Here is a 55,755-nt window from a genome sequence, read left to right on the forward strand (position 1 = left end):
CCGGCTGCGCGGACTGAAGGTGGGTGAAGCCCGGCATCACCGCATCGGCATGTTCCTCGGCGCGGGTGAGCAGCATCGCCTGAAGGCCCTCCAGCCCCGCCTCCACCTCATCGATCGCGTCGCGCACCCAGAGGCGGAAATCGGTCGCCACCTGGTCGTTACGCGAGCGCGCCGTGTGCAGCCGCCCCGCCGTCGGACCGATCAGCTCGGCCAGCCGCGACTCCGTGACCATGTGGATGTCTTCCAGGTCCAGATCGACCGGCACGCCGTCGGCTTCATATTCGGCGGCGATGCGGTTCAGCCCCTCGGTGATCGCCTGCGCGTCCTCACCGTCGACGACGCCCTGTTTCGCCAGCATCGCGACATGCGCCTTCGATCCGGCGATGTCCTGTTTCCAGAGGCGCTTGTCGAACGGGATGGAGGCATTTATCTCCCGCATGACCGAAGCCGGACCTGCCGCGAAGCGTCCGCCCCACATGCTGTTGGAGCTTTTCCCCGTGCGATCATCCTTACCCTGCGTAATGACACTGCTCCTGCTGGCTGGCCTTGGCGCGTGCGATAAGCAATCGCCGCCCGCCGGGCAAGGGCCGAAAGCCACCAGCGGCGAGGCGACCGGGCCCGCGCAGAGCGGCATTCCGGGCAAGGGGGGCGAGTTCAGCTATACGCTCGACAGGTCGAAGGCCGGCACCCCTACCCCTGACTTCACCTTCCAGAACCCGGACGGCAGCGACGCGAAGCTCAGCGATTTTTCGGGCAAGCCGATGCTGGTCAACCTCTGGGCGACCTGGTGTGCGCCCTGCGTCGCGGAAATGCCCACGCTCGACGCTGTGGCCGCGGATTATGGCAAGAAGGGCCTCGCCGTCCTCACCATCTCCCAGGACAATCAGGGCGAGGCGGTGATCAAGCCCTTTTTCGAAAAGCATCCGCTGCCGCATCTCAAGGGCTGGATCGATCCGGAAAACCAGTTCGGCTTCCATTACAACACCGGCATGCTGCCTACGACGGTCATCTACGATGCGAAGGGCAAGGAAATGGTGCGGGTGGTCGGCGCGATGGACTGGAACAGCAAGGAAGGCCGCGCGCTCATCGAGGCAGCCATGGCGAGCTGAGATCATGCCGGTTTCCCACACCTGGCTGACGGAATCGCGGCATGCTCCTGCGGCGGCAGGAGCGGCACGACGATATAAACAGATGGCTTGGATTCCACTGAAACGAACTTCCTTCAGAAATACGCCATAGGCATTGCAAATGCGCCCGGATACATGCGCCCAATCCCTTGTCACGTTGCCGTGCAACATAGCATAGATTGATGATTTTCTAGGGAAACAGAGCAGAAATATTTCATATTCATTTAATTTTTGTGCAGCGCAGTAGGGGTTCCGTCCCCTTGGTTCGTTGATCCCCCTGTCATGGATAAAATGCAAACAGGGGGCATAGATGACACGATTTTCCGCTCTTCGCCTTTCACTTGTGCTGGCCTCGTCCTGGTCGGCCTGCGCGATGGCGCAGGAGGTTCCGCAAGCGCAGGCGCCGCAGGTCGATGACGGCGGCGCCATCATCGTCACCGGCACCCGCGCCGTCGGCATGCAGGCCGCGGAAAGCGCCGCGCCGATCCAGGTCTTGAGCCAGGAAGCGATCAGCCATGTCGGCCAGCCGAACCTCAACCAGGTGCTGACCCAGATCGTCCCCAGCTTCACCGCACAGACGCAGGGCACCGACCTTTCCAGCTTCTCGCTCTCCGCCCGGCTGCGCGGCCTCAGCCCCAACCACACGCTGGTGCTGGTCAACGGCAAGCGCCGCCACGGCAACGGCATCCTCCAGGTCATTTCCGGCGCGTTCCAGGGTTCGGCGGCGCCCAGCATCGACCTGATCCCGCCGGACGCCATCGCCCGCGTCGAAGTGTTCCAGGAAGGCGCAGCGGCGGTCTACGGCACGGATGCCATTGCGGGCGTCATCAACTTCATCCTCAAGGACAACAACGAAGGCGGCAGCTTCAAGGTCACCGGCGGCCAATATTATGACAGCGAGGGCGAGCTGTTCTCCGTCTCCGGCAATATGGGCTTCAAGCTGGGCGAGGACGGCTTCTTCAACCTCAGCCTCTTCCACCGCCGCCAGGATTACACCACCGTCGGCACCGGGCAGGTGCAGATCACCAAGCCGGACGGCACGCTTCAACCCAACACGCCCGCCCAATGGTCGAACCTGGCCGGCGACGCGCTGTCGGGCATCAACGGCGGCCAGCCCAAGACCTATCTGACCGAAGCCTTCTACAATATGGGCTATGATTTCGGCGGCATCGAACTCTACAGCTTCGGCGATTATGCCCGCCGCATCGGCTATGCCAAGCAGGGCTACCGCCATCCCAAGCGCATCTGCTACGAAACCGGCAATCTGGGCGGCAGCATCACACCCGCGGCCTATAATCCCAACATCTGCTATGGCGACACCGGCACCTGGGGCATGGTTCCGCTCCAGCATGTGATCGAGGACGAATATAGCTTCACCGTCGGCGCCAAGGGCGAGGTTTCGGGCTGGAACTACGACCTCAGCACCACCTATGGCCATCAGAAGGACGATATCTGGACCGAAAGCTCGGCCCATCGCGAAGTCTGGCAGGAAAGCTATGCCGCATCGTTGCAGGGCATCGGCAAACCCAACACGGTGGACAAGGCCTATGACGGCGGCTTCCGCCTGAGCCAGACCACCGTCACCGCCGACATCCGCAAGGAATTCGAGGTCGGCCTGGCCGGCCCCCTCACCTTCGCCTTCGGCGGCGAATATCGTCGCGACACCTATGAGATCGTCGCGGGCGATTATTATTCGACCTACAAGACCGGCGTTCAGTCCTTCCCCGGATACAAGGCGACCGACGCGGGCAAGTTCCGCCGCAGTTCGCGGGCGGGCTATGTCAACTTGATCGCGGAGCCGATCGAACATTGGTCCGTCGACCTTGCCGGCCGTTACGAGGATTATACCGACTTCGGTGACACGACCATCGGCAAGATCACCACGCGCTACGACTTCAGCCCTGCCTTCGCAGTCCGCGGCACGGTCAGCACCGGCTTCCGCGCGCCGACGCTGGCGGAGCAGAAATATTCGACCATCAACGTCGGCCCGACCAGCGCCATCGCCCAGCTTCCCGCCGGTACGCCTGCCGCCGCGCTGCTGGGCTTCGGCAGCCTGAAGCCAGAAAAGTCGAAGAATTTCTCGGCCGGCGTCGTGCTACGGCCAGTGCCCAAGCTGGCCATCACGGTCGACGGCTATATCATCAAGATCAAGGACCGCATCACCGGCACGGCAGCGCGCAACGCTGTCCTGAACGGCGTGCCGCAGCCGGGCGGCGCCGACATATTGAACGCGCTGAACGCCGCGGGCATCGTCCTTGACAGCGCGCTGTTCACCAACGGCACGATCGGCGTGTCGAGCTTCACCAACGGCATCGACACCCGCACCTGGGGCATCGATTTCTCGGCCGCCTATCCGGTCGCGCTCGACTTCGGCACGCTGAACCTGTCGCTGACGGCGAACTACAACAAGACGAAGATCACCAACAACAAGGTCGGCTATCCGATCTTCAACGCGGCGTCCGAAAGCAATATCGAACGGTCCAACCCGGACTATAAGATCGTCGCGGGCGCCCTGTTCAAGAGCGGGAAGTTCGCGCTCAACCTGCGCGAGACCTTCTACGGCAAGACCAGCGCTCTGGTCCGTCCGGCGTTCACGCCTTCCGGCGGCTTCATTCCCGAAGGCGGCTTCCTGATTGCGGACGGCGCTCTGGTGAACGGGGTGAACGCCAACCAGCTCTACTTCAACGGCGTGGTCAAGGCGGCGGCGCTCACCGATCTGGAGGCGAGCTACGACTTCACCGATGCCGTCACCTTCTCGGTGGGCGCGAACAACCTGTTCAACAAGCGACCGGAAGTACCCAAGATGATGCAGGGCGTGACCCCGGGCGCGGGCGTATCGCCCTATATCAACGGGGCGGGCGCCTATAACAGCTATTACGGCCACGGTCCCTACAGCACCTCGGGCGGCTATTATTACGCCCGCCTCGACTTCAAATTCTAAAAGCTCCCCAGCGTCACGAAGGAAGGGCCGGTCCGGAAAAGGGACCGGCCCTTTCCGTTTCTGGTCAATCACGGCCTTTGCCGCCCCTCCACCAAATCCTATGGTCTCCTCCCGAATCACCCAAAGCCAGGAGCCCTCCATGACCATCACCCGCCGCGTCATCGTCCATGAAGGCGCTGATGGTCCGTTCGAGAGCATGGCCGTGTTCGACGCTGCGGCCACCGCACCAAGCCCGGGCATCCTGCTTTTCCCCAATGTCCTTGGCACCAAGGAAACGGATTTCGTCTATGCCGAAAAGGTCGCGGCACTAGGCTACACCGTCCTCGTGGCGGACGTCTTCGGCCAAGGCAGGCGCACGACCCGCACGGATCCCGAAATGGGCCGGTACATGGCCGAACTGAATGCCGATCGCACCCTGCTGCGCGACCGGGTCAATGCCGCCCACGCGCTGCTGAAATCACTCGACGAAGCCGACGCGAACCGCACTGCGGCGATCGGCTTCTGCTTCGGCGGCCGATGCGTGCTCGACCTCGCCCGTTCCGGCGCCGACATTGCGGGCGGCGTCAGCTTCCACGGCGTCTATGAGGCCCCGCCCTTCCCCCATGCGGAGATCACGGCAAGATTGCTGATCTGTCACGGCTGGGACGACCCGATCGCCCCGCCCGAAGCCACCGTCGCCCTGGCGAAGGAACTGACCGAAGCCGGATGCGACTGGCAAATCCACGCCTATGGCCGCACCGGTCACGCCTTCACGGATCATGCGGTGAACATGCCGGAAAAGGGCCTCGCCTATCAGCCGGACGCCGACCGCCGCAGCTTCCGCTCCATGGTTGATTTCCTGGGCGACCTGTTCGGATAAATTGGAAACGGATGGCCATGGGCGGACGTCAACGACATCCCTCATCCCGGCAAAGGCCGGGATGACAGACTGGAGCGGTTTTCGATCTGATTGAATCAGAAAGCACCCAAAACGGCGAGCCCCCTCCTCGCGTTGCTCAGGGCGCCAGCCGTTTTACCCAGAATTGCATGCTGTGGTCGCTTTCCTCGGCATTGCCCAAATCCTTCCAGCGGAACGTGCCGACCAGCCCCTCCACCGCGGCAAAGCCGCGCGCATGCCAGAAGGGATCGAGCGGCGAATAGCCGCTCGGCCTGGCCGGATGATCGGGCGAGCGGACGACCGCGCAGAAGCTGGCCATGGCAAAACCCAGTTCCCGCGCCCTGGCCTCGCGCCGGTCGAAAAAGGCGTGGCCGATGCCACGACCGCGCCAGTCGGGCAGCAACACCGATTCGCCGAAATAATAGATGCGGCCGATATCCATGCCCTTCTCCCGGAAGGGGGCAGCGAACTCGGCGGCATGATCGGCCATCGGCGCGGCGGTGGCGGCGCCGACCAGCCGGTCGCCCGCATAGGCGCCGACGACCAGCGCGCCGGGGCTTTGCGCATAAGCGGTGAGATAGTCCCGCTCATAGGCGCGGTTGCCGTCGTACAGATAGGGGAAGGCGCCGAATACCGCGATGCGCAGGTCCGCCAAGGCATCGAGCGCGGCAACCAGTGCCGCGCCCGTCAAATCCTCGATCCGGATGGGATCGTGGACCAATATCCCTTCAGTCGGTGCTTATTTGCCCGAGGCGTTTTCGGCCGGGGCAGCCGCGTTCGCCGCATTGCCTTCCGCCGTTGCCGCATTGTCGCCACCCGCTGCCGGTGCCGCGTCGGCGGCGGGCAGGGGCAGATTCGAACCCTGGGTGTTCAGCCAGGCGATGAGGTTCGCGCGGTCGGCCGGATTGCCCAGGCCCGCGAAGGTCATCTTGGTGCCGGGGGCGAATTCGCGCGGGCTGGTCAGCCAGTGATCCAGCGCCTCGAAGGTCCAGTTGCCGCCCTTGCTCTTGAGCGCGTCGGAGAAGGCGAAGCCGCCCTTGCCCTGGCCGACGCCTTCGCCGACTGTGGCATAGAGATTGGGACCGATGCCGTTGGCGCCGCCCTGGTTGACGGTATGGCAGGCCGCGCACTTGGCGAACACCTTCTCGCCCGCAGCGACGTCCGCGCTGGCGAGCAGGGTGTTGAGGCCGGGGCCTGCGGCCGCGCCGCCCGCGCCCTCCGCCTCGACGCCTTCAATGGCGTAGCCCATCTTCTCGGGCCGTTCCTCGTGGAAGAATTTCGAGCTGACGATCGCGCCACCCAGCGCGATGATACCCGCGAACAAAGCCCAACCAGCAGCGGTATTGAAACGATCGCCCATTCGCTCGGATTCCCCTGGATCTGTCTGGGCGCTTATGGTCGCGTCCCCTCTCGGTCGGATGCCATAATGGCGCAAACGCGAACGTGCAAGCGTTGGAATGAAGGGAAATGACGGGATTTTCGTGGGCTACTTCCCCTATGGATGCTTGCGCAGGCGCGAGCGAGTGAATAAGCGCGCTTCTGATCCATGGAAAACTATCCTGCCCCCGCCCGCGTCCTGGTCGCGGAAATGGCCGCGAAGGCCGCCGCCGATCCGGCCCGCGCCGTCTCTTTCCAGGGCGCGCCGGGCGCCAATTCGCACCTTGCCGCGCTGGGTTATGCGCCCGATTGCCAGCCCTTGCCCTGCTTCGCGTTCGAGGATGCGATCGACGCGGTGCGCAACGGTGAGGCCGCGCGGGCGATCATCCCGATCGAGAACAGCCTGCACGGGCGCGTTGCGGACATGCATTTCCTGCTGCCCGAATCCGGGCTGCACATCATCGACGAATATTTCCTGCGCATCCGGCATTGCCTGATGGCGCCCGACACCGCGCCGGTGAAGAGCGCGATCAGCCATCCGCAGGCGCTGGGCCAATGTCGCCATTATCTGCGCGAACGCGGCATCCAGCCGGTCAGCTATGCCGATACGGCGGGCGCGGCGGCTCTGGTGGCCGAAACGAAGGCGGCGGGCGAGGGGGCGATCGCGCCCTATCTGGCGGCGGAGCTGTACGGCCTGCAACTGGTGGCGGAGAATATCGAGGACAGCGACGACAATATGACGCGCTTCCTGGTGCTGGCGCGCGAGCCGAAGATGCCGGTGGCGGGCGTCGGGCCGGTGATGACCACCTTCCTGTTCGAGGTGAAGAACATCCCCGCCGCGCTCTACAAGGCGATGGGCGGTTTCGCCACCAACGGCGTCAACATGACCAAGCTGGAAAGCTATCAGCGTGGCGCCAGCTTTGCCGCGACCGAATTCTACTGCGATATCGAGGGGATGCCGGGCGATCCGGCGGTCGACCGGGCGCTGGCGGAGCTGGAATTCCACACCAAATGGGTGCGGATATTGGGCAGCTACCGGCAAGCAAGGCCGCGCACGTGACGCCGGGCCCTGGGCTGCTATAGTTCGGGCCATGGCCACAGCCATCCTCCTGTCCGCCCTTGCGATGAGTGTCATTGTGGGCGTGCGCTACCTGCTGGCAAGCGGGGGCTTCGCGCTGGCGACGCGGGTGCGCAAACCGGGGTTGTATCGGGGCCTCGGCCGGCAGATCGGGCGGGAGATCGGCTGGTCGCTCGCCTCCGCGCTGATCTATGGCATTCCGGCGGGCGTCGTCGCCTGGGGATGGCAGGCGCGGGGTTGGACGCGCATCTACAGCGACATGCGCGATTTTCCGCTCTGGTACTGGCCGCTTTCGGTTCTGCTCTACCTGCTCGCCCATGACGCCTGGTTCTATTGGACGCATCGCTGGATGCACCGGCCCCGGCCGTTCCGCATCGCCCATGCCGTCCACCATGCCAGCCGACCGCCGACCGCCTGGGCGGCGATGAGCTTCCACCCCTGGGAGGCGCTGACCGGCGCGGTGGTGATCCCGGCGCTCGTGTTCCTCATCCCGGTCCATGTGGCGGCGCTGGGCATGGTGCTGACGATCATGACCGTCATGGGGGTCAGCAACCATATGGGGTGGGAGATGTTTCCACATTGGATGGTGCGGGGGCCGCTCGGCCGATGGCTGATCACCGCCAGCCATCATCAGCGCCATCATGAACATTATGCCTGCAATTACGGGCTTTATTTCCGTTTCTGGGACCGGCTGTGCGGGACCGACAGGGGACTGGGCAGTTTCAGGGAGACGGCATGAACGGCATGAAGGACAAGGCGGGATGGCTGGTCGCGGCGGCGGCGATGACGATGGGTGCGGCGGCCCCCGGAACGGCGACGGGCGATCCGGCACAACCGCTCAGCATGGATGTGCAGGGCCTGCGGTCGGGCAAGGGCAATCTGCTGATCTGCGTCACCCGCGCGGCCGCGCATTTCCCCGATTGCCGCGACGATCCCGACGGACGGCATTTCACCGTGCCCGTCACCCGCGCCGCGATCGAACTGGGGCGGATGGCGCCGGGCAATTACGCCATCGCCATCATCCATGACGAAAATGGCAATGGGAAGCTCGACACCTTTGCCGGCATCCCGCGCGAGGGGGTCGGCTTTTCGCGCAATCCGGCGATCCGCTTCGGCGCGCCGAGCTTCAAATCCGCGCAGTTCCAGATGATGAACGCAGCGGTGAAGCAGGATATAAAACTCAAATATTTCCTTTAGGAACGACTCGCCGGAACCTGCGGGGGCATCAGAACATTCTGATGTCCGACGAGTATTTCAGAACAGGGTCTTTATGCTTCATTGCCGTTATCTTGTCCCCGGGGCGATCGCCGCGGCCTTTTTCCTTGCGCACCCGGCTTTCGCGCAGGAGGAAGAGCATAGCAGCCTGACGATGGGCGTGGGCGTTGCTGCCGTCCCCAGCTACGAAGGGTCCGATGACTATCGCGTGCTGCCGGTCCCGCAATTTCGGGGCAAGATAAAGGACTTCGCCTTCTGGACGCGCGGGACGGCGCTTTATGTCGACGCCATTCCGAACGGCGATCCCCAGGGTATCGATGTCGAACTGGGGCCGGTGGTGGCGGCCCGTTTCGACCGGTCGAGCCGCAAGAATATCAAGGACGACGCCGTGCGCCTGCTCGGCAAGCGCGACATCGCGGTGGAAGTCGGCGGCTTCGTCGGCATCGGCAAGACCGGGGTGATCACCAGCGCCTATGACAATCTGTCGGCGCGCATCGCCGTGACGAAGGATGTCGCGGGCGCGCATGGCAGCTATGTCGTCACGCCGGCCATCGAATATATGACGCCCCTGTCGCGGACGGCCTTCGTCGGGCTCGGCGTCTCGGCCGATTATGTCGGCAAGAAATATGGCCGCTATTATTATGATGTGGATGCCGCCGGATCGGCGGCGTCGGGCCTGCCGGTCTATGGCCGCGCGGGCGACGGCGCGGGGTTCAAGAAGGTCAATTTCAGCCTGGCGGGCGGCAAGTCGCTGTCGGGCGACCTGCGCCACGGCTGGGCGATCTTCGCGGCGGGCAGCTATTCGCGGATTCTGGGCGATTATGCCGATTCGCCCATCGTGTCGATCGCCGGATCGAAGGACCAGTGGATCGGAGCGATCGGCGTCGGCTACACATTCTGAGAGTCTGTTTGGAAATGCGCCTATCGGCGCATAGCCGCACCGGCCCGCTTCCCCATCTGGCCACCCAACGGCAATATCATATGGGTGGCTGGGTGGGGGAGCGGGCCGGTGCGGCGTCGAAATATGCTCTTGCGCGCATTTCCAGACAGAGTCTGAAGGCCGGCCGATCTCCCGCCGGATCTCCCTTGTTCCTATGGGGTGACGACCCACATAAGGCGCTGTATGGAAGCGGTCAGCAACCGCATCGGCAGCAGGAGATTTTGACGTGGCGACCCTTGGACTGAGCGAGGCCGACAAGGCATCGGTGGAAACATTCCGCCGCGATGTGGTGGAGCCATCGCGCACCAGTCTGGTGATCGTGGATTTCTGGGCGGAATGGTGCGGCCCCTGCAAGCAGTTGGGGCCGGTGATCGAGAAGGTCTGCGCCGACTATGCGACGAAGGGCGTGAAGCTGGTCAAGATCAACGTCGATGAGGACAAGTTCATCGCCGCCCAGTTCCGGGTCCAGTCGATCCCGACGGTCTACGCCGTGTTCCAGGGCCAGCCGGTCGCAGACCTCAGCCAGGCGCGGACAGAGGGGCAATTGAAGCAATATCTCGACCAGCTTCTCTCACAGCTTCCCATCGAATCGGACGAGAAGGCGCAGTTGCAGGAAATCGCGCCCCTGATCGCCATGGGAGAGGAAGTGCTGGCGGGCGGAGAGGCGGAACGCGCCCTTTCCCTGTTCCAGCAGATTGCCGAAATGGTGCCGGACAATGCCGATGTCGCTTCGGGCCAGGCGCGGGCGCTGGTGGCGCTCGCCCGGCTGGACGAGGCGGAAGCGGTGCTGGCGGCGCTCCCCACCGACGTCGCGAAGGATCAGGCGGTGGAACGCGCCCGCGCGGCGATCGCCCTGGCGCGCGATGCGAAGCCGGTGTCGGACCTTTCGGGCGTCGAGGCGAAGGTCGCCGCCGATCCCGACGATCATGAGGCGCGCTTCGAACTGGCGGGTGGGCTGATGGCCAATGGCGACCGGGACCGGGCGGCCGAGGAACTGCTGGAACTGGTGCGGCGTGACCGGGCCTGGAAGGACGGCGCCGCGCGGGCGCAGTTGCTGAAGCTCTTCGAGGCGACGGGACTGGAAGACCCCTGGGTCGCGGCGCAGCGGCGCAAGCTGTCCCAGATCCTCTTTTCCTGACCGGCACGGGCGTCATGTCGCGTGTCTCGATCTTTCCGTTGCCCGGCGCGCTGCTGCTGCCGGGCATGGAGTTGCCGCTGCATATCTTCGAGCCGCGCTATCAGGCGATGATCCATGACGCCATGGCGCGGGATCGGCGGATCGGCATGATCCAGCCGCGCGAGGAGGGGGTGAAGCCTGCCCTGTTCGATGTCGGCTGCCTGGGGCATATCACCCATATCGAGGCGCTGGAGGGCGGGCGGTACAATATCCTGCTGAAGGGGCTGGCGCGCTTCCGGGTGGTGCGCGAACTGGACGTGCCGACCGCTTTTCGCCAGATCGAGGCGGATGTCGAGCCGATCGGGCAAGAGGATGAAATCCTCTCCGCCGTCGAGCGGGCGGCGCTGGAGCAGGAATCGCGGCGCTTCGCCGACGCGCTGGGCTATGTAGTGGACTGGACGGCGGTCTCCCGGCTGGACGACATGGCGCTGGTGAACGGCATCGCGCAGATCGTGCCCTTCGATCCTGCGGCCAAGCAGACCTTGCTGGAGGCGGACACGCTGAACGAACGGGCGGACCGGATCATCCAGCTGATGCAGATCGTCGGGCGGATCGAGCGCGACGGCGGGGCGACGATGCAATGAGCGGCGCCCCTGATCCGGCGCTGCTCGCCAAGCTGGTGTGCCCGGCGACGCGCACGCCGCTGCATTGGGATGCGGAGCGGCACGAGCTGGTGTCGCAAGCGGCGGGACTGGCTTTCCCGGTGCGGGATGGCGTGCCGGTGCTGGTAGTGCGCGAAGCGCGTCCATTGGAGGATATGTGGCAGGGGTGAACGGCTGATTTGGGTGGATTTGAGACTGTCCGGTTGCGGCGAGCGCCGCAAGAAAAGCGACGTTATGGTTCCATTTGTAACTGAACGGTTGCGCCTTCCGGCAGACCGGCAATCTGACGGTGCAGGTCGCCGGATAATCCAAAATGCTCCTTTATCGGCACCACCGCAAAGTTGCCGACCTCATATTTGCCTTCGGCAAAAACAGGGTAGATCGCGTAGGTGAAGCACTGGCCTTCGGTCGGGCATTTACCAGCATCGCGAAGGGCTGCCACCAACCCCGGCATGAACCAGTCATTTGCCTCATCGCCGCCGAGCTTATGCTGAAACTCATTTCGATCTTTAGCGACGGGAATGATCTCGCCAGTGCCTGTGTTAAGCCATTGCACCTGCCCGCCCTTTTCAATGAACGCGTCACCGAAGGCAGAAAACAAAAGTGGCGTCCAATCGGCACCAAGAAGCCAGTGCCACTTCGATCGTAATGTGTTCATTGCATCGCTATCTGGCGTCGCCGTCAGGTCTGACCACTTCACTTTGTAACTCTCCCAATTAGTTAGCGGTCTTTATTCCAGAGGGGCGCAATGTCCGCAATCAGGAAGCGGTATCCTCCTACGCAACGGCAAAAACTGGTCGTCAGCGGTCATAATCCGTACCGCCCATGCCAATCACGCGCCGCGCTTCGTCCAGCGCGATCACCAGGTCGGCCCGGCCCGGCATCTCGGCCAGAATATGCCGCGTCAGCCGCTCATAATGCTGGATGAAGCGCGTCACCTGGGCATCGGACATCACCCCGGCGCCCGCGCCCGCGTCGCGCCGCAGATCATGCTCCTGCTGCGTGCGCCAGCGCCGGACGACCTCGAACCCCGGAGCGGCCAGCAGCATCAGCCGGTCCAGCCGCGCGAACAGCGCCTGATAGTCGCCCGCCAGCGCCCGGTTCACATAAGCGCGCCAGACACCCTGCGCATCCTCTTCCCGTTCCAGCGCATTGACGGGTTGCGCCAGCGCCGCTGCCGCCTGGGGCCGCGCGCCGACGCACCAGCCCTCCAGCAGCAGCAGCCGGGTGCCTGCCGCCGCCCTTTCCCATCGCGCCACGGGCTGGCGATCGTCCGCCGCCTTGTCGAAGCGGGGCAGCGGGGCCGCCTCGCCCCGTGCCAATGCGTCGATCACCCGCAGGCCCAGCGCCACATCATGCGTCCCCGGCACCCCGCGCGTGCGCAGCAGAGGATGCACGGTCCGGCCCAGTTCCTCCCGCTCCGCGCGGGTTCGATAGAGATCGTCGATGGAGAGGATCGCCGACGGAATTCCATCCCGCTCCAGCCGTTGCCGCAGCCCCGCCGCCAGCGTTGACTTGCCGCTGCCCTGCGCCCCGCACAGACCGACCACCAGCAGCCCTTCGCGCCCTTCCAGCGTCCGCCTGACCAGCCCCTCGACCGCATCCAGCGCCGCGCCGGGCACGGTTCAGCGCTCCGCGACCAGCAGCTTGTCGATCTTGCGCCCATCCATGTCGACAATCTCGAAACGCCAGCCCTGATCGTCGATATAGTCGCCGACTTCGGGCAGGCGCTTCATCAGCCACAGCGCATGACCGGCGACCGTCGCATAGTCGCGATCCTCGGGCAGGTCGATGCCGATCCGCTCGGCCAGCAGGTCGACCGGCATCTGGCCCGAAACCAGCAGGCTGCCATCCTCCCGCTCGACCAGATCGGGCTCATCCTCGCTGCCCTGGTCGGACACGAAATGCCCCGCAATGGCGGACAGCAGGTCGGCGGGCGTCGCGATCCCCTCGAAATGCCCATATTCGTCATGCACCATGACCATCGGCACCTCGGCGCGGCGCAGTACCTCCAGCGCGTCCATGGCGTCGACCTGATCGGGCACGACCTCCACCTTGCGCATCAGCGTCTCCAGGCTCAGCCCCTCGCCCCGGAACAGCGCGGTCATGATGTCGCGCGCCTGCACGACGCCGATGATGTCCTCCACCGTGCCCCGCCCCACCGGCAGGCGGGTGTGCGGCGTGTCGAGCAGCTTGGCGCGAATCGCCGCCTCATCGGCGTGGATGTCGATCCAGTCGACATCCATGCGCTGCGTCATCACCTCGCGCACCGGGCGGTCGGCCAGCCGCACCACGCCGGAGATGATGGCGCGCTCGCTTTCCTCGATCACGCCGGACTTGCTCGCCTCGGCCACGATCAGGTGCAGTTCCTCCGCCGTCACCTGATTTTCCGATTCGCGGGTCATGCGCAGCAGGCGGAAGATGAGCGCGCTCGACCCGTCGAGCACCCAGACGATGGGCGCCGTGACCTTCGCCAGCCACAGCATCGGCCCGGCGACCAGCACGGCGATCGGTTCGGGCGCGCGCAGGGCGAACTGCTTGGGCACCAGTTCGCCGACGATCAGCGAGGCATAGGTGGTAAGGCCGATCACCAGCGCGAAACCGGCATGTTCCGCGGCACTGGGCGACAGGCCCAGCATCGCCAGCCGCTCCCCCGTGGGGCCGCCCAGGCTGGCGCCTGAATAGGCGCCCGCGACGATGCCGATCAGGGTGATGCCGATCTGCACGGTGGACAGGAACTTGCCCGGATCGCTCGCCGCCGTCAGCGCGGAGCGCGCGCCGCGCCGCCCCGCTTTCTCCATCGCCTGAAGGCGCGGCCTGCGGGCGGACACGATCGCCAGTTCCGACATGGCGAACAGGCCGTTCAGCGCGACCAGCGCCAGGATGATGACGAGGTCGACCCAGGGAAAGGGCGTCGGAGCGTGCGGGGGGATATTGGCCATGGTGGTCGGGGCCACCTATAACCTCGTTTCTGTCAATTTCACAACCGTTCCATCATCCGCAGTTCAGTTCGCTTGTGGAACAAATGCCCCGTCTCGACCATTAGGGGTGCATCCGTCCCGTTCGGGTGCACGAGAAAAAGGGAATTGAAATCCATGCGGAATCTTCATCGCATCATCGGCGCGGCCGGGTTGGCCGCCATGCTGGCTACCACCGCCTGCACCACCGACCCCAACACCGGCAACCGCACCATTTCGAAGGCCGCGATCGGCGGCATCGGCGGCGCGCTGGGCGGCTATCTGCTGGGCGATCTGGTGGGCGGGCGGCATGACCGCACCGAAAAGATATTGGGCGCGGGCATCGGCGCGGTCGCGGGCGCGGGTATCGGCGCCTATATGGACGCGCAGGAAAAGAAATTGCGCGAGGAAACCGCCGGCAGCGGTGTGGACGTGATCCGAGACGGCGACAATCTGGTGCTGCGCATGCCGTCGGGCATCACCTTCGCCACCGACAGTTCGGCCGTGCAGCCGCAGTTCCAGCCGACGCTGAACGATGTGTCATCGGTGCTGGCGCAATATCCCAAGACCTATATCGACGTGTATGGCCACACCGACAGCGACGGCACGGATGCCTATAACCAGGCCCTGTCCGAACGCCGCGCGCAGGCGGTGGGGGATTATCTGACCAGCCATGGCGTGCAGTCGGCGCGCATCGCGACGCGCGGTTTCGGTGAAACGCAACCGATCGCCTCCAATGCGACGGCCGAAGGCAAGGCGTCCAACCGCCGCGTCGAAATCAAGATCGCGCCCGTCACGGAACAGGACGTGCGGAGCTGAGGCGGAAATTGGCCAAGGGCGGTCATGAGGCGCGCCGTGTTCCTGCGAAGGCAGGAACCCAGTTCCCCCCTCAGTGAATCACCGCGACAAAGGAACTGGGCTCCTGCCTTCGCAGGAGCACGGTGTATTCCAGGAAAGCGACTGTCCGCCCTCCACCCAAAGCGGCCAACCCAGCCTAAAAACTCGCCTTCAGTCCGTCGATCACGAATTGCGCGGCCAGCGCCGCCAGCAACACGCCCAGCAACCGCGTGATCACCGCCTCGATCTTGCTACCGAGCAGCGCCATGATCGGCCCCGCCGCCAGCAACGACCCCAGCATCAGCACCAGCGTCACCACCACCGCACCGATCACAACCAGCCGTTCGCTCAGGCCATCCGCTCGCGACATCAGCAGCATGACGGTGGCGATCGATCCCGGACCGGCGATCATCGGCATCGCCATGGGAAAGACCGACACATCCTCGACTTCCGGGGTTTCCGCGATCTTGTGCGCGCGGTCCTCGCGCCTTTGGGTGCGTTTTTCGAACACCATGTCCATGGCGATCATGAACAGCATGATCCCGCCCGCGATGCGGAAGCTGTCCAGTTCGATCCCCAGCACGCCCAGCAACTGCTTGCCCCAAAGGGCGAACAGCAGGAGGATTCCCGCCGCGATGCCCACGGCGCGGATCGCCATGCTGCGCCGCTGCGCCATGGTCGCCCCGGTCGTGAGGCTGGCATAGATCGGCGCACAGCCCGGCGGATCGATCACCACGAACAGGGTGACGAAGGCGGAGATGAACAGTTCCGTCATCCGCCCGCCGCCACCTTGTCGTCGATCACGGTCTCGTAATCCGTGCCGTTCCACATGCGCACGGTCACCCTGCGGCTGCCATCGGTCGCGACGTCGGCGCTCCAGGTCAGGCTTTCATCCCTGGGCATGGGCAGCGTTTCGCCCTTGCCCCGCCCGGACCCCGGTGGCGGCCCGCCCCCACCGGGCCCGCGACGCTTGCAGGTCGCGACCTTGCCGACCAGGAATTCGGGCGCATCACGGGCGAGAGCGAGCGTATCGCCATGGTCCATGATCCACTTCCATTCGCCCTTCTTGTCGCGTTGCCAGACGGTGGTGAAATAGCCGACCGATCCGTCCGGCCGTTTCCAGTTGCCGGTGCTGGCCGCCAGATTGCCGTCGCAGGACACGAAGATGGTCGAAGGCGTCCAGCGCACCGACGCGGGCGGATCGGCGCGGCCCTTGAGCCATTGCTTCGCCAGCACCCGCTGCGGCACGAACATCACGGCTTCGTCCGCCGCCGTTTCGCGGAAGGCGGTCCACTGCCCCTTCTGCTGCGCCAGCCGGTTGAAGGCGAGTTCTGCGGCGAAGACGGAACTGGGATCGGGCTGATAGCGCATCGGCGGGCGCGCACCCACCAAGGCGAGAAAAGTCAGGACGATAAACGCGGAGCGCGCCTTCACAGCCCCTCCGGTTTCGCCAGCCCGGCTCGCGCATGCGCCGCCACCAGCGTGTTGCGCAGCAGCACGGCGATGGTCATCGGTCCGACCCCGCCCGGAACCGGGGTGATGGCGCGGACATGGGCCAGCGCCTCGGCCGTGGCGACGTCGCCTACGATCCGGCTCTTGCCATCCTCCGTATCGGTGACGCGGTTGATGCCGACGTCGATCACGGTCGCGCCGGGCTTGATCCATTCGCCCTTCACCATCTCCGCCTGGCCCACCGCCGCGACCACGATGTCGGCACGATGCACGACCGAGGCCAGATCGCGGGTCCGGCTGTGCGCGATGGTGACGGTGCAATTTTCCGCCAGCAGCAATTGCGCCATCGGCTTGCCGACGATGTTGGAGCGGCCGACCACCACCGCCTCCATCCCCGACAGATCGCCCAGTTCATCCTTCAGCAGCATGAGGCAGCCCAGCGGCGTGCAGGGCACCAGCGCCTCCTGCCCGGTCGCCAGCCGGCCCGAATTGACGACATGGAAGCCGTCGACATCCTTGGCCGGATCGATCGTGCCGATCACCGAGGCTTCGTTGATATGGGCGGGCAGCGGCAACTGGACGAGGATGCCGTCCACCCGCTCGTCGGCGTTCAGTTCCTCGACCAGATCGAGCAGTTCCTCCTCACCGATCCCGGCGGGCAGCTTGAACTCCATGCTCTCCATGCCGACGGCGAGGGTCATCTTGCCCTTGTTGCGGACGTAGACGGAACTGGCCGGGTCCTCGCCCACCAGCACCACGGCCAGTCCCGGCTTGCGCCCGGCTTGCGCGGTGAAGGCGCTCACGCCGTCCGCGACCTTGCCACGGAGCGTCTCCGCGAAGGCCTTGCCGTCGATGATCTTGCCGATGGTCATGATGCTTCAACCCATTCCCCGATGATGGCGGAAAGTCTTGCGAGCGACAACCGCTCACCACCGCCTTTGATCCGCAGCCGCTTTAGCCGGTTGGTGTCGCCCGATTCCAGCGAAATCGCGCTGCGCGGCCAATCCAGCCACTTGGCCAGCAACGCGACCAGCGCCGCATTGGCCTTGCCCTTTTCCGGCACGGCGCGCACGCGGGCGCTCAGCCATTCCGCGCCCTTTTCATCCGTCCAGACGCCGCCGATCCCCTCCTTCGTCGAGCCCGGCGTCAACCGGACGGTAAGCAGCAGATCGGTGCCGTCGCGGACGAAGACCGTCACACCAGCCCGAACAGCGGCGGCAATATCGCCTGGCGGATGATGAGGATGCCCAGCAGCACGACCATCGGCGACAGGTCGAGCGCACCCAGATCGGGCAGCACCCGGCGGATCGGATTGTAGATCGGCGCCGTCATCCGATCCAGCGCGACCATCACCGTGCGCACGAAATCATTGGAAAGATTGACGACGTTGAAGGCGATCAACCAGCTCATGATGGCCTGGATGATGATGATCCACCACAGCACATCGAGCAGGATGACGATGATCTGATAGAGGGCGTAGGCCATGCGATCTCCAATTTGATTGCGATCGGCTCTAGCCGAGGGGACGTCCGCGCCACAAGCATCCAGACGGAATATTCCACCAAATGCAGGGCGCGTTCGGCCAAGGGCATCCTGCGAAGGCAGGAACATGCGGCATTTGCCGGCTTGTTTACCGGCGCACTAAAGTGCCCGCACCGCGATCGGTGAAGATTTCCAGCAGCATCGCATGCGGCACTCGCCCGTCGAGGATGACGGCGGCGTCCACCCCGCCCTCGACCGCACGGACGCAGGTTTCCAGCTTGGGGATCATCCCGCCGCTGATCGTGCCGTCCGCCTCCAGCCCCCGGATCGCTTCGGGATCGAGGTCGGTCATCAACTGTCCCTGCTTGTCCATCACGCCCGCGACGTCGGTCAGCAGGAAGAAGCGCGACGCGCCCAGTTCGGCGGCAATGGCCCCCGCCATCGTGTCGGCATTGACATTGTAGGTATGGCCGTCCGCACCGATGCCCACCGGCGCGACCACGGGAATGATGCCGTCCCGCGACAGCGTGTCGAGGATGCTGCGGTCGACCTTCACCGGATCGCCGACGAAGCCCAGGTCGACATTGCGCTCTATGCCGGAATTGGGGTCCGCCTCGCGCTTGCCCAGCACCTTTTCGCACAGGACCAGGCCGCCATCCTTGCCCGAAATGCCGACCGCCCGGCCGCCCGCGCCGGAAATCCAGCCGACGATTTCCTTGTTGATCGATCCCGCCAGCACCATTTCGGCAATCTGCGCGGTTTCCTTGTCGGTGACGCGCAGGCCGCCGACGAACTGCGATTCGACGCCCAGCTTCTTGAGCATCGCGCCGATCTGTGGCCCACCGCCATGGACGACGACGACATTGATGCCGACCGCCTTCATCAGCACCACGTCTTCGGCGAAATCGCGCGCCGCCTCGGGATCGCCCATGGCGTGGCCGCCATATTTCACGACGAAGGTCTTGCCCGCATATCGCTGCATATAGGGCAATGCTTCGACGAGGGTTTCGGCCTTGGCGAGGAGCGCCGGATCGGGGGCGTGCTTGCTGTTCATGCGCGGGCGCATAGGGCACTAAGCCCGGCTCCGCAAGTTAGCGGTCCAGCCGCCGCCCCAGCGCGACGAGCGCATAGATGACCGGTGGCACCAACAGGGCCGACAAGGTGACCTTCGCCAGCATCTGGCCCAGCAACAGTTCCCCGATCGGGAAGACGCCGTAAAAGGCGATGGAAACGAAGAGCAGCGTGTCCGCGATCTGCGACAATATGCTCGCCACCGCGGCGCGCAGCCACAGCATGCGGCCACCTTCCTGTCCCTTGAGCGCGGCGAACAACGTGACGTTCAGCGTCTGCGAAATGCCATAGGCGACGATCCCGCCCAGCCAGATACGCGGCGTGCCGCCCATCATCAGCGCGAAGGCATCGCGCCGGGCCGGGTCCATATCATTCGCGGCGGGCACGGACAGCACGACGATCGAGAGCAGGATGGAGGCGATCAGCGGCAGGAAACCCACCTGCACCAGCCGGTTGGCAACGGTCCGGCCATGCAGTTCGGCAACGGCGCTGGAGATCGTCACCAGCAGCAGGAAGGCGAAGATCCCGGCCTCCACCGCCAGCGGGCCAAGGCCGAACCAAGGGCCGATGGCGGAGAGCGGCCCCAGCGTGACCTGCTTGTTGCCCAGCACGCCCGCAATGCAGACCATGCCGCCATAGAAGATTGAGAAGACGAAAAGCGAACGCGCGATCGGCGCGGGATGGGAAGCCATGGCCGGGACTTAAAGGGATTTCATCGGGGTGGGAAGAGCGGAAGGCAAGCGGGATGGGCCAGAGGCGGACATTCCCGACCCTATCGGACCGCCGGCTCCAGCAGCCGGATCGTTCCGATATCCGCATCGATCTCCGCCCGGCAACCGACAGGCAGGCTGAACTGGCTGGCGACATGCCCGAACAGCGCACCCTGGAAGGCCGGGACCCCCAACGCGCCCAGATGCTGCTGCAACACCTCCGACAGCGTGAAGCCGCCATAGGACGCACCGCTCGGCCCGCAATCGGTGCACTGGCCGAACACCACGCCCGCGACCCTGCCCAGCACCCCGGACAGCGCCAACTGGGTCAGCATCCGGTCGATGCGGTAGGGTTGCTCGCTGACATCCTCGACGAACAGGATCGCCCCGTCGAAATCCGGCACCCAGGGCGTCCCCATCAGCGTTGACAGCACGGTCAGGTTGCCGCCCAGCAGCCGCCCGCTCGCCTTCCCGCCGCGAAAGGTCCGGATGCGCCCGCTGCGCTGCACCAGCCGGTCCTCATGCCCCTCCGGATTGGCCAGCGTCGGCGTCGCCCCGTCAAAGGCCACCGCGCGGAAGGCGTCCCAGGAAAAGCGCGGCCAACTGCTCGCCGCATTGGGTCCATGGATGGTGACGAACCCCGCGCGCGCGGCAAAGGCCAGGTGCAGCGCGGTGATGTCGGAAAAGCCGATCAGCAGCTTGGGATTGGCCCGGATCGTCCTGAAGTCCAGATAAGGCAGCACGCGCGCGCAACCCCAACCGCCCCGTGTCGCGAACACCGCCCGCACCTGCGGATCGGCAAACATCGCATTGATGTCCGCCGCCCGGTCCGCGTCCTTGCCGGCCAGATAGCCGTAGCGCTCGACCAGATGCTTCGCCGGTTTGGGGACCAGCCCCATGGCGAGGATCGTGTCCTTCACCAGATCGAGGTCGAAGGCGTCGTCGGTGAAGCCCGCCGGTTCGACCAGTCCCACCATGTCGCCGGGACGCAGCCGGGGCGGCTTCACCACCCCGATCGGAGCCGCCGCGAGCCCCTTCGGCGCCACCATCGCCGCGCCCAGCACGGCCATCAACGCACGACGATCGAGACTCAAAATCGGCTCCCATCCTTGCGATGATAGGCTTCGCCCGACCATATCAGGTCTATGTCGGGATAATGCGCCCTGCCCTGCGGAACGCGGCCCACCGCCAGGAACACGCAATCCTCGCCGCTCTCATTGACCAGATGATGGCCATTGCCATCGCCCCTGGGAAAGGAGGCCATGTCGCCCGCCCGCATCGGCGTCCGGCCGCTGTCATCGACCAGCACCGCTTCCCCGCTCAGCATGACGACGAACTCGTCCTCCTCCTCATGCCAGTGCCGCTGCGAGGACGCCGCGCCGGGATTCAGCACGACATGGCTGACCCCGAATTCGGAAAGCCCCGTCGCGGGCCCCAGCTTGCGCACCCATCGCCCCGCCACCGCTTCGGCAAATTCGGCGGGATAGCCGGTCCTGTTGGTCTGTTCGATGGCTGCCAGATCGATCTTGGGCATGATCTTTCCATTTGCTTTGTTTACCGCCGCATTTTGCGGGCCGTCGGCGGTTCCAGCCGACTTCAAAATGCTCTAACGCAAGCCGATGACCATCACCAGCACCGATGCCGACCCGATCGGCCTGACCGAAAGACTGATCGCCTGCCCCTCCATCACGCCCGCCACGGGGGAGGTCTTCGCGGTGCTGGAGGCGATGCTGAAACCGCTGGGTTTCACGGTCGACCGGTTCATCACCGGCGAGGCGCCGGACGGCCCGGTGGAAAATCTCCTCGCCTGGCGGACGACCGGCCCCGGCCCGCATTTCGCCTTTGCCGGCCATCTGGACGTGGTGCCGCCGGGCAATGGCTGGACCAGCGATCCGTTCACGCCGCAAAAGCGCGGCGAACTGCTCTATGGCCGCGGCGCCGTCGACATGAAGGGCGCCATCGCCGCCTATGTCGCCGCGCTGCACCGCCTGCCCGCCGACCTGCCCGGCACGATCAGCCTGATCATCACCGGCGATGAGGAAGGCCCGGCCGTCCATGGCACGCTGGCCCTCATGGACCGCATGGCCGCCCACGGCCTGCGCCCCGACTTCTGCCTGGTGGGCGAGCCGACCTCCTCGCAGCGGCTGGGCGACGTCATCAAGATCGGCCGGCGCGGCTCGGTGAACATGTGGATCAACGTCGAGGGCATGCAGGGCCACGTCGCCTATCCGCATCTGGCCGACAATCCGATCCCCCGCCTCGTCCGCATCCTGTCCGCCATCGACGCCATCGTGCTGGACCAGGGCAATGACTGGTTCCAGGCCAGCAATATCGAAATCACCAATCTGGACGTCGGCAACCCCACCACCAACGTCATCCCCGCCACCGCGCAGGCGCGCATCTCGATCCGCTTCAACAACGAACATGGCGGCGCGGAACTGGTGGAACGCATCACCGCCATCGCGGCGGCCGAAGGCGGCACGGTGGAAGCCAGGATCAGCGGCGAACCTTTCCTGACCGAACCCGGCATGCTGTCCGATCTGGTTTCCGGCGCCATCCGTGAAGTGACCGGGGTGGAGGCGGAATTGTCGACCACTGGCGGCACATCGGACGCGCGGTTCCTATCGCGCCTCTGTCCGGTGGTGGAATTCGGTCTCAACAATGCGACCATGCACAAGCTGGACGAGGCAGTCGCCCTGACCGACCTTGGCGATCTCACCGAAATCTACCGGCTGGTGACGGTGCGCGCCCTCAAGGGCTAGAGCGCGCTGCGCTCCGGGAGAGCCGTGGGCGCGGCGAAGCGAGCGAGATAATCCGCCTCACCCATCGGCCGCGCCAGATGATAGCCCTGGAACAGCGTGCAGCCGATGACGCGCAGCATCTCCATCTGCGCCTGCGTCTCCACGCCTTCGACCACGACCTCCATGCCAAGGCCCTGGATCAGCCCGACGACCGCGCTGCAAATCGTCCGCGCCTCCGCGGAAATCGCGATGTCGCGCACCAGGCTGCGATCGATCTTCACGCGGTCCACCGGCAGGTCGCGCAGGCGGGAAAGATTGGAATAGCCGGTCCCGAAATCGTCGATGGCGATACGCACCCCGTCGCGGCGAAGGGCGCGAAGCTGGTCGCGGGTATCCGCCTTCATCTCCATCGCCAGCGATTCCGTGATCTCCAGTTCCAGCGTGGCCGGCGGCGTCCGGTGCGCGTCGAGAGCGTGGCGCAGGCGCATGAAGAAATCGGCCTGCGCCAGTTCGCGCGCGGAAATATTGATCGCGATACGCTGCGACATGCCCGCCTGCGCCCAGCGTGCCGCCGTTTCGCACACCCGGCTCATCACCCAGTCGCCCAGCGCCACGATCGCGCCGCTTTCCTCGGCGACGGGAACGAAGGAGCTTGGCATGACCAGATCCCGCTCCGGATGCACCCAGCGCACCAGCGCCTCCGCCGTGACCGCCCGCCCCGTGCCGATCTCGATCTGCGGCTGGAATTCCAGCAGGAATTCGTCGCGCTGAAGCCCCAGCAGCAGATCGCGTTCCAGTTCGGCGCGGTCGGCGGCTTCCAGCGCCAGTTCGGGCGTGAACATCTCGGCCCGGTTCCGGCCCTGATGCTTGGCGTGATACATGGCGATGTCGGCCGAACGCAGCAGCGCGGGCAGCGTGTCGCCATGGTCGGGATAGCAGGCAATGCCGATCGAAGCGCCCAGATCGATATGCTGGCTGCCGAGATCGAAGCGCTCGCCCAGCGCGAACTTGATGGCGCGGGCGATCCTATGGGCGGTTTCCCGGTCGGCCATGCTGGGCACGAACAAGGTGAACTCGTCCCCCGCGAGGCGACCGATCAGGGCGTCGCCGACGCCCGCGCTGGCCTGCGCCATGGCGACTTCGCGCAGCCGCCCGGCGACGCGGGCGAGCAATTGATCGCCCGCCGCATGACCCAGCGTGTCGTTGACCGCCTTGAACCCGTCCAGATCGATGAAGAACAGCGCAGCGAGCCCCTCCTCGCTGCGTTCCGCCAGCATCCGTTCGACCTGGCGGCAGAAGCTGGTGCGGTTGGCAAGGCCCGTCACCTGATCGAACAGCGCCAGCGCCTGCACATGGTCGAGATTGGTGCGCACCTGGCTGAACAGGCTTTCCATCGCCACCGACAGGTCTGGCAGTTCCTGACCGATTTCCCGGGCCACGGCCGATTGCAGGTCGCCATGGGCGGCGTCCAGCAACCGTTCGGTCGCCCGGTCGATCGCGCTGGCGGTGGTCGCCACGGTCTGACGCGCGGAGCCCCAGCTCAGCGTGCCGCACAGGATCGCGATGATGAGGGACCGGCCGATGCCTTCCATGTCCGTCGCCTGCCCCTGGCCCAGGACCAGCGACAGGATGAACACCAACGCCCCCGCGGCGCAGGCGAAGGCAGTGGCGCGGCTCGTCAATGTCACGCCCTGCATGAGTCTCCCTGCCCTGCGCAGCCCGGCGTTGGGCTGGATCAGCCGGATATGAAGGACAGTGGTTAAGAAAAGGTCAGTGCCTCACCCCAAAAAGGCTTATTTCTTGCGCCGCAAAATGACGTAGAGCGCGCCCTCTCCGCCATGGCGCTGATGCGCGATCCGCACGCTGGCGATACGGTCGGCATAGCTGCTGGTTTCCAGCCAATGGCCGATCTCGCCGCGAATGGCACCACGCCGCGCTCCCCCACCGGCAGAGCCGGTCTTGGGCGGCTTTCCCGTCACCACCAGCAGCACGCGGGCATCGCGTGCCCATGCCGCCGCCAGCGCCTGGTTAAGCCGGGCATGGGCCGCAGCCAGGCTGTGCCCATGCAGGTCAATCGCCATGTCGGGTGCCATGTTTCCGCTACGGATTCTGCGTTCCCAACCCGAATCCAATATGGTGGACGGGGTACGCGCCGGCGGGGTCAGGGCGGGCTGGGCCGGGGCAGTTGTTAACCCTGTTTCCATCCTGGGCTTGACCGGCACGGCGGGCAGGGCGGATGCCCGCGCGCCGGGACGCAGCGGCCTTACCGATCGGGTCAGCGCCGTCCAGAGCGCCTGTTCATCAGAGGAGAGGTGTCGCCGGACCATGGCCGCATGGCATCAATTCTGGCCGAGCCGCGCCGCCGATCCGACCGGCAGCAGGATCAACGCGCTGCCCCGCGCCGACATGCCGCCCGCTATGCCGCGCGCGTTGCTGCCCGCGCCCCAGAAGCTGTCGAAACGATTGGCGCCCTTGATCGCCCCGCCCGTATCCTGCGCGATCCAGATGCCATTGGGTTCGGCCCGGTCGAGCGAGAGCAGCACGGGCGCGCCCAGGGGCACATATCTGGGGTCGGCGGCTACCGTCGCTTCGGGCGTCACCGCCACGCCCATCGCCCCCAGCGGGCCGGCCCCGGTCAGTTCGCGGAAGAAGACGCAGCTCTTATTCTCGTTCATGATCGCCGCGCCCTCTTCCGGGTGGGCGCGCAGATATTGCATGATATCCTGCATCGAACCGGCCTGGATAAGGCCCCGATCCTTCATCAGCTTGCCGATGCCGGTATAGTCGCGGCCATTCTGCCCGTCATAGCCGATGCGCATCACGCCGCCATCGGGCAGCAGCAACCGGCCGCTGCCCTGCACCTGAAGGAAGAAGAATTCGACCGGGTCGGCCGCCCAGGCCAGTTCCAGCCCCCTGCCCGCCAGCGATCCCGCCACGATCTGTGATCGATCATCGAAGGGGACGAAATTGCTGCCCTCCACCTTGCCGCGAATGGTCTTGCCCTTCAGGCTGTCGCTGAACAGGCCGAGATTGACGTCGATCAGATGGGACGGGCGGCGGTAGATCGGCACCTGATAGCCGGGCTGACGGCTGCGCGCGCCGGCGATTTCCGGTTCATAATAGCCGGTGACGAAGGCCGTGCCCGGCCCGACCTGGACCGCTTCGAAATAACGGGAGAAAAATTCGTTGGCGGAACTTTCCGGCCAACTCGACGCTGCGGCGCAGGCATTGTTCCAGTCGGAACCGCTTGTCAGTCCGCTCTGGTCGGTCCGGCGCATCAGCGAGGGGCAGGACAGGCGGAACGCCTGCAATGCCTTGCGCGATCGTTCGCCAGGCGGGATCAGGCTGGCAATGTCCGGACCTCGCGCGATGCCCGCACTGACGGCGTTCGCGCTATCGGCGGGCGGGGTGGCGGTCGGCGGCGTGACGGGCAAGGTCGGCCGGGGCGTCGCGGGAACGGGGCTGATCACCGTCTCTCCGCCACCGCGCGGCGGGCGGACGGGAGCCGGACCGCCCGCGCCCGGCGGAATCACGCCGCCCGCACAAGCCGACAGCAGCAGCGCCGCGGCCAACGCGCCGCCCGACCGGCGCAAGCTCATGCGGCCTCGTCGGTCTCGCTGAGCTTCCAGTTGGGGTCGGTGCTGCGCAGGTCGCGCGTGAAGGTCCAGATGTCGTTGGTGCCGATCGCATCCGTCAGCGACCCGGCGACGACATGGCCGTCCTTGTCCCGCGTGACTGCCGCGATATCCGCTTCGAAGCGCAACGAGACCTCGGCCAGGCGACCCGTGACGCTGGCATCGATGATCTGCGCCTTTTCAATGCGGACCAGACGGTTGTCCAGCACATGGCCTTCCGCCTCGCGAGCCGCGATCGCCTCCTCGAAGGAGGCGAGAACATCGGCGTCGCAGAGCCATTCCAATTCCTGCCGGTCGCCGCGCCAGAAGGCTTCGAGCACCATTTTATAGGCGGCCTTGGCCCCGTCCACGAATTGCGGCACGTCAAAGCCGCGGTCCGCCGCGATCAACGCGCGAACGCCCGCCTCGCCGCCGGGTGCGATGAGGCCATCGGCCAGACGCACCGAATCGCCCGCCATTTCGGGCACGGGCCGGGGTTGCACGATCGTCACCTTGGCGCGTTCCTCGGCCGGGCGAAGCGCCGGCTCCTGCTCATGCCCCGTGCGCTTGCCCAGCACGGAATAGAGCCGCAGCGCCAGAAAACCGGCAATCATGGCGAGGATGACAATTACGTACACGGCAGTCAGGCACCTTTGGTCTGAATCTGGAAAAAACGAACGCAGTCAACATAGGCATGTTTCCCCGCATATTCAAATGGCGGCTTTGCGCGAGGTGCATTGCCCTGCCCATCCGCCCCTGCTAAGCGCGCGGGTCGAACATCATGCGGGCATTCCGCCTGCCAGCCAAACCATAAACCCAGGGAAATCAGATGGCCGAGGAAGCCGATACCATCCAGAGCAGCATCACCGGCAACGGCGCCGACACCGGCCCGCAGATCGCGCTGATCAGCCAATATGTGAAGGACCTGTCGTTCGAGAACCCGAACGCGCCCGCCGTCTATCAGTGGCAGGACCAGCCGCAGATCGACGTGCAGTTCAACATCGGCGCCGACAAGGTGGGCGAGGAAGTGGTCGAGGTCTCGCTGAAGATCGAGGTCAAGGCGACCGCGCCGCAGGGCACCGCCTTTGCCGTCGAACTGGTCTATGCGGCGATCTTCGGCATGCGCAACGTGCCTGAGGACCAGATGCAGCCCTTCATGCTGGCCGAAGCGCCGCGCCTGCTGTTCCCCTTCGCCCGCCGCGTGCTGGCCGACGCGATCCGCGACGGCGGCTTCCCGCCGCTGCTGCTCGATCCGATCGATTTCGGCGGCCTCTATGTCCAGCAGGCCGAAGCCATGGCGCAGACCGCAGGCGAACCGGCCGGTCACGCCTGAACCGATCGGGGACCATAGAATCCTATGAAACTGGTGCGGGCGCTTGGCTCGGTCGGCGGGCTGACGCTCGCCAGCCGGGTGCTTGCGCTGGTCCGGGATTCGCTGGCGGCGCGCTATGTCGGCGCGGGTTTCGCGTCTGACGCCTTCAACGGCGTCGCCTTCCGCCTGCCCAACATGTTCCGCGCCCTCTTTGCCGAGGGCGCCTTTTCCGCCGCCTTCATCCCCATGTTCAACCGCAAGGCGGCGGGACCGGGCGGGATCGCGGAAGGCTATCATTTCGCGGAGCGGGCGCTCGCCGTGCTGCTGCCGGTGCTGCTGGTCTTCACCGCCCTGCTGATCGCGGCGGCGTGGCCCATCACCTGGGCACTCTCCGGCGGGTTTTCGCGCCAGCATCCCAGCCCTGAGCAGTTCGCCTTCGCGGTCATGCTCTCGCGCATCACCCTGCCCTATCTGGCGTTGATCAGCCTCGCCTCGCTGCTGGGCGGGATATTGAACTCGCTCGACAGATTCTGGGTGAACGCGGCCGCGCCGATCCTGCTCAATGTCGCCATGATCGCAGGGCTTTGGCTGTTCCATGGCGCCGACGAATATGAAACCGCGCGGGTGCAGGCGATCTCCGTCACCGTGGGCGGGGCACTGCAACTGCTCTGGCTGATCTGGGCCTGCCGCCGGGCCGGCGTCTCGATGAAGCTCAAGCGGCCGCGCTTCGACGCCGATGTGAAGGAACTTCTCCGCCTGATCGTGCCGGCAGCGGCAGGTGCGGGCGCGTCGCAGATCAACCTGCTGATCTCCACCGCCCTGTCCGGCTGGCTGCTGGCTTCGGGATCGATCACCTATATCTATTATGCCGACCGGCTGAACCAGTTGCCGCTGGGACTGATAGGCATTGGCCTCGGCACCATCCTGCTGCCCACCATCTCGCGCCTGCTGTCGACCGGTCAGGAACAAGTGGCAATGGACACGCAGAACAGGGGCATCGAACTGGCACTGTTCCTGACCCTCCCCGCGACCGTGGCCTTCATCACCGTGGCGGAACCGATCGTGCGCGGCCTGTTCCAATATGGCCGCTTCACGGCGGAGGATGCGCAGCGCTGCGGCTGGGCCCTGTCGGCCTTTTCCATCGGCCTGCCCTCCTATGTCCTCGTAAAGGTGCTGACGCCGGGCTATTATGCCCGCGGCGATACCAGGACGCCGGTGCGCTATGCGATGCTGTCGATCGTCATCAACATCATCGGCAATTTCCTGCTGATCCCGCTGCTCGGCCGCGCAGGCATGGGCCATGTCGGGCCGCCGCTGGCGACGGCCTTATCCTCCACCGTCAATGTTGCGATGCTGTATTCGACGCTGGTGAAGCGCGGGCATTTCGCTGCCGATGGGCAGTTGCGGCGTCGCCTGCCCAGGCTTGCGATCGCGGCGGTCGCGATGGGCGGCGCGCTCTACGCGGGCGAAGGGCTGCTCGATCCCTGGCTCAGCGGTGTGATGGTCCAGCGCTATGTGGCGCTGGCCGTGCTTGTCGGAGCGGGAATCGCGCTGTACGGGGTGGCCTGTTTCGTCACGGGCGCCTATCGGCTGTCCGACCTCAAGGCGTTGATGCGCCGCAAAAGTGCAACCAAGACAGAGAACGGATAGAAGAATGCGCGTCCTTTCCGGCATCCAGCCGACCGGCAATCTGCACCTGGGCAATTATCTGGGCGCGATCCGCAACTGGGTGCGGATGCAGGATGAGATGGACAGTGAGAGCCAGTGCTTCTTCTTCCTGGCCGACATGCACTCGATCACCGTGCATGAGGGGCGCGAGCAGCGCATCCGCAACGTGCGCGACATGGCCGCCGCGCTCGTCGCTTCCGGGATCGACCCGGATCGCTCGGTTCTCTTCAACCAGGCGCGGGTGCCCGCCCATGCGGAACTCTGCTGGCTGCTGAACGGCACGGCGCGGATCGGCTGGCTCAACCGCATGACCCAGTTCAAGGACAAGGTGGGCAAGGACCGTGAGGGCGCCTCGATCGGTCTCTTCGTCTATCCGGTGCTCCAGGCCGCCGACATCCTCGTCTACAACGCCACCCACGTCCCGGTGGGGGAGGACCAGAAGCAGCATCTGGAACTGGCGCGCGACATCGCCGCCAAGTTCAACACCGATTTCGGCGTGGAATTGTTCACCCTGCCCGATCCGATCATTCCCAAGGAATCCGCGCGTATCATGTCGTTGCGCGACGGCACCGCGAAAATGTCGAAGTCCGACCCCAGCGACATGAGCCGCATCAACCTGACCGACGATGACGATGCGATCATGCAGAAGGTGAAGAAAGCCAAGACCGATCCCGAACCGCTGCCCGAAACTGCGCAAGGGCTGGCCGGGCGGCCGGAAGCGAACAATCTGGTCGGCATCTATGCGACGCTGTCGGGCAGGACCGCCGACGCCGTCTGCGCCGATTTCGCGGGCAAGGGCTTTGGCGCGTTCAAGCCCGCGCTGGGCGAGCTTCTGGTCGAAACGCTCCGTCCGATCCGGTCGCGGTTCATGGAATTGCGTACCGATGACGCGGCGCTGGACGCGATCCTCGAAAAGGGCGCGGCCAAGGCGGCGGCCGCCGCAGACCCCACGTTGCGCGCTGCCTATGACGCGATGGGACTGATGCGGTAATGCCACAGGGGCTGCGAAAGCGCCCCTCCTTCCCGTTCGCCTTCCCCTCCGTGACGGAATAATCATGCCCGCGCCGTCGTAGGGATGGCAGGACATGGTTTGCGCCCGTTCGCCCGTTTCGCGCGTTCAAACGATGTTCAGTTGCGTTTTGCCATGGCAGGGCGCAAGATGTTTGGCAGGCGTAGTGCCTGATACAGGACGCAGAAAAAATGATCCGTTTCAACAAGATCGGTCTGATGGCGGCCCCCGCTCTGGCGCTGGTGGCACTGTCGGGCTGCGCTACTTCCTTCAAAGCGGATGTCGCCCGCTTTCAGCAGCTTCCCGCGCCCGCCGGGCAGAGCTTCGCCGTCGTTGCGGACGATCCGCGCCTTGCCGGCGGCCTTGAATTTTCGCACTATGCCGATCTTGTCAGCCAGCGCCTGACCCAGACCGGCTATATCGCCGCCGGCGATCCGGCGCGCGCCGACCTGATCGTCCGCGTGGCCTATGGCGTCGACAATGGCCGCGAAAAGGTACGCTCGACCGGCATCGGCACACCCGATCCCTTCTTCTACGGCGGCTGGGGCTGGCGCGGACGCTGGGGCCGCCCCTGGGGCTATGGCTTCTATGACCCGTGGCTGTTCGGTCCCGGCGGCTATAACGACATCAGCAGCTACACGGTCTATACCAGCGATCTCAGCATGAAGATCGATCGCGCTGCCGACAATCGCCGCCTGTTCGAAGGCAAGGCGCAGGCGCAATCGCTGTCGAATAAGCTGACCTATCTGGTGCCCAATCTGATCGACGCGATGTTCACCGGCTTTCCCGGCCAGAATGGGGAGAATGTGAAGATCACGCTGCCCCCCGAAAAAAAGGGTTGAGGCCATCATTCAAAGGGTGGCTCCCAGCCATGCCCTGTAGCCCGGCGGTCGATGATCGCCGGGCTTTTTGCTGGATCGAAGGGAAGAGGGAAGAACGGGAATCATTTGGGCACCCCGTTCATCGCATGCGCAACACCGAGGGGTAGTTGGCCTTTCAGGGAAGGCGCCGCGCCGTCACAATCTTCACGGGCCGCTCCAGCATCTGCCCCTTCATCACGCCTTCGCCGGCGGTGGGCGATTTGGGCGCAGCAACAATCGCCTTCACCACATCCAGCCCCTCGACCACATGGGCGAAGACGGCGAAGCCTTGATTGTCGCCGCTGGCCTCCGGATGCGCGTCCATGCCCGGCATCTTGCCGAGCACGATGAAGAAATCGCCTGTCGCGCTGCCCGGCGCATAACGGGCCATGGAGAGCGCGCCATCATCATGGGTGAGGCCGGTCTCCGTCGTCGGCTCATGCTTGATCGGCGGCAGGACCCGTTTGGGATCGTTCTGCGCACCGCCCTGCACGAACCCATAGTCCGCCGTGCCGACACCGCGATAGAAGAGCGTGCCGTCCAACCGTTTCTGATCGACATAGCGCAGGAAATTGGCGGCCGTGACGGGCGCCTTGGCGACATGCACGGCCACGACGATTGGCCCGGCCTCCGTATCGAGAGCCACCCGGACATCTGCCGGCGGCGTTGCAGGCAACTGCGCGATCGCGGGCGCAAGACCCACGAACGCGACGAGAAAAAGGACAAGCTTCCCGATCATGGCGCGAAGCCTAGTCCAAAGCCGCTTCCCTGTCAGCCTTCCAGCAGGCGCTGAAGCGCGCGGATATCGGCATCGATGTCCGGATTGCTCTGCCGCAGCCCTTCGATGGTGCGGACCGCATGGATCACCGTGCTGTGATCGCGCCCGCCGAAGATGCGGCCGATTTCGGGCAGGGACCGCGGCGTCATCTTCTTGGCGAGATACATGGCCACCTGGCGCGGGCGCGCCACGGCGCGGGCACGGCGCTTGGACCGCATTTCGGCCGCATCGATCTTGTAGTGCGCGGCGCAGACCTTCTGGATCTCGTCCACCGTGATCCGGCGGGCATTGGCCCGCACGGCGTCCGCCAGCATCGTCTGGGCAAATTCCAGATCGATCGAGCGGCCGGTAAGCTGGCCATAAGCGATCAGCTTGTTGAAGGCGCCTTCCAGTTCGCGGACGTTCGAACGGATCGAACGGGCCAGGAAATCCACCACCGCGTCGGGCACCGGCGGATCGCCGGCGATGGCGCGCTTGGCCTCCAATATGGCGAGGCGCAGATCGAGACCGGCCGGGCGGATATCCGCGACCAACCCACCCGCCAGGCGCGAAAGGATGCGCGCGTCGATGGCGTCCAGCATCTGCGGAGCGCGGTCGGCGGTCACGACGATGCGCGCGCCGGCATCGATCAGATCGTTGATGGTGTGCAGAAATTCCTCCTGCGTCGACCCCTTGCCGGCAATGAACTGGATATCGTCGATCAGCAGCAACCGCGCGGCGCGCAACCGCGCCTTGAACATCATGGTTTCGTTCGCGCGCATCGCGTTCACGAATTCCATCATGAAACGCTCGGCCGACATGTAGAGGACCGGCGCCAAAGGCGAATGCACGGAAAAGGCCTGGGCAATGGCGTGCAGCAGGTGCGTCTTGCCCTGCCCCGTGCCGCCATGGATGAAGAGCGGACTGAAGCGCGGCGAGGCCTCGCCAGCCATCGCCTGGGCCGCCGAAAAGGCGAGATGATTGGTTTCGCCCGTCACGAACTCGTCGAAGCTGTGGCGCGGCTGGAAATTGGAGCTGGGCTGCGGCGCGGCGATCGTCTCTTCCACGTCGGCAGCGGGCGCCGCCGACATTTCCAGGACGCGGGGGCCGACGGCATTGGGTGCCCGTCGAAGCCGCACCTCACGCACCCCCGCACCGGCGCAGCGCCACGCCATGCGCAGCCGGTCCCCGAACTGCCCCGATACGAAATTGGCCGTGAAGTCGGATGCGAACAGCAGATCGAGGGTCTGTGATTCGGGGCAATAGTCGCCCAGCTGCGTGGCCTTCAGCCACTGATCGAACATGCGCGCGCCGATGTCCCGGCGCAAACCGGCGCGAATGGTCGCCCAGGCCGTCTCCAGGCGCGCATTCTGCTGCGTGTCGAGACCGCTGAAACTTCCAATCACTGCCGTAATATCCTTCATAAACAGTCGACCCCCATCAACTGCGCCCCCGATAGGCAGGGAGCGAATTTCAAAGACGCAGAACAGCATTCGGAAAAGCCCCTGGGCCTTCCAAGCTTCATGCATCAACTAACCTTATGATGACCGCCGGAAATTCGATTCGAATAGCGGTCAGAAACTGAAAATAGACAGGCCTGCTTCGCCGGATCAAGGGCATGGCCGGTCAAAAATGTGAAATAAAGCCGTTGACTCGACAAATCGGCGGAAAACGAAGCTTTGAAAAAATATCGTTATTTTTCAGATATTTGATTGGGCACATTTCCGGGAAAATTCCTCGAATCGGGCGAGAATCGCCGGGAATCCTCAGGTCGTCGAAAATGACTGTTCGGTGAATGAAACATGAAAAGCCCGCCCCGCGAAGGCGGGGCGGGCATATTCGAGCTGACGACGATAGTGGCTAGAGCTTAGCCGAGCGCGGCAACGCGCTTCGTCAAGCGGCCGAATTTGCGGGCCGCCGTGTTCTTGTGCAGCACGCCGCGGGCGACGCCGCGCGCGAGTTCCGGCTGCACCGCCTGAAGCGCCGTGGTCGCAACGGCCTTGTCGCCAGCGGCGAGAGCGGTTTCGACCTTCTTCACCAGGGTACGGATCCGGCTGATGCGGGCGCCGTTGATCTCGGCACGGCGGGCGTTGCGACGGATGCGCTTCTTGGCTTGCGGCGTATTGGCCATTTACTGTCCTCGGTTCTCGTCAAATCTCGTGAAAAGGGCCCGTCGGAATCGCCAACCGGCCCTCGTGAAGGAGCGCCCCTTACCGGGGAACGCCCATGCCGTCAACAAAAGCTGGGCATCAACCGCCGACCGGCCTGCTATTTCTGGCATTTCGGGCAGAAAAAGGTCGATCTGCCGCTGTCCACGCGGCGGCGGATCGGCGTGCCGCAATGGCATGGCTCCCCCTCCCGCCCATAGACTCGCCATTGCTTGGAGAAATAGCCGAGCTCGCCATCGGGGCGGGCATAGTCGCGCAGCGTGGACCCCCCGGCGGCGATCGCAGCGGTCAGTACCTCGCGAATCGCCTCCACCAGAAGGACGAGCCGGGGACGGCTGATCCGGCCCGCCTCCCGGGTGGGGGCAATGCCCGCCATGTTGAGCGCTTCGCAGACATAGATATTGCCAAGGCCCGCGACGATGCGCTGGTCGAGCAGCGCGGCCTTGATCGATGTCGCCTTGCCCTTGAGCGCGGCGGCCAGGCTGGCCGCGGTGAAGTCCGGGCCGAGGGGTTCAGGACCCATGCGGGTGAAGGGGTTGTGGCTTTCCCACGCCTCGCTGCGCACGAGGTCCAGCGAACCGAAGCGGCGGGGATCGTTCAACGACAGAAGCCGCCCCGCGCCGGTCTCGATCAGCAGATGGTCGTGCGCGCCGATTTCCGCCGGATCGATTCGCCAGCGGCCCGACATGCCCAGATGAAAGATCAGCGTGTCGCCCCGGTCGGTGTCGATCAGCCCATATTTGGCACGACGGGACAGGGCGGTGACGGTCGCGCCGGTCAGCCGCTGGCGCAGGTCGACGGGGATCGGGAAGCGCAGGTCGGCCCGGCGCGGCTCGACGCGGGTGAGGACGGCGCCCTCCAGGACCGAACGGAGGCCAGCGACGGTGGTTTCGACTTCGGGAAGTTCGGGCATCGGTTCCAGGCGAGTTACAGGTGGCGGTTTCGAGTGACGGTGGCGGCACGACGGAAGGGTGGATGCGCAAGGGTTCGGGCACACCTTCCCCTATCGTGGTTTAGCGGCTCTGGGGCTGTGCAGGACAGGGGAATTTTTCAAGGGGCGTGGGTGACGATCCTCCCGGCGCCGGCCTGGGACATTTTAGCTGATCTGGGGTGTTTCCTCCGCGCCCGAAAATGCTCTAGGAGGCTCGGCCATGAGTGAAACCGCTTCCTTTGGCTATCGCGATGTCGAAGCCGCCGAAAAGCAGGGGATGGTCCGCGCCGTCTTCTCCAACGTCGCGTCCAAATATGACCTGATGAACGACGCCATGTCGGCGGGCGCGCACCGGCTGTGGAAGGACCAGTTCGTGGGTCGCGTGAAGCCGCGCCGGGACGAACGGATTCTCGACATGGCGGGCGGCACCGGGGATGTCGCCTTTCGCCTGGCCAGGCATGGCGCGCATGTCACCGTGTCCGACATCAATCCCGAAATGCTGGCCGTCGGCGTCGAGCGGGCCAAGAAGAAGGGCCTGGAAGGGCTGATCTGGTCGGAGCAGAATGCGGAGGAGCTGAGCTTCGGCGAACGGGATTTCGACGCCTATACGATCGCCTTCGGCATCCGCAACGTCACCCATATCGACAAGGCATTGCGCGAGGCCCATCGGGTGCTGAAGTTCGGCGGGCGTTTCTTCTGCCTCGAATTTTCGACCACGACCTGGCCGGGATTTTCGGATGTCTATGACGTCTATTCGCATCGGCTGGTGCCCAAGCTGGGCAAGCGGCTGGCCGATGACGAGGACAGCTATCGTTACCTGATCGAATCGATCCGCCGCTTTCCGCCCATGCCGGAGTTCGAGCGGATGATCCGCGAGGCGGGATTCGTCCAGACCAAGGTGGAACCGATCCTGGGCGGACTGGTCGCGATCCACAGCGGCTGGAAGATCTGACGCCTCGTGCCTTCCCACATCACGCATATCTGGCGGCTGCTGAAATGGGGCCGCACCCTGGCGCGTCATGGCGCGTTGCGCGGGATCGAGCGCGATCCGTTCACGCCCGCGCCGGTGCGGCGGCTGGTGCGGGTGGCCCGCTTCGGTGCGCGTGTCCCCGGGCAGCCGCGCTATGCCGATGCCTTCCAGGCCATCGGTCCGGCCGCGATCAAGCTGGGGCAGACGCTGGCGACGCGGCCCGACCTGGTGGGGGACGAGGCCGCCAACGATCTGCTGCGCTTGCAGGACGCGCTGCCGCCGGTGCCCTTCGCCACCATCAGGGCGCAGATCGAGCAGAGTTTCGGCCGGCCGCTGGAGGCGCTCTACAGCCGCTTCGACGAGGAGCCGGTGGGCGCGGCCTCGATCGCGCAGGTGCATCGGGCGGTCACGACCGAGGGGCGCGACGTGGCGGTGAAGGTGATCCGCCCCGGCGTCACCGACCAGTTCAACCGCGATATCCAGACCTACGAATGGGCGGCCGCCCATGTCGAGATGCTGGGCGGCGAAGTCGCGCGGCTGCGGCCCCGCCTCGTCATCGCGAACATGAAGCGTTGGACGGCGCGCGAACTCGACTTGCGGCGCGAGGCGGCCTCGGCCTCCGAACTGAGCGAAGCGATGGAGGCGATGCCGGGCTATCGCGTGCCCGCCATCGACTGGGACCGCACCAGCGGCAAGGTCATGACGATGGAATGGATCGACGGAGTGAAAATCTCCGATCGGGACGCGCTGATCGCCGCCGGCCATGACGTGCAGGAGATTGCGGCGCGGTTGGTGAACGCTTTCCTGCGGCAGGCGATCGCCGAGGGTTTCTTCCATGCCGACATGCATCAGGGCAATCTGTTCGTCACCGCCAATGGCGATATCGTCGCCATCGATTTCGGCATCATGGGGCGGATCGACCGGCGCGCGCGGATGTGGCTGGCGGAGATTCTCTACGGTCTCATCACCGGCAACTACAAGCGCGTGGCGGAGATTCACTTCGAGGCGCAATATGTGCCGGGCCATCATAATGTCGAGGAGTTCGCGACGGCGCTGAGGGCCGTGGGCGAACCGATGCGGGGCAAGCCGGTGCGCGAGCTGTCGGTCGGCGGGATGCTGGACGGGCTGTTCGCGATCACCCGCGATTTCGACATGCAGACCCAGCCGCATCTGCTGCTGCTGCAAAAGACCATGGTGATGGTGGAGGGCGTGGCGACCTCGCTCGACCCCGACATCAACCTGTGGGAGACGAGCGGGCCTTATGTGAAGGAATGGCTGAGATCCGAATTGGGGCCGGAGGCGAAGGCGGCCGATGCCCTGATCGAGAATTGGCGCATCTTGCAGCGCCTGCCGGGTCTGGTGAAGCGGATCGAGGAAGCCTTCCCGGAAAAGGGCGGCGCGCCGCCGCCGCCGCCTTTGGCTGAGGTGCGGCTGATCCGCGTCGGGGCCGGATGGCGCTATGTGGTGGTGGCATTGCTGGCCGGGGTCGTGGGCGCGGGCGCCATGGCAGCGGCGATGACCTTCTTATAAGATCTCCACGATTTGCCGGGTCGGTCCGGCCCCCTTCATGAACGGAAATCAGAATGAAGACCAAGCACAGCCTGGAAGCCAGTGACGTCAAGGCCATTTTGGCCGCAGCGGAGGCGGAAGCCCGCGCCAATGGCTGGGCGGTGACGATCGCGGTCGTCGATGACGGCGCGCATCTGCTGGGTCTGCTGCGGCTCGACGGCGCGTCGGCCAGTACGGCCCAGATGGCGCCGGCCAAGGCGACGACATCCGTGCTGGGACGCCGGGAATCGAAAGTCTATGAGGATCTGATCCTGGGCGGCCGCATCACCATGCTCTCCGCGCCGGGAATGCAGGCCATGCTGGAAGGCGGCGTGCCGATCATCGTGGACGGCGATATTGTCGGCGCCGTCGGCGTGTCGGGGGTGAAGTCGGATCAGGACGCCCAGATCGCGCGCGCGGGTATCGCGGCTATCCTGTAAGGGCTGGCCTGTAAGAGCTGGCCTGTAACGGCTGGACAAGGGCCCCCCGCTTGACCAAATGATGGGCCTGTCATGACCAAGCGCATCCTTCTCATCATTTCGGGCGGCATCGCCGCTTACAAGTCGCTGGAGCTGGTGCGGCTGCTGCGCAAGCGGGGCCTGGCCGTGCGGGCCGTGCTGACGGAGAGCGCCGCGCAGTTCGTGACGCCGCTCTCGCTGGGCGTGCTGACCGAGGACCATGTCTTTGGGCAGTTGTTCGACCTCAAGGAAGAGCGCGAGATCGGGCATATCCAGCTTAGCCGCCAGGCCGATCTGGTGGTGGTGGCGCCTGCGACGGCCAATATCCTGGCCAAGATGGCGGGTGGCATTGCCGATGATCTGGCGACCACCCTGCTGCTGGCGACCGACAAGCCGGTGCTGGCCGTGCCCGCGATGAATGTGCGGATGTGGCATCATGCCGCGACCCGGCGGAATATCGCGCAGCTCAAGGCCGATGGCGTGCATGTCATGGAGCCGGACAGCGGCGAAATGGCGTGCGGCGAGTTCGGCAAGGGCCGTCTGCCCGAGCCGGAAGCGATTGCGGCGGAGGTGGCGCGGTTGCTGGCGCTGCCGCTGGCCGCCGATCCGCTGGCGGGGCAGCCCGATTTCGAGACGGCGGATGCGCCCTTGGCCGGGCGGCATGTGCTGGTGACGGCCGGGCCGACGCATGAGCCGATCGATCCGGTACGCTATATCGCCAACCGTTCCTCGGGGAAGCAGGGCTTTGCCATTGCCGCAGCAGCAGCGCGGGCTGGGGCGCGGGTGACGTTGGTGGCGGGGCCGGTGCATCTGCCGACGCCTGCCGGGGTGGACCGGGTCGATGTCGAGACGGCGCGGGAGATGCTGGGGGCCGTGGAGGCTGCGCTCCCCGCCGATGCCGCGATCATGGTGGCGGCGGTGGCGGACTGGCGTACCGCGGATGCGGCGGATCAGAAGCTCAAGAAAGATGGGTCGGGCAAGCCCGCGCCTTTGGCTCTGGTCGAGAATCCGGACATTCTTGCCACGCTGGGGCGGCATGCAAAGCGCCCTGCCCTGCTGGTGGGCTTTGCCGCCGAAACGCAGAAGATCGCCGAACATGCGCAGGCCAAGCTGGCGCGCAAGGGGGCCGACTGGATCGTCGCCAATGACGTGTCGGGCCCACCCGGCTCAAGCGTGATGGGCGGCGATCGCAACAGCGTGCACATCATTTCCAAGAATGGCGTCGACAGTTGGGAGAATCTGCCCAAGGACGCCGTCGCCACTCGTTTGATAGAAAAGGTCGCTCATGCCCTCTCCTCTGGTTCCGATTGAAATCCGTCTGAAGCGCCTGCCCCATGGCGAGGGGCTGCCGGTGCCCGCCTATGCGACGGCGCATGCGGCGGGGATGGATGTAGTGTCGGCGGAGGATGTCATTCTGGTGCCCGGCGGCCGGCATGCGGTGGCGACGGGCTTCGCCATGGCGATCCCGGAAGGCTATGAGGTGCAGGTGCGGCCCCGTTCAGGGCTGGCGCTCAAGCACGGGATCAGCCTGCCCAATACGCCCGGCACGATCGATGCCGATTATCGGGGCGAGTTGAAGGTCATCCTGATCAACCTCGGCGCCGAACCGTTCGTGATCGCGCGGGGCGACCGGATCGCGCAACTGGTGGCGGCGCCGGTGCAGATGGCGCGCTTTGCCGAAGTCGAGGAACTGGACGAGACGGTTCGCGGGGCCGGCGGCTTCGGGTCGACTGGGGTCAAATAGCCATGCCCCCCACCCCGATCACCGACGAGCAACTGGAACGCTATGCCCGCCATATCGTGCTGAAGGAGATCGGCGGCGCGGGGCAGGCCCGGCTGTTGTCAGCCGATGTGGCGGTGATCGGCGCCGGCGGGATCGGCAGCCCGGCGATCCTCTATCTCGCGGCGGCAGGGGTCGGCACGATCCGGGTGATCGATGACGATGCGGTCGCCCTGTCCAATCTGCAACGGCAGGTGCTGTTCGGGACCGGTGACGTCGGCGCGTCCAAGGCCGAGCGCGCCATGGCGGCGGTGGCGCGGCTCAATCCGGACGTGAAGCTGATCCCGATCAATGCGCGGATCGATGCGGACAATGCCGCGCTGATGCTACGCGAGGCCGATGTGGTGCTGGATGGCTGCGACAGTTTCGCGACACGGCTGGCGGTGGCGGATTGCACGCAGACATTGCGGATTCCCCTGGTTTCCGCGGCAGTGGGGCCATTTGAGGGGCAGCTTTCCACCTATCGCGGATGGGAGGCGGACAAGCCCTGCTATCGTTGCCTGGTCGGATCGCCGCAGGATGCCCCGGAGCGGAACTGTTCCGAAACGGGCGTGATCGGCGCGTTGACCGGGGTGATGGGCAGCCTGGCGGCGCTGGAGGTGATCCGCGCACTGGTGCCCTTTGGCGAGGACATGGCCGGGCGGTTGCTGCTGGCGGACCTCTTGTCGATGCGGTTTCGGACCGTGACGGTGCCCAAGGATCCGGCCTGCCGGACATGCGCCGCGGAATTATGCGCGCACTGAGGATCGTCCTTCTGACGGCGGATGCCGAGCGCCTGCGCGGGGCGCTGGTGATGGCGGCGGCCCAGGCGGCGCTGGGCGGCGAGGCGGCGGTTTTCCTGCAACTGGATGCCGTGGGGTTGCTGCGGGCGCCGATCGTGGCGCCGGGGGATGAGGCGCACCGGGCGGCGGGACTGCCTTGGCTGGGGGCCTTGGTGGACGAGGCTTTGGGATTGGGCGTGACCCTGCTGGCCTGTCAGAGCGGCCTGGCCCTGTGCGGGCTGTCGGTGGCGGATTTGCCCCAAGGGGTCGAGGTCTGCGGGCCGGTGGGCTTTCTTCAGCAGACGGGAGATGAAGCCCGGCTGCTTTTCGCCTAAAGCGCGCTGCGTTAAATCATACGCAAGCCGCGCGCTTTCAGCTTTTGTGGTCGCATCGCTTTAAGCGCAAAACCGGTTCCCACTTTTGCGCACGATGCTCTAGAGCGGTTTCCGATCTGATTGAATCAGATCGTCCGCTCTAAGCCTTTTATTTGGCGCGATTTCTTAACCGTCAGATGATGCCATCTGACTGGAAATCGCTCTAAAGGCCGCGCCCCCAGAATTTGGCGACGTCCGGATCGGCGGCGCAGGAGCCGCGCAGCGCCTGCCATTGCGCTTGGCTGAGCGCGGGACGATAGGGCACGCCGGGCTTGACGGCTGCGGCGAAGCGGCGACGACGATCAGCGGAGAGCGGGTGGGAGGAGAGCCAGGTCATCGCACGCGCCTCCGTACCATCATCCTTGCCGCCAAGCCGTTCAAAGAAGGCGGCGGTGGCGGCGGGGGAAACCCGCGCCTCGCCCATCCGGTCGATGGCGACGCCGTCCGCCGCGCTTTCCGCGTCGCGGCCATAGCTCATGGCCAGAACGCCGTTCAGATAGCCGCCCACATTGCCCCCTGCCCCGCCCAGCACCACGCTGAGGCCGAGCTGGCGGATCAGGCCGGTCATCGTGTCGCGGTGACGGACATGGCCCAATTCATGGCCCAGGACGCCCGCGACCTCGTCAGGCGATCCGGCTTGCTGGAGCAGTCCGTCGAACAGGATGATCCGCCCGCCCGGCAGCGTCACCGCATTCACCATGGGGATATTGGCCAGGGCGACTTGGCGCGCTTCGCGATGAGGGTCGATCTGCGCAACAAGGGCCTGCAACGCTGCGTCACCGGCGGGCGTGTGGCAGAAACGGCCACCGAAATCGCCGACCATGGCGTCGCCCATGCGGTTTTCCCAGCTTTGCGGCACAAGCGGCGCGATAACGCCGGGGGCCTCCAGCGCCCCCCAGACGATCAGCGCGGCGACCAGCGTGAACGCGCCGGCAGCCTGCCAGAAGCCGAAGCGGTCGATCCAGCGGCCATAGCGCTCCCCCCTTGGCAGATGCGCGGCGATTTGCGGAGACGCTTCGCCGGAAAAGCCCATGCGCCAGCCGGGAATGGCGCTGTGACCATAAGCCGAGCGACTGCCCTCGGTGCCGACGACGGTAAGGTCGCTCCAGTCGGTCGGCGCGCCGATCCAGCCGCTTTCCGGTTCCTCCAGCACGAAGCCCGCGCCCGCAGGGTGGAGCAGCACGCTCCGCCGGACCGCGGTGACCCCGTCATAATGCCAGAACCGGAAATCCGACATGCCGGTCAGAAGGCCCCCACGTCGAGGGCGTCGAGCAGACCTTCGCCATGGCGGCTGGTCTTCGTCTGGGACTGGGTGAGTTCGTCGGTGTAGATGGTGCCGGTCGCGCCCATATGGGTCACGAAGAATTTCCAATGGCGATATTGCAGGAAGATCGCACCGATGCCGAGCGTGCCGATCACCAGCCCGATATCGCCCAGGAACAGCAGGAACCAGTCCTTGGTGCGGGCATGGAAATGGAAATTGAGGCCGGTGAGCGACAGGCCCGCAACCGCTTCGCGGAAGAATTTGGCGTAGAAGGCGAGCGCGATCAGGCCGAGGCCCGCATAAATGCCGAGGACGAAAAGGCCCATGACCAGGACCATGGCGCCCAGCCTGCCTGCATTGCCGCCCGGTTGCAGACCGCCCATCGGCGCGGCGGCAAAGGCGAAGACGACGCCCAGCACGACCGCCGCTATGGGAAAAAGATAGAAGAGCAGAAAACGCCGGAAGGTCGGGCCGTCATTGCCCGCCGACTGGAACATGTGCGGGCCGAAGCTCATCTTGTTCCACCGCTCGTTCCAGAGCGACATCATCGACCAGGGGATCATCAGGCCCAGCACCAGGCTGCCCACGGCGGTCTTCCACAGATAGGAAAGGCCGTAGCCGAAGCCCTGGTCGTCGCTGCCGCCGCGAATGCCGTGCCACCAGGTCCGGCTGAGCCGGTAGCGCAGCGCGCGGAAGCGGGCGAGGCCGACCATGTAGAAGATGGTGACGAACGCCGCGAGGGTCAGGATGGCGGCAAGGCCGCCATGCCCCTGAAGCACCAGCGCCTGCGCACCGAATTGCAGGAAGAGGAACGGGATGCCGATCAGCACCAGCACCATCAGGAAACCCAGGAACAATTCCCGGCCCGTGCCGGTCCATTCCAGCCGGTCGTCGATGAAGCGGGTATTGGCCCAGAGATAGCGCCGCGTGCGCGTCGTCGCCCAGAAGCGATAGATGCCCAGCGTGACGATCGTCAGCAGCAGGTTGGTGAAGGCGATGGGCGCATAGTCGCGCCAGTTTCCTTCAAAAGCGAAGCCGTCGCCGCCAATGCGTTCCTGATCCATGAAAGCCCCCCTGTCGTCCCCCGGCGAGAAGACTATGCCGCAAGCGATCGGTCAAGCGGAGATTGGCGCCGCTTTGGCGGCTATCGCCCTGAAAGGACTGGCCGCGTTGCGGATCGGACCCGTGCCCCGAACTTCGCCCCTTTCAGAAGCGGGCGTAACGTTCGTTGCCGATGAAACCGAGCTTCTTCACCCCGGCGCGGCGGATGTCGGCCAGCACTTCGTCGACCGTGACATAGCGGGCGGCGGCGTCGGGCTGGAACTGGAGTTCGGGCTCGACCGGCATCCGCAGCGAGGCGGCGAGATATTGGCGGAGAGTCAGACGGTCGACCGCCGCGCCGTTCCAGTGGATGACGCCCTGCGCGTCGATACTGACCCTGTTCCTGACCGGATCGGGTTCAGGGAAGCCCGGCCGGTTGTGGGGCAGATCGATGCCGACCTGGTGTGTCTGGATCGGGATGGTGATGATGAACATGATCAGCAGCACCAGCATCACGTCGATCAGCGGGGTGGTGTTCATGTCGGACAGGGGCGCCTCCCCCCCGGTGCCGCCATGCCCGTCGCTGCGTCTTGCGAAGCTCGAAGCCATTTGCATCCCTCCCGTTGAAATAATGATATAACAACACATGCAACATGCCGCACCGGCCAGCCCATGGCAAGACCCTTCTATTGACAGGGCGGGCGGCCCATTTATGGGGAAGGCACGGCTTTTTCAGCCCAAGCAATCTGCAATCTTCACAGAAAGACCACCCGTGTCCGCCATGCTCAAGATCACCCTGCCCGATGGTTCCGTGCGTGAAGTCGCGCCCGGCACTACCCCGGCGGACATTGCGGCGGCGATCGGGCCGGGCCTGGCCAAGGCCGCCATTGCCGCGCGGGTCGATGGCGAACTGCGCGATATCATGCGGCCGCTGGAGCAGGACTCGCAACTGGCACTGGTGACGAACAAGGACGAAGCCGACGCGCTGGAGCTGGCGCGGCATGACTTCGCGCATGTGCTGGCCGAGGCTGTGCAGGCGCTGTTTCCGGGGACGCAGATCACCTTCGGGCCTTCGACCGATGACGGCTTTTATTATGACTTCGCGCCCAAGGACCGGCCCTTCACCGAGGAGGATCTCCCGCTCGTCGAGGCGAAGATGCGGGAGATCATCGCCGCCAACAAGCCGCTGCGCCGTGAGGTGTGGAAGCGCGAGGATCTGATCGCGCGCTGGCAGGCCGAGGGCGAGACGTTCAAGGCCGAATGGGCCACCGAACTGCCCGAGGGCGAGGAACTGACCGTCTATTGGTCGGGTGACGAGTGGCTCGACATGTGCCGGGGGCCGCATCTGGCCTCCACGGGCAAGCTCGATCCGGCGGCGTTCAAGCTGACCCGCGTGTCGGGCGCCTATTGGCGCGGCGACCAGAAGAATGCGATGCTCAGCCGCATCTACGGCACCGGCTGGCTCAACCGGAAGCAGCTCGACGCGCATCTGACGCGGCTGGAGGAAGCGGGCAAGCGCGACCATCGCAAGCTGGGCGCGGAGATGGACCTGTTCCACCTCCAGCAGGAGGCGCATGGATCGGTCTTCTGGCATCCCAAGGGCTATATCATCTGGCGCGCGCTGGAAGCCTATATGCGCCGCGCCATCGACGAGGCGGGCTATCGCGAGGTCAAGACGCCGCAGGTGATGGATGCCCGCCAGTGGGAGCAGTCCGGCCACTGGGGCAAATATCGCGAGAATATGTTCGTGATCCCGGATGAGGTTCCGAACGTCGAGGATGAAGGGCCGCTGGTGTCCGACAGCGCCGACTGGATGGCGCTGAAGCCCATGAACTGCCCGGCGCACGTCCTGATCTTCCGCCAGGGGATCAAGAGCTATCGCGACCTGCCGCTGCGCTTCTACGAAAATGGCTGCTGCCACCGCAACGAGCCGCACGGGGCGCTGCACGGGCTGATGCGCGTGCGCCAGTTCACCCAGGACGATGCGCATATCTTCTGCCGCGAGGACCAGATCGTCGAGGAAGTGCGGGCCTTCTGCGCATTGGCGGACCGCATCTACAAGGATTTCGGCTTCACCTATTCGATCAAGCTGGCGCTGCGTCCGGAGAAACGCTTCGGCACCGAGGAGATGTGGGACAAGGCCGAGGAAGAGCTACGCCATGCGGTCGCGGCGGCAGGACTCAACACGCCGGAATATGGCTGGGAAGAGCTGCCGGGCGAAGGCGCCTTCTATGCGCCCAAGCTGGAATGGCACCTGACCGATGCGATCGGGCGGACATGGCAGGTGGGCACGATCCAGTCGGACCGCGTGCTGCCGGAGCGACTCGACGCGTCTTACGTCGCCGAGGATGGCGAACGGCACCGGCCGGTGATGCTCCATCGCGCGATTTTCGGTAGCTATGAGCGCTTCATCGGCATCCTGATCGAGCATTATGCGGGTAAATTCCCGCTCTGGCTGGCGCCGGTGCAGGCAGTGGTGGCGACCATCGTGTCGGATGCGGACGGCTATGCGCAGGCGGTTGTCGAGAAGCTGCGCGCGGCCGGAATCCGGGCGGAAACCGACGTGCGGAACGAGAAGATCAACTACAAGGTGCGCGAGCACAGCCTGGCCAAAGTGCCCAATCTGCTGGTCGTGGGACGCCGCGAAGCCGATGAGGGCACGGTCGCGCTGCGCGAACTGGGCAAGGAAGGACAGGCCATCCTTTCGGTCGAGGATGTCATCGCCCGGCTTGCAAAGGAAGCCCTTGCACCCGATATGCACTGAGGCAGCAATGCCACATGGGGCCGGTGAATCCGCAACTGCGGGCTTGCCGCCCCTTTCGGCTTTGCGCTAAAGGGCCGCCAGATTCGGTATTTCAACTGTCGTAGGAGAAGCTGCTATACGTCCCCCAATGATGCGCCGCCCGATGGCGCCGCCGCCTAAGTCTGGTCCCCGTTATAACGAGTTCATCACCGTGCCCAAGGTGCGCGTGATCGACGACGAAGGCGAAAATCTGGGCGTGATGTATACGCAGGAGGCGATCGAGCGCGCCTATGAGATCGGGCTGGACCTGGTCGAGGTGTCGCCCACCGCCGATCCGCCGGTCTGCAAGTTCCTGGACATCGGCAAGTATAAGTACGAAGCCCAGAAAAAGGCGAATATCGCCCGCAAGACCCAGAAGACGCAGGAACTCAAAGAGATCAAGATGCGTCCCAACATCGACGATCATGACTATGATACGAAGATGAAGAAGGTCCATGATTTCATCGGTGACGGCGACAAGGTGAAGATCACCCTGCGCTTCCGTGGCCGTGAGCTGAGCCACCAGCAGCTCGGCATGCAATTGCTCCAGCGCGTGGCGGAAAATGTGGCCGAGGTCGCCAAGGTCGAGGCCTATCCGCGCATGGAAGGCCGCCAGATGCTGATGGTGCTGGCGCCGAAATAAGCGCGGCGGCTTTTCGCGATCAAGCGTGTCGGGCGGGGTCTGGATGCAGGCTCCGCCCTTTCCGTTTTGGAATTTGTCCTGTTCAAGTTGAAGCCTGTTCCTGCGCAGGAACAGGTTGCGCTTCCATCTGAACAGGGCATCCTGGGGGGCGACCGATCGCCATATCCGGCAGTCCACCGATCGCCGGGAAAACGCTGGCGTCTCCTTTCACCAGGCCAGCCGGTACTTCACCCCCATCGCCTGCGCCAATTGCCGCTGCCGCCGTTCGACCGCTTCGCCGAACAGGTCCACATCCACACCGCGCAACCGCAGTTCGAGGACGTCGCCCTCCATCTCCAGCCGCGATGCCAGCAGCGGCCCTTCGACCCCCCCGGACAACCGCTGGCCCAGCCGGATCGCCAGCCCCCAGAGCATCGCCCGCTTGAGCGCATCGGGCGAGGCAAGGCCTTCTATACCGGCGGGCGGTACCAGGCCGCCGCCGAAATTGCTGTGCAGCGCCTGCGCCAGCATCGCCCGTTCCGCCGTCGTGATGCCCACCCAATTGCTATGCAGCGCGATCTCGACGCCGCGTTCCGACCGGAAATCGGGATTGGCGCGCCAGCCCACATCGGCGAGCAGGCAGGCGGCCCGGCGAATCCGGCGCCAGGCGCTGCCATCCTCCAGGAATAGCGGCGCGATCCAGCGCTCGATCATGTCGCCATGACCGGAAAAGCGCGCCTGCGCCTCGCCCTCCGCCTCCGCCGCGACCAGCAGCGGGTCATGCGCCTGGATGTCGGGCGGCAGATCGCCGAACAACAACCCCTCGCGCAGGCCATAGGCCGACACCACCAGTTCGCTCGACCGCAACTGCCGCACGATGACGGACAGCAGCGCGGCGGCATCGGGCAGGGTCGGCACGCGCGACCCGGTGATCTGCGGAATATCCCTGAACCGCGCCTTGCCGACATGGGACACGATACGGGTAAGCTGCTCGGCCCGGCTGGCGGGCATTTCATATTGATGCACCACCGGCAGCGGGAAATGGGTGAGTTCCATGTCGAACCGCGCCAAAGCACGCCATGACCCCCCGACCATGTAGAAGGGCAGACCCGGTTCCGCCCGCCAGCCGGCCTTGTCCAGCCCCTTCTTGACCTGCCGCTCCAGCGCGCCCGGCCCCTTGGCCCGGATCTGCGGCAGGCGCAGCACGCCCAACGGCAGGGAGATCGTCTCATGCACCGCCCCGTCGCGCACACGGGCCAGTTCCAGGCTGCCGCCGCCCAGATCGCCGACGATGCCGTTCGCGCCGGGGATGCCCGACAGCACGCCATGGCCCGCCGCAATCGCCTCCTGCGCGCCGGAGAGCAGGTCGACGGTCAGCCCCATGGCCCTGGCGCGCTCGATGAACTCCGCGCCATTTTCCGCGTCCCGGACGGCGGCGGTGGCGACGCAGCGCAGCTCCTCCACCTCCATTTCGCGGCAGAGATGGGCGAAGCGCCCCACGGCGCGCAGGCCGCGATCCATGGCGTCGGGCTCGATCCGGCCGGTCCGTCCCAGCGACGCGCCCAGACCCGCCATCACTTTCTCGTTGAAGAGGATGAAGGGAATGCGACGCGGCCCGTCATAGACGACCAGGCGCACGCTGTTGGAGCCGATGTCGATGATCGCCGTCCGCGCCCGCGCATGCTCGGGCGATGTGGCCATCGTCTCGGCGATGGCCCGGACCTGGCTCAGCATGGAATTCATGTGGCTCAGGCCCGTCCGCGCAGGCGCAAGGTGGGCACCGCCTCGCTCTCCAGCGCAGCGCCACGGCCCGACAGGGAGGGATTGGTCATGAAATAGCGGTGCAGGTTGAACGGCCGGTCGGTCGCCTCGACGCGATGATATTGCCCCTCGCTGTCCAGTTCCCAGCTCTGTTCGGTGTCGATCAGATTGGCGACCATGACCTGATCCAATATCTGGTCGTGGACGGTCGGATTCTCGACCGGCGCCAGAAACTCCACGCGCCGGTCGAAGTTGCGCGGCATCCAGTCGGCCGAGCTGATATAGACCTTCGCGCCGTTATTGGGCAGCGCCTTGCCATTGCCGAACACGGTGATGCGGCTATGCTCCAGAAAACGGCCGACGACCGACTTCACCCGGATATTCTCCGACATGCCCGGCACGCCCGGCCGCAGGCAACAGATGCCGCGCACGATGAGGTCGATCTGCACCCCTGCATTGCTGGCGGCATAGAGTTTTTCCATGATCGCCGGGTCGACCAGCGAATTCATCTTCGCCCAGATGGTGCCCGGCCGCCCGGCGCGGACATGTTCGATCTCCGCGTCGATCAGCGCGCAGAGATGGTTGCGCAGGTCGCGGGGCGACATCACCAGCTTTTCCAGCCGCTGCGGCTCGACATAGCCGGTGATGTAATTGAACAGCGCCGCCGCATCGCGGCCATAGGCCGGATCGGCGGTGAAGAAGCTCAAATCGGTATAGATGCGCGCCGTCACCGGATGATAATTGCCGGTGCCGAAATGGCAGTAGGTGCGGAACGCCTCGCCCTCGCGCCGGACGACCATCGACACCTTGGCATGGGTCTTCCAGTCGATGAAGCCATAGACCACCTGCACCCCCGCGCGTTCCAGCGCGTCGGCCCACATCAGATTCTGTTCCTCATCGAAACGGGCCTTCAGCTCCACCACGGCGGTCACGGACTTGCCCGCCTCCGCCGCGTCGATCAGCGCACGGATGATCGCGGACTGCTTGCCCGCGCGGTAGAGCGTCTGCTTGATCGCCACCACATCGGGGTCGGACGCCGCCTGCTTCAGGAAGGATACCACCACGTCGAACGCTTCATAGGGGTGGTGGACGACGATGTCCTTCGCCCGGATCGCGGCAAAGCAATCCCCGCCATATTCGCGGATGCGCTCAGGAAAGCGCGGCGCATAGGGTTCGAACTTGAGGTCCGGCCGGTCCTCGTCGACCACGCCGGACAGGTCGCCTATGCCGACGAACCCCTCGACCTCGGCGATGATCGCTTCATGGCCCTGGAGCATGTCCTGCAACATCTCCTCGACCGGTTCGGGGATGCGTTCCTCTATCTCCATGCGGATCACGCGGCCGCGGCGGCGGCGCTTGATGGCGCTGCGGAAATAGCGGACCAGATCCTCCGCCTCTTCCTCGATCTCGATATCGCTGTCGCGGATGATGCGGAACACGCCGCTGTTGCGCACCCGGTATCCGGGGAAGAGATCGGCGGAAAAGCGGCGGATCACCGCTTCGAGCGCCATGTAGCGCGCCGTTTCCCCCGGCATCCGCACGAAGCGGGCGAGCGAGGACGGGATCATCACCAGTTCGCGGATCGATTCCTTGTCCGACAGGCGTTCGAGGTCGAAGACGATCGACAATCCCTGGTTGGGGATGAAGGGGAAGGGATGCGCCGGGTCGAGCGCCTGCGGCGTCAGGATCGGGAAGACCTGGCCCAGAAAATGGTCGCGCAGCCAATTCTCCTGAGCCGGATCGAGCGCGCTGGACGGCCCGATCACTTCGATCCCCACCTTCGCCAGTTCCCCGTGCAGCGCGCCCCAGACCTTCTGCTGCGCGCCCATCAACCGGGCGGTTTCGTCGGTGATCGCGGCAAGCTGCTGCGCCGGGGTCAGCCCGTCGGCGGAGCGCATGTCGACATCCTGCAACTGCTGCCCTTTGAGGCCCGCCACGCGCACGGAAAAGAATTCGTCCAGGTTGGCGCCCGAAATCGACAGGAAACGCAGCCGCTCCAGCAAGGGATGCGCCCGGTTCATCGCCTCCTCCAGCACGCGCTGGTTGAACGCCAGCCAGGACAGCTCCCGGTTGAAATAGCGGTCGCTGGGCAGGGTCAGGCTGGTGGAGGGGTCGGCTTCGGCCACGTCTCTCTCATCGGTCGGACTGAAGGGTCAGTCGGGAAGTATAGGCAAAAATCCTGCGGCGTGCAGGGCCTCTTTCGCCATAGCGACGGAAATCTTACGTCCGGATGACAGCGCCGCCTCATCCAGCAGCCGCGTGACCGCGGCGATGGCGGCGTAGCTGCGTTCGATCCGGCGCAGCAGCCAGTCGGGCAGGTCGGCGGCGTAGCTCGCCCCGGCCGAGGCCAGCGAGCGTTCGATCAGGGCATGGGCCAGCGCCTCGTCCGGCTGCTCCAGCGTGACATGCGGCACGGCGGCCAAGCGGGATCGCAGGTCGGGCAAGGCCACCTGCCATTGCTGCGGCGGCGCGTCGCCGATCATCAGCAGGGGGCGCCGGGCCGTCTGCGCCTCGTTCCAGGCGTTGAACAGCGTCCGATCGTCCTGCGCCTGCGCATCGTCGATCACCGTGCCGCCGCTCATCGCGACGAAATGGCGGCCCAGCGTCGAACGCCCGGACAAGGGGGGCCCGCTCAGCACGCTGATCGCCAGCGGCCAGCCCTGCCAGTTTTCGAGATGGCGGACGGCGATGCGATTGGCGTCGCTGACCAGGAATTCATCACCCACGTCCTGGGCGCCCGCATGACCCGGTCGGTCGAACGGCAGGCTGATCTGTCTCATCGCGCCCTTCATCGCGCCTCTCATTGTGCGGCGCCTGCTCCCGTCGAAGCCTGCCTCCGGATGCGCAGCGTATTGCCCGAGGCCGCGACGCCGTAGCCCCGCGCCTGGAGCGCAGCCTTCAGCGTATCGATGGTGCCGTCGAAGCTGACCTGCATGACCGATGTGCCGCCGAGCGCCAGGCTGCTGGTCGCGGCCGACCGCACGCCGGGGATGGAACGCAATGCCGCCTCGCCCTGCGCCACCGACCCCACATCGGGCGTGTCGAACTGGATCGCGAAGCTGCCGGTCGCCGCGGCCGGCGCGGGAACATTCAGCTCCTCGACGGGCTGCTCCGACGCATTTTCGATCGCCAGCGCGTCCACATCCACCGGTTCCTCGATGATCAGCGACGGATCGGGCCGCAGCCGGCCGTCGTTCAGCGCCTGGGTGTAAAGCTGGTCGATCCGCTGCGCCGCCTGGTCCATCATCTGCGGAATCGCATTTTCGTTGGAGGCGCGCAGCGAGAAGCTGCCGATCAGGAAATTGTCCGGCCCATAACGCGCGGTGAAGGTGCCGGTGACAGGGCCGCCGGGATATTGGCGGTCGAGCCGGGCGATGGGGATCACCACATCGGCCGCGCCATATTGGTCGAGCAGAACGCGCCACCACAGCCGCCCGCGTCGCCCCGTCTGCCCCGCGTTCAGCAGGATGGGATCGGCGATCGACCCTGCCACGCGCACATAATCGATGGCGCTGTCGCCGGTGCGGAAACGCGCCCAGGCCTTCTGCCATTCGTTGATTCGCTCATAGGAAACGGCAGAACCACCGTCCCACATCACCGGAATCACCAGCAGCGGCGGGGAATGCACGACATTGCTGCCGGTGACGCCCAGCAACTGGCCGGTCCGCGCCCGGTCGAACATCACCCCCAGCGTCGCCACATAACGGTTCGGCCCGGCCTGCTCATATTCGATCTCGATGCCCGAGATCATGCCTTCGAGCTGCGAATCGGAAAGTCCGGGAGCCCCGGCGCCGCCATGGGTGCGCGCCCAGAGCATCTGCCAGGCCCGCCGCTGCGCCAGCCGCCAGCCCGCCTGGCGCGCGCTGGCCGCATCCTTGGCGAAGACGTCGACCTTGACGTGGCTCACCTGAAAATCGCCGCCGCTGGCGATCGGCGGCACGCCGCGTTCCCCCTCCATCTGCGCGAACAGGGCCGCGGCGGCGAGGCCGAGCGCGACGGCGCACAGAATCTGGAGTGGTCGCGACAGCATCCGCATCGGGATGCGAATCAGGTTCAGAGGCCGAAGGGAAAGGCCGCGAAGGACAAAGGGCAGGCTCACGCGCGTCCTTTTGGCGGGATTTGCCTGCCCTGCCAAGCGGCAACCCATTTCCCGTTCCGTTTTCCTCTCCTTTGTGCGTTATTGGGCTTGCCGCATTTTCCGAGCCGTCAGATGTTTCCATCCGACTTGAAAATGCTTAGGGGCGACGGCCATGAGCGAGAACGAATCCTACAGCTACGCCAAGGCTGGCGTCGACATCGCCGCAGGCAATGCGCTGGTCCGCGCCATCGCCCCGCTGGCCAAGGCCACCCGCCGCCCCGGCGCCGATGCGGAACTGGGCGGCTTTGGCGGCTTCTTCGACCTGAAGGCGGCGGGCTATGACGACCCGCTGCTGGTCGCGGCCAATGACGGCGTCGGCACCAAGCTGAAGCTCGCGATCGACCACAACGCCCATGACGGCGTGGGCATCGACCTGGTCGCCATGTGCGCCAACGACCTGATCGTCCAGGGCGCCGAGCCGCTCTTCTTCCTCGACTATTATGCCACCGGCAAGCTGGAGAGCGGCGTCGCCGAACGCGTGATCGCGGGGATCGCGGAAGGCTGCAAGCAGGCCGGTTGCGCGCTGATCGGCGGCGAAACGGCCGAAATGCCGGGCATGTACGGGCCGGGCGACTATGACCTGGCCGGTTTCTGCGTCGGCGCGGTGGAACGGTCCAAGGCACTGACCGGCAACAGGGTGAAGGCAGGCGACGTGCTGATCGGCCTCGCCTCCTCGGGCGTGCATTCGAACGGCTTCTCGCTGGTGCGCCGCCTGGCGGCCGACAAGGGCTGGAAGCTCGACCGCCCGGCGATCTTCGACAATGAAGTGCTGCTGATCGACGCGCTGATGGCGCCGACGCGCATCTATGTGAAGTCGCTGCTGCCGCTGGTCCGGGCTGGCCGGATCAACGCCCTCGCCCATATCACCGGCGGCGGCCTGCTGGAGAATATCCCGCGCGTCCTGCCCGACGGCTGCCATGCGGTGGTCGATGCCGACGGCTGGGAACAACCCCGGCTGATGGCCTTCCTGCAAGCACAGGGCCATATCGAGCCGGAGGAAATGGCGCGCACCTTCAACTGCGGCGTCGGCATGGTGCTGGCGGTCGATGCGGATGCAGCCGCGGACGTCACCGCCGCGCTGGAAGCCGCGGGTGAAACCGTGGTCCGCGTCGGCATCATCGAAGCGGGCGAAAAGGGCTGCACGGTCAAGGGTTCTCAGGAAACCTGGAGCGCCAGGGCCGACTGGACCGCCACGCATCTGGGGTGACCTCATGCAAAAAGCCAAGGTCGGCGTTCTGATTTCCGGGCGCGGCTCGAACATGGCGGCGTTGCTCTATGCCGCCAGGCATCCGTCCTGCCCCTATGAGATCGTGCTGGTCGCCGCCAACGATCCGGACGCCGCCGGGCTGACGCTCGCCGCTGCCGAGGGCGTCGCCACCTTCGGCCAGAACCACAAGGGCCTGAAGCGCGCCGAATTCGATGCGATCATCGATGCGCAGTTGCGCAAGGCGGGCGCCGAATATGTCGCGCTGGCCGGCTATATGCGCCTGCTCTCGCCGGAATTCGTTTCGGGCTGGGAAGGTCGGATGCTCAACATCCATCCCAGCCTGCTGCCCAAATATAAGGGCCTCGACACCCATCAGAAGGCTCTGGACGCGGGCGACAGCCATGCAGGCTGCTCGGTCCATATCGTCACCGCCGAACTGGACGACGGCCCGGTGCTGGGCCAGACCGAAGTCGCGATCCTGCCCGGCGACACCGCCGACAGCCTGGCCGCGCGCATCCTGATCGCGGAGCATCAGCTCTATTCCCGCACCCTCGCCGACTTCGTCACCCGCGAGCGCCAGCCCGAATGGCTGCTGAACAAGGTGCGCGAACGCGCCCTCGCCTTGCCGCAGGCGGATGAGGTCACGTCCCACGGCATGCCCTGCTTCGGCATCGAGAAGGGCAAGAAATTCGCCTATTTCACGCAGGACCATCATGGCGACGGCATCATCGCCATCCTCGTCAAGACGACCGCGCCGGAGGAACAGGCGATGCTGATCGAAAGCGATCCCGTCCGCTATTACCGCCCGGCCTATTTCGGCGATGGCTGGGTCGGCATCCGGCTCGACCTGGGCGACACCGACTGGGACCAGATCGGCGAACGGCTGCATCGCAGCTGGCGCGAGGTCGCCCCGCGCAAGCTCACCGCCCTGCTGGACGCCGCCGACGAATTTTAACGGCGCCCTTTCCTTTCCGATGGCACAACCCCACTATAGGCAGCCATGACCGACATGCCCCAAGCCGCTCCCGCCATCGAGATCACCGACCTCAGCAAGGTGTACAAGGGCGGCAAGCGCGCGCTCGACAATATCAATCTCACCATTCCGCGCGGGCAGATCTATGGCCTGCTCGGCCCCAATGGCGCGGGCAAGTCGACAACGATCAACATCCTTGCGGGCCTGGTCAACAAGACCAGCGGCACGGCGAAGATCTGGGGCTTCGACATCGACCAGAACCCCCGCAACGCCAAGAACAGCATCGGCATCGTGCCGCAGGAGATCGTGTTCGATCCCTTCTTCACCCCGTTCGAGACGCTGGAGAATCAGGCGGGCTATTATGGCGTGCCGAAAGAACGCCGCCGCTCGATGGAATTGCTGCGCGCCGTGCATCTGGAGGACAAGGCCGATGCCTATGCCCGGACGCTGTCGGGCGGCATGAAGCGCCGGCTGCTGGTCGCGAAGGCGATGGTGCACAGCCCGCCGATCCTGGTGCTGGACGAACCGACCGCGGGCGTCGACGTCCAGCTCCGCCAGCAGCTCTGGGCCTATGTCCGCGAACTCAACCGGCAGGGCGTCACCATCGTCCTGACCACCCATTATCTCGAAGAAGCCGAGGAGCTGTGCGACCGCATCGCCATCATCAACCATGGCAAGGTCATCACCGACAAGCCGACCCGCGAACTGATCGCCATGGCGCAGGAAAAGGTGGTGCAGGTGACGGTCGACCGCGACATCGTGACGCCACCTGCCGACCCCAGCTTCGAGAAGATCGAACTGTCGGACGAACGCACGCTGACCATCACCTATATGAAGAACCGCGCCAATGCGGGGCAGGTGCTGAGCGCCGTGCAGGCGAGCGGCCTTTCCATCGTCGATGTGGTGACGCGCGATCCGGATCTGGAGGATGTGTTCCTGAATTTGACTGCCGCGGCGTGAGGGAGGGGGATGCTTCTCCCCCTCCCGCAAGCGGGAGGGGGCCGGGGGGTGGGCTTGCGCGACCTTTCAAAAGTAGAAACACCGCCCGCGCCAAATCCCTGAGAAACGACTCCTCCCCGCCCGAACGCCTCCTCTGGCAGCACCTCCGCAACCGCCAGCTCGACGGTCGCAAATTCAGCCGCCAAATCCCGGTCGGTCCTTATTTTTGCGACT

59 protein-coding genes (2 of these 59 cut by a window edge) are annotated in these 55,755 nt (G+C 65.4%); 29 read left to right on the forward strand and 30 right to left on the reverse strand.

The annotated features are described in order from the left end of the window. On the reverse strand, positions 1-478 hold the beginning of the coding sequence (gene argH, locus YP76_RS01365; protein WP_046761821.1) for an argininosuccinate lyase. The gene continues 902 nt to the left of window position 1, outside the view; the window shows 478 of its 1,380 coding nt (coding positions 1-478); the start codon lies at positions 476-478; the stop codon falls past the left edge of the window. A gap of 43 nt (positions 479-521) precedes the next feature. On the opposite strand from argH, the gene YP76_RS01370 reads away from it, so the two are divergent. The 3 genes from YP76_RS01370 to YP76_RS01380 all read left to right on the forward strand — a co-directional run bounded on the left by YP76_RS01370 (position 522) and on the right by YP76_RS01380 (position 4,927). After that, positions 522-1,109, forward strand: coding sequence for a TlpA family protein disulfide reductase (locus YP76_RS01370; RefSeq protein ID WP_046761822.1), 588 nt, complete (start codon positions 522-524; stop codon positions 1,107-1,109). Positions 1,110-1,437: 328 nt separating this feature from the next. Further along, positions 1,438-4,068 carry a TonB-dependent receptor plug domain-containing protein gene (locus YP76_RS01375; protein WP_046761823.1) on the forward strand — a complete coding sequence of 877 codons (2,631 nt, stop codon included), beginning with the start codon at positions 1,438-1,440 and terminating at the stop codon, positions 4,066-4,068. Positions 4,069-4,207: 139 nt separating this feature from the next. Beyond that, complete coding sequence (locus YP76_RS01380; protein WP_046761824.1) at positions 4,208-4,927, forward strand: dienelactone hydrolase family protein; 720 nt, start codon at positions 4,208-4,210, stop codon at positions 4,925-4,927. Positions 4,928-5,063: 136 nt separating this feature from the next. Here the strand turns inward: YP76_RS01380 and YP76_RS01385 are convergent, their stop codons facing one another. Further along, on the reverse strand, positions 5,064-5,636 hold the full coding sequence (locus tag YP76_RS01385; protein ID WP_046762557.1) for a GNAT family N-acetyltransferase: 573 nt from the start codon (positions 5,634-5,636) through the stop codon (positions 5,064-5,066). A gap of 48 nt (positions 5,637-5,684) precedes the next feature. Beyond that, the gene (locus YP76_RS01390; protein WP_046761825.1) at positions 5,685-6,305 is read right to left on the reverse strand and encodes a c-type cytochrome; all 621 of its coding nucleotides are present in this window, start codon (positions 6,303-6,305) and stop codon (positions 5,685-5,687) included. 186 nt (positions 6,306-6,491) lie between these two features. On the opposite strand from YP76_RS01390, the gene YP76_RS01395 reads away from it, so the two are divergent. From YP76_RS01395 to YP76_RS01425, 7 genes are all read left to right on the forward strand, one after another. Then, entirely contained in the window at positions 6,492-7,382 is an 891-nt protein-coding gene (locus YP76_RS01395) for a prephenate dehydratase (RefSeq protein ID WP_046761826.1), read from the forward strand. A gap of 31 nt (positions 7,383-7,413) precedes the next feature. Continuing rightward, complete coding sequence (locus tag YP76_RS01400) at positions 7,414-8,139, forward strand: sterol desaturase family protein (RefSeq protein ID WP_046761827.1); 726 nt, start codon at positions 7,414-7,416, stop codon at positions 8,137-8,139. Positions 8,140-8,144: 5 nt separating this feature from the next. Continuing rightward, on the forward strand, positions 8,145-8,597 hold the full coding sequence (locus tag YP76_RS01405; RefSeq protein ID WP_046762558.1) for a DUF2141 domain-containing protein: 453 nt from the start codon (positions 8,145-8,147) through the stop codon (positions 8,595-8,597). 73 nt (positions 8,598-8,670) lie between these two features. Next, positions 8,671-9,516 carry a MipA/OmpV family protein gene (locus YP76_RS01410; protein ID WP_046761828.1) on the forward strand — a complete coding sequence of 282 codons (846 nt, stop codon included), beginning with the start codon at positions 8,671-8,673 and terminating at the stop codon, positions 9,514-9,516. A gap of 265 nt (positions 9,517-9,781) precedes the next feature. Then, positions 9,782-10,693, forward strand: a complete 912-nt coding sequence (locus YP76_RS01415) for a tetratricopeptide repeat protein (protein ID WP_046761829.1) — start codon at positions 9,782-9,784, stop codon at positions 10,691-10,693. A 14-nt stretch (positions 10,694-10,707) separates the two neighbouring features. Continuing rightward, a complete protein-coding gene (locus YP76_RS01420; protein WP_046761830.1) occupies positions 10,708-11,316 on the forward strand; it encodes an LON peptidase substrate-binding domain-containing protein in 609 nt (202 codons plus the stop codon). Then, on the forward strand, positions 11,313-11,504 hold the full coding sequence (locus YP76_RS01425; protein ID WP_046761831.1) for a Trm112 family protein: 192 nt from the start codon (positions 11,313-11,315) through the stop codon (positions 11,502-11,504). The genes YP76_RS01420 and YP76_RS01425 overlap by 4 nt, the downstream gene beginning before the upstream one ends. 62 nt (positions 11,505-11,566) lie before the next feature. Here YP76_RS01425 and YP76_RS01430 read toward each other — a convergent pair whose 3' ends face one another. The 3 genes from YP76_RS01430 to YP76_RS01440 form a co-directional block, all read right to left on the reverse strand. Beyond that, positions 11,567-12,034 carry a T6SS immunity protein Tdi1 domain-containing protein gene (locus YP76_RS01430; RefSeq protein ID WP_046761832.1) on the reverse strand — a complete coding sequence of 156 codons (468 nt, stop codon included), beginning with the start codon at positions 12,032-12,034 and terminating at the stop codon, positions 11,567-11,569. Between the two features lie 100 nt (positions 12,035-12,134). Next, positions 12,135-12,956 carry a kinase gene (locus tag YP76_RS01435; protein WP_046761833.1) on the reverse strand — a complete coding sequence of 274 codons (822 nt, stop codon included), beginning with the start codon at positions 12,954-12,956 and terminating at the stop codon, positions 12,135-12,137. A 3-nt stretch (positions 12,957-12,959) separates the two neighbouring features. After that, positions 12,960-14,276 (reverse strand): hemolysin family protein, encoded by a 1,317-nt coding sequence (locus YP76_RS01440; protein ID WP_046762559.1) that lies wholly within the window; start codon positions 14,274-14,276, stop codon positions 12,960-12,962. Between the two features lie 153 nt (positions 14,277-14,429). Between YP76_RS01440 and YP76_RS01445 the strand changes: the two genes are divergently transcribed. Then, complete coding sequence (locus YP76_RS01445) at positions 14,430-15,110, forward strand: OmpA family protein (RefSeq protein WP_046761834.1); 681 nt, start codon at positions 14,430-14,432, stop codon at positions 15,108-15,110. Positions 15,111-15,285: 175 nt separating this feature from the next. On the opposite strand, the gene YP76_RS01450 is transcribed toward YP76_RS01445, so the two are convergent. From YP76_RS01450 to YP76_RS01490, 9 genes are all read right to left on the reverse strand, one after another. Next, the gene (locus YP76_RS01450) at positions 15,286-15,903 is read right to left on the reverse strand and encodes a MarC family protein (RefSeq protein ID WP_046761835.1); all 618 of its coding nucleotides are present in this window, start codon (positions 15,901-15,903) and stop codon (positions 15,286-15,288) included. Next, the gene (locus YP76_RS01455) at positions 15,900-16,562 is read right to left on the reverse strand and encodes a YybH family protein (protein WP_046761836.1); all 663 of its coding nucleotides are present in this window, start codon (positions 16,560-16,562) and stop codon (positions 15,900-15,902) included. The genes YP76_RS01450 and YP76_RS01455 overlap by 4 nt, the downstream gene beginning before the upstream one ends. Continuing rightward, positions 16,559-17,452: a bifunctional methylenetetrahydrofolate dehydrogenase/methenyltetrahydrofolate cyclohydrolase FolD gene (gene folD / locus YP76_RS01460; RefSeq protein ID WP_046761837.1), complete on the reverse strand. Its 894-nt coding sequence runs from the start codon at positions 17,450-17,452 to the stop codon at positions 16,559-16,561. Before folD ends, YP76_RS01455 begins: the two co-directional genes overlap by 4 nt. Further along, positions 17,449-17,778, reverse strand: coding sequence for a DUF167 family protein (locus YP76_RS01465; RefSeq protein WP_046761838.1), 330 nt, complete (start codon positions 17,776-17,778; stop codon positions 17,449-17,451). The genes folD and YP76_RS01465 overlap by 4 nt, the downstream gene beginning before the upstream one ends. Beyond that, positions 17,775-18,065 carry a YggT family protein gene (locus YP76_RS01470; RefSeq protein WP_007688568.1) on the reverse strand — a complete coding sequence of 97 codons (291 nt, stop codon included), beginning with the start codon at positions 18,063-18,065 and terminating at the stop codon, positions 17,775-17,777. The genes YP76_RS01465 and YP76_RS01470 overlap by 4 nt, the downstream gene beginning before the upstream one ends. A gap of 145 nt (positions 18,066-18,210) precedes the next feature. Further along, positions 18,211-19,128: an acetylglutamate kinase gene (gene argB / locus YP76_RS01475; protein ID WP_046761839.1), complete on the reverse strand. Its 918-nt coding sequence runs from the start codon at positions 19,126-19,128 to the stop codon at positions 18,211-18,213. A gap of 25 nt (positions 19,129-19,153) precedes the next feature. Beyond that, complete coding sequence (locus tag YP76_RS01480) at positions 19,154-19,825, reverse strand: queuosine precursor transporter (RefSeq protein WP_046761840.1); 672 nt, start codon at positions 19,823-19,825, stop codon at positions 19,154-19,156. 80 nt (positions 19,826-19,905) lie between these two features. Next, the gene (locus tag YP76_RS01485) at positions 19,906-20,913 is read right to left on the reverse strand and encodes a S66 peptidase family protein (RefSeq protein ID WP_198147429.1); all 1,008 of its coding nucleotides are present in this window, start codon (positions 20,911-20,913) and stop codon (positions 19,906-19,908) included. A gap of 20 nt (positions 20,914-20,933) precedes the next feature. After that, positions 20,934-21,377 carry a cupin domain-containing protein gene (locus YP76_RS01490; RefSeq protein WP_046761841.1) on the reverse strand — a complete coding sequence of 148 codons (444 nt, stop codon included), beginning with the start codon at positions 21,375-21,377 and terminating at the stop codon, positions 20,934-20,936. Positions 21,378-21,462: 85 nt separating this feature from the next. Between YP76_RS01490 and dapE the strand changes: the two genes are divergently transcribed. Next, positions 21,463-22,605, forward strand: coding sequence for a succinyl-diaminopimelate desuccinylase (gene dapE / locus YP76_RS01495; RefSeq protein WP_046761842.1), 1,143 nt, complete (start codon positions 21,463-21,465; stop codon positions 22,603-22,605). Here dapE and YP76_RS01500 read toward each other — a convergent pair. The 4 genes from YP76_RS01500 to YP76_RS01515 form a co-directional block, all read right to left on the reverse strand. Then, the gene (locus tag YP76_RS01500; RefSeq protein WP_046761843.1) at positions 22,602-24,281 is read right to left on the reverse strand and encodes a putative bifunctional diguanylate cyclase/phosphodiesterase; all 1,680 of its coding nucleotides are present in this window, start codon (positions 24,279-24,281) and stop codon (positions 22,602-22,604) included. The two genes, dapE and YP76_RS01500, sit on opposite strands and share 4 nt — an antisense overlap. Positions 24,282-24,377: 96 nt before the next feature. Next, positions 24,378-24,911 (reverse strand): Smr/MutS family protein, encoded by a 534-nt coding sequence (locus YP76_RS01505; RefSeq protein ID WP_046761844.1) that lies wholly within the window; start codon positions 24,909-24,911, stop codon positions 24,378-24,380. A gap of 12 nt (positions 24,912-24,923) precedes the next feature. Continuing rightward, on the reverse strand, positions 24,924-26,183 hold the full coding sequence (mltA, locus tag YP76_RS01510) for a murein transglycosylase A (RefSeq protein ID WP_046761845.1): 1,260 nt from the start codon (positions 26,181-26,183) through the stop codon (positions 24,924-24,926). After that, entirely contained in the window at positions 26,180-26,836 is a 657-nt protein-coding gene (locus YP76_RS01515; RefSeq protein WP_046761846.1) for a Tim44/TimA family putative adaptor protein, read from the reverse strand. The genes mltA and YP76_RS01515 overlap by 4 nt, the downstream gene beginning before the upstream one ends. Before the next feature lie 191 nt (positions 26,837-27,027). On the opposite strand from YP76_RS01515, the gene secB reads away from it, so the two are divergent. The 4 genes from secB (at position 27,028) to YP76_RS01535 (ending at position 31,029) form a co-directional block, all read left to right on the forward strand. Further along, positions 27,028-27,531 carry a protein-export chaperone SecB gene (gene secB, locus YP76_RS01520; protein WP_046761847.1) on the forward strand — a complete coding sequence of 168 codons (504 nt, stop codon included), beginning with the start codon at positions 27,028-27,030 and terminating at the stop codon, positions 27,529-27,531. Positions 27,532-27,555: 24 nt separating this feature from the next. After that, complete coding sequence (gene murJ, locus YP76_RS01525) at positions 27,556-29,160, forward strand: murein biosynthesis integral membrane protein MurJ (protein WP_046761848.1); 1,605 nt, start codon at positions 27,556-27,558, stop codon at positions 29,158-29,160. A gap of 4 nt (positions 29,161-29,164) precedes the next feature. After that, positions 29,165-30,169: a tryptophan--tRNA ligase gene (gene trpS, locus YP76_RS01530; RefSeq protein WP_046761849.1), complete on the forward strand. Its 1,005-nt coding sequence runs from the start codon at positions 29,165-29,167 to the stop codon at positions 30,167-30,169. 209 nt (positions 30,170-30,378) lie between these two features. Then, positions 30,379-31,029 carry a DUF4136 domain-containing protein gene (locus YP76_RS01535; protein WP_046761850.1) on the forward strand — a complete coding sequence of 217 codons (651 nt, stop codon included), beginning with the start codon at positions 30,379-30,381 and terminating at the stop codon, positions 31,027-31,029. Positions 31,030-31,183: 154 nt separating this feature from the next. On the opposite strand, the gene YP76_RS01540 is transcribed toward YP76_RS01535, so the two are convergent. The 4 genes from YP76_RS01540 to mutM form a co-directional block, all read right to left on the reverse strand. Next, positions 31,184-31,786 carry a peptidylprolyl isomerase gene (locus YP76_RS01540; protein WP_046761851.1) on the reverse strand — a complete coding sequence of 201 codons (603 nt, stop codon included), beginning with the start codon at positions 31,784-31,786 and terminating at the stop codon, positions 31,184-31,186. Positions 31,787-31,818: 32 nt separating this feature from the next. Then, positions 31,819-33,228, reverse strand: coding sequence for a chromosomal replication initiator protein DnaA (gene dnaA / locus YP76_RS01545; RefSeq protein ID WP_046761852.1), 1,410 nt, complete (start codon positions 33,226-33,228; stop codon positions 31,819-31,821). A gap of 443 nt (positions 33,229-33,671) precedes the next feature. Beyond that, positions 33,672-33,935 carry a 30S ribosomal protein S20 gene (gene rpsT / locus YP76_RS01550; protein WP_046761853.1) on the reverse strand — a complete coding sequence of 88 codons (264 nt, stop codon included), beginning with the start codon at positions 33,933-33,935 and terminating at the stop codon, positions 33,672-33,674. A 137-nt stretch (positions 33,936-34,072) separates the two neighbouring features. Then, the gene (mutM, locus tag YP76_RS01555) at positions 34,073-34,885 is read right to left on the reverse strand and encodes a bifunctional DNA-formamidopyrimidine glycosylase/DNA-(apurinic or apyrimidinic site) lyase (protein WP_046761854.1); all 813 of its coding nucleotides are present in this window, start codon (positions 34,883-34,885) and stop codon (positions 34,073-34,075) included. Between the two features lie 238 nt (positions 34,886-35,123). On the opposite strand from mutM, the gene YP76_RS01560 reads away from it, so the two are divergent. From YP76_RS01560 to YP76_RS01590, 7 genes are all read left to right on the forward strand, one after another. Beyond that, a complete protein-coding gene (locus YP76_RS01560; protein WP_046761855.1) occupies positions 35,124-35,855 on the forward strand; it encodes a class I SAM-dependent methyltransferase in 732 nt (243 codons plus the stop codon). 6 nt (positions 35,856-35,861) lie between these two features. Beyond that, a complete protein-coding gene (ubiB, locus tag YP76_RS01565) occupies positions 35,862-37,403 on the forward strand; it encodes a 2-polyprenylphenol 6-hydroxylase (RefSeq protein WP_046761856.1) in 1,542 nt (513 codons plus the stop codon). 53 nt (positions 37,404-37,456) lie between these two features. After that, a complete protein-coding gene (locus YP76_RS01570; protein ID WP_046761857.1) occupies positions 37,457-37,861 on the forward strand; it encodes a GlcG/HbpS family heme-binding protein in 405 nt (134 codons plus the stop codon). 72 nt (positions 37,862-37,933) lie between these two features. Further along, entirely contained in the window at positions 37,934-39,190 is a 1,257-nt protein-coding gene (coaBC, locus tag YP76_RS01575) for a bifunctional phosphopantothenoylcysteine decarboxylase/phosphopantothenate--cysteine ligase CoaBC (RefSeq protein ID WP_046761858.1), read from the forward strand. Then, positions 39,165-39,623 carry a dUTP diphosphatase gene (gene dut, locus YP76_RS01580; protein ID WP_046761859.1) on the forward strand — a complete coding sequence of 153 codons (459 nt, stop codon included), beginning with the start codon at positions 39,165-39,167 and terminating at the stop codon, positions 39,621-39,623. The genes coaBC and dut overlap by 26 nt, the downstream gene beginning before the upstream one ends. Before the next feature lie 2 nt (positions 39,624-39,625). Beyond that, the gene (locus YP76_RS01585) at positions 39,626-40,402 is read left to right on the forward strand and encodes a HesA/MoeB/ThiF family protein (RefSeq protein WP_046761860.1); all 777 of its coding nucleotides are present in this window, start codon (positions 39,626-39,628) and stop codon (positions 40,400-40,402) included. Then, entirely contained in the window at positions 40,390-40,755 is a 366-nt protein-coding gene (locus tag YP76_RS01590; protein ID WP_046761861.1) for a DsrE family protein, read from the forward strand. The genes YP76_RS01585 and YP76_RS01590 overlap by 13 nt, the downstream gene beginning before the upstream one ends. A gap of 202 nt (positions 40,756-40,957) precedes the next feature. Here the strand turns inward: YP76_RS01590 and YP76_RS01595 are convergent, their stop codons facing one another. The 3 genes from YP76_RS01595 to YP76_RS01605 all read right to left on the reverse strand — a co-directional run bounded on the left by YP76_RS01595 (position 40,958) and on the right by YP76_RS01605 (position 43,708). Further along, the gene (locus YP76_RS01595) at positions 40,958-42,031 is read right to left on the reverse strand and encodes a M48 family metallopeptidase (RefSeq protein WP_046761862.1); all 1,074 of its coding nucleotides are present in this window, start codon (positions 42,029-42,031) and stop codon (positions 40,958-40,960) included. A gap of 5 nt (positions 42,032-42,036) precedes the next feature. Next, positions 42,037-43,122: a YjgN family protein gene (locus YP76_RS01600; RefSeq protein ID WP_046761863.1), complete on the reverse strand. Its 1,086-nt coding sequence runs from the start codon at positions 43,120-43,122 to the stop codon at positions 42,037-42,039. Positions 43,123-43,264: 142 nt separating this feature from the next. Then, positions 43,265-43,708, reverse strand: a complete 444-nt coding sequence (locus tag YP76_RS01605; RefSeq protein ID WP_046761864.1) for an ExbD/TolR family protein — start codon at positions 43,706-43,708, stop codon at positions 43,265-43,267. A 172-nt stretch (positions 43,709-43,880) separates the two neighbouring features. On the opposite strand from YP76_RS01605, the gene thrS reads away from it, so the two are divergent. Together thrS and infC are read left to right on the forward strand one after the other, a co-directional pair. Next, the gene (thrS, locus tag YP76_RS01610) at positions 43,881-45,863 is read left to right on the forward strand and encodes a threonine--tRNA ligase (RefSeq protein ID WP_046761865.1); all 1,983 of its coding nucleotides are present in this window, start codon (positions 43,881-43,883) and stop codon (positions 45,861-45,863) included. Between the two features lie 127 nt (positions 45,864-45,990). After that, positions 45,991-46,524 (forward strand): translation initiation factor IF-3, encoded by a 534-nt coding sequence (gene infC / locus YP76_RS01615; protein ID WP_046761866.1) that lies wholly within the window; start codon positions 45,991-45,993, stop codon positions 46,522-46,524. Between the two features lie 207 nt (positions 46,525-46,731). Here infC and YP76_RS01620 read toward each other — a convergent pair whose 3' ends face one another. Genes YP76_RS01620 through YP76_RS01635 form a run of 4 tightly spaced genes read right to left on the reverse strand, consistent with a single transcriptional unit; the run spans position 46,732 to position 52,363 of the window. Then, positions 46,732-48,246, reverse strand: coding sequence for a Ppx/GppA family phosphatase (locus tag YP76_RS01620; RefSeq protein ID WP_046761867.1), 1,515 nt, complete (start codon positions 48,244-48,246; stop codon positions 46,732-46,734). A 5-nt stretch (positions 48,247-48,251) separates the two neighbouring features. Next, positions 48,252-50,390: an RNA degradosome polyphosphate kinase gene (locus YP76_RS01625; protein WP_046761868.1), complete on the reverse strand. Its 2,139-nt coding sequence runs from the start codon at positions 50,388-50,390 to the stop codon at positions 48,252-48,254. A gap of 27 nt (positions 50,391-50,417) precedes the next feature. Next, positions 50,418-51,044, reverse strand: coding sequence for a P-loop NTPase family protein (locus tag YP76_RS01630; protein ID WP_046762561.1), 627 nt, complete (start codon positions 51,042-51,044; stop codon positions 50,418-50,420). A gap of 20 nt (positions 51,045-51,064) precedes the next feature. Continuing rightward, positions 51,065-52,363 (reverse strand): hypothetical protein, encoded by a 1,299-nt coding sequence (locus YP76_RS01635; RefSeq protein ID WP_046762562.1) that lies wholly within the window; start codon positions 52,361-52,363, stop codon positions 51,065-51,067. Between the two features lie 151 nt (positions 52,364-52,514). Here YP76_RS01635 and purM point away from each other — a divergent pair, with 151 nt between their 5' ends. The 4 genes in view from purM to YP76_RS01655 are tightly spaced (at most 45 nt apart) and all read left to right on the forward strand, a layout consistent with a single transcriptional unit that may run on beyond the window. After that, the gene (gene purM / locus YP76_RS01640) at positions 52,515-53,609 is read left to right on the forward strand and encodes a phosphoribosylformylglycinamidine cyclo-ligase (RefSeq protein ID WP_046761869.1); all 1,095 of its coding nucleotides are present in this window, start codon (positions 52,515-52,517) and stop codon (positions 53,607-53,609) included. Positions 53,610-53,613: 4 nt separating this feature from the next. Then, positions 53,614-54,564, forward strand: a complete 951-nt coding sequence (purN, locus tag YP76_RS01645; RefSeq protein WP_046761870.1) for a phosphoribosylglycinamide formyltransferase — start codon at positions 53,614-53,616, stop codon at positions 54,562-54,564. Between the two features lie 45 nt (positions 54,565-54,609). Then, entirely contained in the window at positions 54,610-55,542 is a 933-nt protein-coding gene (locus YP76_RS01650) for an ABC transporter ATP-binding protein (protein WP_046761871.1), read from the forward strand. After that, a protein-coding gene (locus YP76_RS01655; protein ID WP_046761872.1) for an endonuclease domain-containing protein crosses the window boundary here: on the forward strand, positions 55,539-55,755 show its 5' end (the start). 227 nt of this gene lie beyond the right edge of the window; the window shows 217 of its 444 coding nt (coding positions 1-217); the start codon lies at positions 55,539-55,541; its stop codon lies off the right edge, out of view. The genes YP76_RS01650 and YP76_RS01655 overlap by 4 nt, the downstream gene beginning before the upstream one ends.

Origin of the sequence: Sphingobium chungbukense, from assembly GCF_001005725.1 — a bacterium.
GTDB classification, from domain to species: Bacteria; Pseudomonadota; Alphaproteobacteria; order Sphingomonadales; family Sphingomonadaceae; genus Sphingobium; species Sphingobium chungbukense.

Bases quoted from the DNA above. Each gene is read 5' to 3' on its own strand.
- YP76_RS01585 (WP_046761860.1), top strand. From the start codon at position 39,626: ATGCCCCCCACCCCGATCACCGACGAGCAACTGGAACGCTATGCCCGC.
- YP76_RS01560 (WP_046761855.1), top strand. From the start codon at position 35,124: ATGAGTGAAACCGCTTCCTTTGGCTATCGCGATGTCGAAGCCGCCGAA.
- purM (WP_046761869.1), top strand. From the start codon at position 52,515: ATGAGCGAGAACGAATCCTACAGCTACGCCAAGGCTGGCGTCGACATC.
- YP76_RS01505 (WP_046761844.1), bottom strand. From the start codon at position 24,911: ATGGTCCGGCGACACCTCTCCTCTGATGAACAGGCGCTCTGGACGGCG.
- YP76_RS01480 (WP_046761840.1), bottom strand. From the start codon at position 19,825: ATGGCTTCCCATCCCGCGCCGATCGCGCGTTCGCTTTTCGTCTTCTCA.
- YP76_RS01600 (WP_046761863.1), bottom strand. From the start codon at position 43,122: ATGGATCAGGAACGCATTGGCGGCGACGGCTTCGCTTTTGAAGGAAAC.
- trpS (WP_046761849.1), top strand. From the start codon at position 29,165: ATGCGCGTCCTTTCCGGCATCCAGCCGACCGGCAATCTGCACCTGGGC.
- thrS (WP_046761865.1), top strand. From the start codon at position 43,881: ATGCTCAAGATCACCCTGCCCGATGGTTCCGTGCGTGAAGTCGCGCCC.
- rpsT (WP_046761853.1), bottom strand. From the start codon at position 33,935: ATGGCCAATACGCCGCAAGCCAAGAAGCGCATCCGTCGCAACGCCCGC.
- YP76_RS01595 (WP_046761862.1), bottom strand. From the start codon at position 42,031: ATGTCGGATTTCCGGTTCTGGCATTATGACGGGGTCACCGCGGTCCGG.
- YP76_RS01485 (WP_198147429.1), bottom strand. From the start codon at position 20,913: ATGGCCGTGCTGGGCGCGGCGATGGTGGCGCCGAAGGGGCTCGCGGCG.
- dapE (WP_046761842.1), top strand. From the start codon at position 21,463: ATGACCATCACCAGCACCGATGCCGACCCGATCGGCCTGACCGAAAGA.
- YP76_RS01590 (WP_046761861.1), top strand. From the start codon at position 40,390: ATGCGCGCACTGAGGATCGTCCTTCTGACGGCGGATGCCGAGCGCCTG.
- folD (WP_046761837.1), bottom strand. From the start codon at position 17,452: ATGACCATCGGCAAGATCATCGACGGCAAGGCCTTCGCGGAGACGCTC.
- purN (WP_046761870.1), top strand. From the start codon at position 53,614: ATGCAAAAAGCCAAGGTCGGCGTTCTGATTTCCGGGCGCGGCTCGAAC.
- YP76_RS01470 (WP_007688568.1), bottom strand. From the start codon at position 18,065: ATGGCCTACGCCCTCTATCAGATCATCGTCATCCTGCTCGATGTGCTG.
- YP76_RS01540 (WP_046761851.1), bottom strand. From the start codon at position 31,786: ATGATCGGGAAGCTTGTCCTTTTTCTCGTCGCGTTCGTGGGTCTTGCG.
- coaBC (WP_046761858.1), top strand. From the start codon at position 37,934: ATGACCAAGCGCATCCTTCTCATCATTTCGGGCGGCATCGCCGCTTAC.
- YP76_RS01630 (WP_046762561.1), bottom strand. From the start codon at position 51,044: ATGAGACAGATCAGCCTGCCGTTCGACCGACCGGGTCATGCGGGCGCC.
- YP76_RS01380 (WP_046761824.1), top strand. From the start codon at position 4,208: ATGACCATCACCCGCCGCGTCATCGTCCATGAAGGCGCTGATGGTCCG.
- YP76_RS01420 (WP_046761830.1), top strand. From the start codon at position 10,708: ATGTCGCGTGTCTCGATCTTTCCGTTGCCCGGCGCGCTGCTGCTGCCG.
- argB (WP_046761839.1), bottom strand. From the start codon at position 19,128: ATGCGCCCGCGCATGAACAGCAAGCACGCCCCCGATCCGGCGCTCCTC.
- YP76_RS01650 (WP_046761871.1), top strand. From the start codon at position 54,610: ATGACCGACATGCCCCAAGCCGCTCCCGCCATCGAGATCACCGACCTC.
- YP76_RS01450 (WP_046761835.1), bottom strand. From the start codon at position 15,903: ATGACGGAACTGTTCATCTCCGCCTTCGTCACCCTGTTCGTGGTGATC.
- murJ (WP_046761848.1), top strand. From the start codon at position 27,556: ATGAAACTGGTGCGGGCGCTTGGCTCGGTCGGCGGGCTGACGCTCGCC.
- YP76_RS01425 (WP_046761831.1), top strand. From the start codon at position 11,313: ATGAGCGGCGCCCCTGATCCGGCGCTGCTCGCCAAGCTGGTGTGCCCG.
- YP76_RS01440 (WP_046762559.1), bottom strand. From the start codon at position 14,276: ATGGCCAATATCCCCCCGCACGCTCCGACGCCCTTTCCCTGGGTCGAC.
- YP76_RS01535 (WP_046761850.1), top strand. From the start codon at position 30,379: ATGATCCGTTTCAACAAGATCGGTCTGATGGCGGCCCCCGCTCTGGCG.
- YP76_RS01395 (WP_046761826.1), top strand. From the start codon at position 6,492: ATGGAAAACTATCCTGCCCCCGCCCGCGTCCTGGTCGCGGAAATGGCC.
- YP76_RS01500 (WP_046761843.1), bottom strand. From the start codon at position 24,281: ATGCAGGGCGTGACATTGACGAGCCGCGCCACTGCCTTCGCCTGCGCC.
- dut (WP_046761859.1), top strand. From the start codon at position 39,165: ATGCCCTCTCCTCTGGTTCCGATTGAAATCCGTCTGAAGCGCCTGCCC.
- YP76_RS01445 (WP_046761834.1), top strand. From the start codon at position 14,430: ATGCGGAATCTTCATCGCATCATCGGCGCGGCCGGGTTGGCCGCCATG.
- YP76_RS01570 (WP_046761857.1), top strand. From the start codon at position 37,457: ATGAAGACCAAGCACAGCCTGGAAGCCAGTGACGTCAAGGCCATTTTG.
- dnaA (WP_046761852.1), bottom strand. From the start codon at position 33,228: ATGAAGGATATTACGGCAGTGATTGGAAGTTTCAGCGGTCTCGACACG.
- YP76_RS01375 (WP_046761823.1), top strand. From the start codon at position 1,438: ATGACACGATTTTCCGCTCTTCGCCTTTCACTTGTGCTGGCCTCGTCC.
- YP76_RS01490 (WP_046761841.1), bottom strand. From the start codon at position 21,377: ATGCCCAAGATCGATCTGGCAGCCATCGAACAGACCAACAGGACCGGC.
- YP76_RS01410 (WP_046761828.1), top strand. From the start codon at position 8,671: ATGCTTCATTGCCGTTATCTTGTCCCCGGGGCGATCGCCGCGGCCTTT.
- infC (WP_046761866.1), top strand. From the start codon at position 45,991: ATGATGCGCCGCCCGATGGCGCCGCCGCCTAAGTCTGGTCCCCGTTAT.
- mltA (WP_046761845.1), bottom strand. From the start codon at position 26,183: ATGAGCTTGCGCCGGTCGGGCGGCGCGTTGGCCGCGGCGCTGCTGCTG.
- YP76_RS01405 (WP_046762558.1), top strand. From the start codon at position 8,145: ATGAAGGACAAGGCGGGATGGCTGGTCGCGGCGGCGGCGATGACGATG.
- YP76_RS01605 (WP_046761864.1), bottom strand. From the start codon at position 43,708: ATGGCTTCGAGCTTCGCAAGACGCAGCGACGGGCATGGCGGCACCGGG.
- YP76_RS01400 (WP_046761827.1), top strand. From the start codon at position 7,414: ATGGCCACAGCCATCCTCCTGTCCGCCCTTGCGATGAGTGTCATTGTG.
- secB (WP_046761847.1), top strand. From the start codon at position 27,028: ATGGCCGAGGAAGCCGATACCATCCAGAGCAGCATCACCGGCAACGGC.
- mutM (WP_046761854.1), bottom strand. From the start codon at position 34,885: ATGCCCGAACTTCCCGAAGTCGAAACCACCGTCGCTGGCCTCCGTTCG.
- YP76_RS01370 (WP_046761822.1), top strand. From the start codon at position 522: ATGACACTGCTCCTGCTGGCTGGCCTTGGCGCGTGCGATAAGCAATCG.
- YP76_RS01620 (WP_046761867.1), bottom strand. From the start codon at position 48,246: ATGAATTCCATGCTGAGCCAGGTCCGGGCCATCGCCGAGACGATGGCC.
- YP76_RS01390 (WP_046761825.1), bottom strand. From the start codon at position 6,305: ATGGGCGATCGTTTCAATACCGCTGCTGGTTGGGCTTTGTTCGCGGGT.